This is a genomic window from Cupriavidus sp. 2SB, from assembly GCF_005503625.1.
Taxonomy (GTDB): domain Bacteria; phylum Pseudomonadota; class Gammaproteobacteria; order Burkholderiales; family Burkholderiaceae; genus Cupriavidus.
The window spans coordinates 1-48,382 of record NZ_SCMX01000051.1; the positions used below are offsets into that span (position 1 = coordinate 1).

The window sequence follows — 48,382 nt, forward strand, 5'->3', positions numbered from 1 at the left end:
CGATCGAGCGTTACCGCGCCGCCGCTCACCTCCTGCAGCCACGCATCGAACTCGGCGGCGCCCTTGCCGATGTCTTCCACAGCGATGGTGTTCAGTGGGGCGACGGCGGTTTGCGGGGCGTGCGGATTACTTCCGCGGGTGGGATCGATCATGAATCAGGTCGGGTGGATGGCTTGGCAGCGATACGCTCAGGCGTGGCTGGCGTATGCAGGGCGGGCACAGTGGGAACCGTGCCGCGAGAAATCTTGGCGGGGGTTGAAACGGTGTGCGTTGTCGGGGATCAAGGGCGGCGCAAACGGTCTTCACGCCACGCACGGCATGAGCAAGCGAGCGGACCAGAACAAGTGGGCCATCTGGTCCGCTTAGGCAATCGAACAACCAGTCGAACTACTTTTCCCTTCGATACCGCGCCTGCATGATCTGCGTCCACTGACCGTCGTCGCCCTGCATGAACGAGGTCAGCGTACGGTTATCGTCGTCCTGGAACGCGATCACGTCGCGGTACTTGGCCATCTTGCCTGCCACCACGGTGCCTTCCGGCGTGAAGGCCGGGCCATCGGCACGTAGCGTCAGGGTGCGGCCATCGGCTTCGAGGTCGCCTTCGTAGACCCACAGGTGGGTCATCATCGAGCCGATGAAGGTACCCACGAAGTGCTTGCGGGCCGGATCGTAGCCCAGCGTCATCAGCGTCGTGGCCGGGCCGCAGCCCGGGAAATCGCCTTCGGAGCGCGTCTGCACCCAGACGTCGCCGATCTGGGTGACCTGCTCGGGAATCTTCCATTTCTCGGCTGGCGCGTCGGGGCCCATCTGGGCCTCGCCTTCCGCAATCCACTTGCCTACCAGCTTGTGCAGCCAGCGATGTTCGTTGGTGACTTCGGTGTTCATGCAACGTCTCCTCGGTTAATGTGTACAACGTACACAAGACTAGGAAACGATCCCGCCGGTGTCCACATGAATCGGTCCACATGACAGAAATGTCATGTGGACCGGGGGTCTTCCAACTACTGAGGAAGGCGGATTTTCGGGACGATGAACTGGTTGCCGGGCGCGCGCATGACATCGCACTGGACGTCGCCCTTGCGGGCCTCGCCGGCCTGGTTCACGAACTCCACCGCGCCCACCACGCTGTAGACGTCCTCCGCCACGCGGCGCGTGGTGCTGGCCGTCCAGCGGAACTGGTCGGGATGGGGCATCTTGGCCTTGACCGCCTGCATGCAGGCGAACGGCGCCTCGGGTGCTTCGGGGCGGCCGCCGCGCTGGCCGAGTTCGGTGTTGGTGGAACCGTCGGGACCGGGGGCCGAGGCGGATGCGGCCGATGCCAGTGCCGGCATCGCCAGAGACATCACGAAAGCGACAGACGCCGCCAACCCGCGACGCGTAAGCGTTGTCATGGTGAACACTCCAGAACAAAAAAACGGCCGGCACGCGCGATGCATGCCGGCCGTCCGCCATTGTAATGCCGCTACCTGATCGACATCACATCATCGGCATCACACCGACATGTCGCGCGACTCCGGCTTGCGGTCGTCGAACCAGCGATACAGCACCGGCACCATCACCAGCGTCAGCAGCGTCGACGTGATCAGCCCGCCGATCACCACCACGGCCAGCGGACGCTGCACCTCGGAGCCCGGTCCCGTCGAGAACAGGAACGGCACCAGGCCCAGCATCGCAATGGTGGCGGTCATCATCACCGGCCGGAAGCGCTGCGTGGCGCCGCGCACCACGGCATTGCGCAGCGACATGCCGGACTCCCGCAACGTGCGGATATACGACACCAGCACCACCCCGTTGAGCACCGCCATGCCCCATAGCGCGATAAAGCCCACCGAGGCCGGCACGGACAGGTACTCGCCCGTGACAAACAGCCCGATGATGCCGCCGATCGATGCAAACGGCAGCACCGTGATGATCAGCGTGGCGTAGCGCAGCGAGTTGAACAGCAGGAACAGCAGGAAGAAGATCGCGGCGATGGTGATCGGCACGATGATCTTCAGGTGGCCCATGGCGCGTTCCATGTTCTGGAACTGGCCGCCCCACTCGTAGTAGTAGCCTTCCGGCAGCTTGACCTTGGCTTCGGTCGCGGCCTGCAGTTCGGCCACGAAGCCGCCCAGGTCACGATCCTTCACGTTGATCATCACCACCACGCGGCGCTTGGCCATTTCGCGGCTGATCTGCGCCGGGCCATCGCTGACCTCGATCTTGGCCACGCTCTGCAGCGGCACCTGCACGCCGTCCGGCGCCTGCACCAGCAGTTGGCGGATGGCCTGCACGTTGTTGCGGAACTCTTCGGGCAGGCGCACCGCCGCCGCAAAGCGGCGCTCGCCTTCGAAGATATCCGTGGCGCGCTTGCCGCCGATGGCGATCTCGATGATGTCGTGGATGTCCGACACGTTCAGCCCGTAACGCGCAATCGCCGCACGGTCGATCTCGATGGACAGGTACTGCTGCCCCGAGATCCGCTCCAGCCGGATATCCTGCGAGCCCTTGATGCCACCCGCCACGCGGGCAATCTCGCCTGCCAGCTCGCGCAGTTTGTCGAGGTCGTCGCCGAAGATCTTCACGGCGATATCCGAGCGCACGCCGCTGACCATTTCGTCCACGCGGTCCGAGATCGGCTGCGCCATCACGATCTGCACGCCCGGAATGGTGGCGAGCTTCTCGCGGATGGCGTTGGCGATATCGTCCTGCGTCCAGCCATCGGGCCACTCGTCGCGGTCCTTGAGGCTGGCAATCGGCGTCGATTCGTTCTGGCCCTGCGGGTCAGCCGGGCTTTCGCCGCGGCCCACGCCGGACACCACCGACTTCACGCCCGGCACTTCCAGCACCATCTTGTTGGCGAGCTTCTCCATCTTGATCGATTCCTCGAGCGAGATGTTGGGCACGCGGTCGATGGCGGGCACGATCGATCCTTCCTTCATTTCCGGAATGAACGACGTACCGAGCATCGGCACGATCATCACGGTGGCCACGAACAGGCCCACCGCCGACAGCACCGTCTTCTTGCTGTTGGCCAGCGCCCAGTGCAGCATGCGCAGGTAGTGGCGCTTCATGAACGCAATCAGCCACGTGTCATGCTCGGCGCCGCCCTTGAGCAGATACGAGGACAGCACCGGCGACAGCGTCAGCGACAGGAACAGCGAGATGGCCAGCGCGATCGAGATCGTGAAGGCCAGCGGCGCGAACATCTTGCCTTCCATGCCCTGCAGCGTCATCAGCGGCAGGAACACCAGGATGATGATGCCCACGCCCACCACCACCGGCGTGGCCACTTCCTGCACGGCCTTGACCAGAATCTCGGTCTTGGTCAGGCCGCTCTTCTCGGCATGCCCCAGCCGCTCGAACGCGTTCTCCACCACCACCACCGATCCATCGACCATGAGGCCGATGGCAATCGCCAGCCCCCCGAGCGACATCAGGTTGGCGGAGAGCCCCATCCGGTTCATGACGATGAACGTCAGTAATGGCGTGAGCACCAGCGTAGCCAGCACGATGATCGACGAGCGCACGTCCCCGAGGAACAGGAACAGGATGATCACCACCAGCACCACGCCTTCGAGCAGCACCTTGGTCACGGTCCACAGCGCCGAATCCACCAGTTCGCTACGGTCGTAGTACGGCACGATCTGCAGGCCGCCCGGGATCATGCCGCGCTCGTTGATCTCCGCCACGCGCTTCTTCACGCGGCTGACCACTTCCTTGGCATTGCCGCCGCGCATCATCATCACGATGCCGCCCACGGATTCGGTCTGGCCATTCTTGACCAGCGCACCCTGACGCACCTCGTGCCCGATCTCCACGCGCGCCACATCGCGCAGGTAGACCGGCGTGCCGTTGACCTCCTTGAGCACGATGCTCTCGATGTCAGGCACGCCCTTGGCCAGGCCCACGCCGCGGATCAGGTACTGCTCCGCGTAGTGCGGCAGCACGCCGCCGCCCGAGTTGGCGTTGTTGCGCGCCAGTGCCTGGTAGACCTGCTGGATGCTCACGCCGTAGTGGCGCATGCGCTCCGGGTTGACCAGTGCCTGGTACTGCCGCACGAAGCCGCCCTGCGAGTTGATTTCGGCCACGCCGGGAATCGAGCGCAGCAGCGGACGCACCACCCAGTCCTGGGCGATGCGGCGCTCCGACAGTTCTTCCTGCGTCAGTTCGCGGTTGCCGTCACTGGGCAGATCGAGCGTGTACTGGTAGACCTCGCCCAGACCCGTGGAGACGGGGCCGAGCACCGGCGCCACGCCCTCGGGCATACGCCCGCCCACCTCGATCAGCCGCTCCATGACGAGCTGCCGCGCAAAGTAGACGTCGGTCTTGTCCGTGAACACGAGCGTGATCAGCGACAGGCCCGCCTTGTTCAGCGAGCGCATCTCTTCCAGGCCCGGCAGGCCGGTCATGGACATTTCGATGGGCACGGTGACGAAGCGCTCCACTTCCTCGGGCGAACGGCCGGTGGCTTCCGTGGCGATCTGCACCTGGACGTTGGTCACGTCCGGGAAAGCATCCACCGACAGCTTGCCAGCGGCCCGCAGGCCGAAGAAGAACAGCACCACCGCCAGCACGCACACCACCAGCCGCTGCTTGATTGCGGCTTCAACAAGCGATGTCATCATGGCGGATTACCCCTGTTCCAGACGCTTGCGCTCGTTGTCGAGGTGGAAAGCCCCCTCCACCACGATGCGGTCACCGGCCTTGACGCCGCCCTGAATCACGCGCATGCCGTCGCTCTCGGAACCGAGCTTTACCTTGGTCAGGCGATACTGGCCCGGCGCCGTTTCCACGTACACCTGCTCGTCGTTGCCATCGCGCACCACGGCGGAGCCGGGCACCACCAGCGTATCGGTGGGCTTGCCCGCGATCAGCATGCTGGCCAGCATGGCGGGCTTCAGCGCGCCGTTCTTGTTTTCCACTTCGGTACGGACCAGCACCGTGCGCGACTGCGGGCTGACCGTGCGGCCCACATAGATCAGCTTGCCGGTGATGGTGCCGCTGCCATTGGCCAGCGACGGCACCTCGATCTCCACGTTCTGGCCTTCGGCCACCTGCGCGGCCTGCTGCTCGGGCACCTCGGCCACGACCCACACGCGCGACAGGTCCGCCACGGTGTAGAGCGCATCCGCGGGCTGCACCACCTGGCCTTGCGCCACATTGCGCTCCACCACGGTGCCGCTGATGCTGGAGAACACCGGCGAATAGGAATCGATGCTGCCGTTCTTGGCCAGCGTGGAAATCGCGCCGGCGGACATGCCCAGCACGCGAAGCTGGTCACGATAGGCACGCATCTCGGCGGCGGCAATCGCGTATTCGCTCTGGCGGCGCTGCAGTTCTGCGCGGCCGATCACGTCGGCGTCGAACAGTTGGCGCGCACGCTCGGCGTTGCGGGCCTGCAGGTCGTTCTGCGCTTCGGCCTTCAGGAAGGCCATCTGGGCGGCGCCCAGTTCGCTGCTGTGCAGGCGGGCCAGCACCTGGCCGGCCTTGACCTCCTGGCCGAGCACGGCATAGAGGTCGGTCACGCGGCCGGTGACCGTGGCGCCGATGCGCGACACGCGCTGCTCGTCGAAATCGATACGGCCGGCCACGCGCAGCATCTCGCTGAACGGAGACGTGCCCAGGGCGGCCACCTTCAGGGTCTTCTGGAGGTTTTCAGCGGGCTTGACGATACCCGGCGGCAGCTTGGGCGCTTCAGCCGCCGGCTCGGGGTCCTTGGAGCAACCTGCCAGCGTCATCACCATCATGACGGCGGCTGCAATGGAAAGCAGGGAGTGAGAGGGACGCATGATCAGTTCGGAGTCTGGTAGGCGGGCATGGCGGAGGCCGGGGCGGCGCCAGTGGGCGCGCCGGGCGTGGCCGACATGAGCTTTTCAATCTGGATGGCGGCAACCTGCAGTTCGTACTGCGCGGTGATCAGTTCGCTGCGCGCATTGCGCAGCACGCGCTGTGCATCGAGGTAATCCAGGATGCCGCGCTCGCCAAAGCGGTAGGCGGCTTCCGCCACGCCCAGCGCCGATTCCGCTTCGCGCACGATGCCGGATTCCAGCGCCGTGACCTGGGCCTGCGTGATCTCGTACTGCTGGTACGCGTTGCTCAGTTCCTGCGTCAGTTCGAACTCGCGCGCCTCAAGCGCCGTGCGGGCCTGCGTGGCCTGTGCGGTCGCCTCGCCCACCGGGCCGCTGCGGCGGTCCCACAGCGGAATGGTCATGACCAGGCCGATCTGGTTCACGTTGTTGTCCGGCTCGCGGTTGGTCACGGCACGCACGGCCACCTCGGGCCAGCGCAGCGAGCGCTGGTAATCCACGCCCAGGCGCGCGCGTTCCACTTCGCTGCGGCGCTGGTTCAGTTCGGCATTGTTGGCTTGCAGCGTGTCGCGCAGCACGGCCAGATTCGGCACGTTCGGCGCATGGGACAGGCTGCCGTGCAGCGCAAAGCTGGCCGGCAACGCGCCGCCCACCTGCTGACGCAGCGACGCCTTGGCCTGCTCCACGCGCAACTCCGCCGTCTGCAGCGTCTTCTGCGCGCCCAGCAGTTCGGTATCGGCCTTGATCAGTTCATAGCGTGGCGCCTCGCCCACATCCACACGCACCTTGGCGCGTTCCTGGATCTGGCGCATCAGGGTCAGGTCCTCGCGCGCGGCAGCCAGTTCGGTCTCGCGGCGCAGCACCTGGAAGTACGCGGTCTTCACGCGGCCAGCCAGTTCGGCGCGAAAGGTCTGGCGCTGGGCCTCGGAGGCTTCGAGTCCGCGTCCGGCCATCCGCTCGCGCAGGCTGCGCTGGTTCGGATAATCGAACTTCTGCACAAAGGCGTAGGACGGCGCATTGCCGCTTTGCACGCCAGCTTCCTTGCCGTGCAGGCGGCCATACATCACTTCCACCTGCGGGTTCGGATAGGCACGGGCCGTGGTGATCGCTGCCGTGGCGGCATCCACATTGGCCTGGGCGGCGTCCACGCCCTTGTTGGTCGATTGGGCGAGTTCCAGCAGTTGCTGGAGTTCGAAGGTTTCGGCGGCGGGCGTGGTGACCCGGGGCATCGCACGGGCCGCCAGCGTGGTGGTTGCCGGCAATGATCCGGCAGGGGCACCCGCCTTGGCGGGCGAAGGGGCAGAACTGACCGGCACGGGCTGCGCGGCCCAGGCGGGCGCTGTCAGGAAAGACAGCGACGCGACCCAAGTCAACGTTGTTTTGGTCTTCATGTCGGAGAGAATCAAACGGTACGGCTGTCCCGCCCCTCCGGCATCCACGCGCGCCAACCGTACCGGCCGGCATGGCGGGTACGCGTGTGGCAAGGCGTTACGGCGCGATGCTCAGGGCATCACGCGAATTCGGGGGCGCAAGACAAGGAAAGCACACCGTGGGCGCGAATCAAGCTGCGCGCACGGCGGCTCGGCAGATCAGCCGAGGAGATTGGGCGGGCGGAACACGCCCTCAGACTCGAACGTGGTGCGCGCCGCGAGCGGCTGCACCAGATCGTCCACGGACTGGGGAAGCTGGAAGGAAGGGAGTACGAACAGTGCGCTGGTCTCGTCAACGGCGTCGAAGAGGTCCAGCGGATCGAGCAGGTCGGCCGACCAGATGTTGCAATAGCCCGGCGGCGGGCCATCGTCAGCCACCTCGTCTTCACCGTAGTCCGGATCGCCCGGCAGCACGAGCTGCGACAAATCGTCATCGGCCGCCTGCATCGCGTAGTCCACCGCCTCCGCCTGCACGGCGTCCGCGCGCACGTTCGCCGCTGCCGAAAACGACAGCGCGGACAAGCACAGGGCAGTCAGCAGGAAAACGAGAAAACGCATCAGGCTCGGGGGCGGAAACCAGTCGAAACAGGGGTCAGGCAGCAGACAAAGCAGGCGGATGCCCATTATCAGGCACTTGCCGGGGGCGGGATGCTGCGGCACAGCATTGTAACCGATCGCAACAATGGACCCGGCAGAGGCTGGCAAGTTCCGCCCTGGCAAAGAATCTGCGTCGCCTCCCTCGTACAAACCCTAAACTTCGACGCCCCAACGCAAAGGGGCGCCCGAAGGCGCCCCCTTGTCCTGCCACCTTCCCTATCAGTGCTGCTGCAGGTTCCTCCGCTCGGTCGGGGTCAACTGGCTCAGCGCGGCATCGCCCAGGTTCATCTGCCCCAGTACCTGCACTGCCGACTTGTAGTCGTAAGGCGCGGGCTGGACGCTGGCGCCCTGCCCCGGCCTGGGCGCGCCTTCCGCTGGCTCGCCACCCGTGGACAGCACGCGCACCGTGAACACCGACGGCATGGCCTGGCGGGCGGCCGTGCGTTCGCGCTGCACGGCCTCCTGCGCCGCATTGGCGGCTTGCGACGCCGCCGCGCTGGCATTCGACAGGGCACCCACGTTGACGGCAGCCACCACCGGGATGCCGGTTGCCTTACCCTGCACCTGGATGTTCTCGGCATTCACCACGCGCAGCGCCGCCAGGTTGACGTTGCCCGAGACACGGATGCCAGCTTCGCCCGCGTCGATGGTGCCCAGCGGCGCAATCAGGTCGATGTCGCCGGGCGGCACCTCGGCAATCGGATTCAGCGTGGCGATACCGGCGCCGGTGTTTGGCGTGGTCGGAGACAACGTCACGCGGCCATAGTCGTCGTAAATGCGCCGCTGTGGCGTGTAGACCACCGTGGACTTGGAACCCCGGCCCGCGTTGATGTCGCCTTGCGCCGACCAGCCCAGGATGTTGCCGCCGAACGTGGTGAAGATACGGCTCTGGCCCAGCAGGATGCTGTCGCGGGCATACATCTGGATCTCGCCAGAACCCTGCGTCAGCACGCCCGACCCCTCGCCCGGCACGAAGCCGCCATCCACGCCCACCAGCGTGCGGCCACCCGGCGTCAGGATGCTGATGTCACCGCCAAAGTCCGTATGGATGCCGGCATCGAGCACGTCGAAGTACGGCACGTTGCCCGGCGATCCGGCGGCCACCCACTGGGCCTTGGTCAGGTACTTCACACCGGCCCGGGGACGCGTGGTGAAGGTCGGGTTGGCCGAGTCCATGTAGTACTTCGCACTGCTGAACATGGTCAGGTCGCCGTCGTAGGCGCGCTCGCCCGTCGCGTCGCCCAGGCTCGCGCCATTCGGCAACAACGTGGCGATGGCCTCCCGGCCCCGCAGGTAGCTGCCGGCACGCGGGCCGCCCACGGCGTTGTACTCGCGCCCCGATGCCTTCAGTTCCGCGTAGTAGACATTGCGCAGATAGGCGCGCTGCTGCTCGGGCGGCAGCGCGGCGAAGAATGCGCGCGCATCGCCGGCGGCGGCATCGAAATGCAGGCCCAGGCCATTGGCGCCGCCGAAGCGGTCGGTCAGCCAGTTCACGAGATGCAACTGAGACTGGAGGCCGAACTCGCGCTGCAGGTCGCGGCTGGTGGCGGCCGTGCCGCCTGCCTGCTTCTGGTCGCGGGCAAGGTCCAGCTCCCCTTGCTTGGCGGCGAGGAACGCAGGCGCGCCGGCTTCGTCGCCGCCGTAGCCGAACTCCGCGCGCAGCCAGTCGCCCAGCGTCAGCTTGCCGCCATACGTGGTCACCACCTTGCCCGGCTGGTCGGCCAGCGGACGAGACGGATCGGCCTGATTGGCCGGATCGAGGTAACGCGCCGCAAACGCCTGGAAACCCAGCCCGTCGAGCCCGCGTGCGCCCACACCAGCGGCCACGGCAATGCCGGCCCCGCTGGCGCGGTCGCCCGCCCGGGCATTGACCACCTGGCCGATGCTCTTGAGTTCGCCCTTGTCGGCGAGGTAGAGATCGCGGCCCGCGGTCACTTCCATCAGGCCCGGCCCTGCCACGTAGAACGTGCCGCCCAGGATGTCGCGCCCGGCCGAGATCACCGAGACATCGTCCGCGCTGTTGTGCACGATCAGGTTGCCGCGCACGCTGCCTGTCTCGATCCGCGTGGGACGCAGCGGCGCATTGGGCTGCGCGCTGTAATACTGCCCGTACCAGCCGAGCGCGGCAGTCGGCACCGTCTCGACAATGCCGAGTTCCGTGCCGGCGTTGACGATATCGCGCCCCGCGCGGATCGCCACCGGGCCGCCGCCTTCGTACCACGTCGGCTGCAGCCCGTCCTGGCCCCTGGGGTTGCCGTGCGTGATGATGCCGCCCGTGCGCAACCCCACGATATCGCCGTCGTTGGCATAAAAGCGCGCGGGCGGCTGGCCCACATGTGCCTGCCCGGAGGCGGTCGGTGCCGTCAGGCTGAACAGCGGATAAAGCTGGTCGGTGTCCATGCCGTTGGTGAACATCACGCTTGGTGCAAGCGCCTGTTGACTGACATTGCCGACCAGATGCGCACCGTACCAGACCCGCCCCACCACGCCAACAAAGCCGGGGTTGAACGGCGTGGGCAACGCGGCGCCATCGGCACCCGACTGCGTCACCGCGTAGCCGCCGGCGTAGATCGAATCGCCCGCCAGCAGTTCCAGCGCGCCGGTGCCCGTGGTCGTGAACTGCGAACCCACTGGCGACGGCGCCAGCATCAGGCCATATGGCGACTGCGCGATCAGGTTGTCGCTACCGCGCCTGCCCTGGCTCGACCCACCATAGTAGAGGCTGCCGTTGGGCGCCGCCGCGCGCAGGATGGCCGGCATCATAAAGCGGCCATCGGTGGCGCTGTGATTCTGGCCGGTACGGTTATCCATCCACGCCATCGACGGCGTCAGGTTGCCGCCCGCCGCCAGCAGATTTACCGCCGTGGCCGGGGTCCACAGCGAGAACCAGCTGAAGCCCTCACCGTCCTGCGCGGTGCCGTTGAGCGTGAACGGCGTGCCGTTGTGGTACTGCGGCACGCGGCCCGGATCGGCCACGCCACCCACGGCGAGATCGCCGCGCGCATCGATGCTGATCGTTGAATCGCCGGGCACCAGTACCGGGCCACCGGCCGCGATCGACGAGGTGGCCACGTTGGGCTGGTACGCACGCGATTCCATGCGATCCGAGACGTCGTAGCGCAGTTCCACACCACCCACCGAACCGGCCGCCAGCCGCAGCGCGCCGCGCAGGTTCGTGAACGTGCTGTTGAGCGGAATCTGCACGTTGTCGTAGCGCAGCAGGGCGCCATCCATGCCGCTGCTGCCCGTATTCGGTGTCGCCCGCACCTCCGCCACAGGGTTGAGTCCCCCGCCGATGCGGATGTCGAGGTCGCCGCCACCGGTCAGCGTCAGCGTGCTGCCATCGGCCGAAACGCGGCCCGTGCTGGCTACTGCCAGGTTCAGGCCCTGGCTGCGCGACAGTACGTTGTCTGCCTTGCCCATGCGCGATTCCATCATGCCGGCGTCAGCGCCGGCTTCGAGCACGAGATTGCCGCCACCCATCGTGCCAATGCCCGTGAAGCCCACCAGGAATGGCGTGCCGTCATGCAGCGCATTGGCCGTGCCCTTTGCAGCGGGCACGTAGGTACCGAAGTTGATCCACCACGCGGTCGGCACGCCTTCGCCCGGTTGCGCGGCGCTACCGGTGCCCTGGCGCCACAGCCAGCCGCCCACGGCGGAGGTGTCGAAATGCGTCCGCATGACGCCAAGCGCATCGTCGTTGCGGATGGAGCCAGACGCCTGTCCGATGGTGTCGCCGCGCACGGTGCCCTGCGCACGCACCAGCACGTTGCCGCCGTGTTCCGGATACCACGCCTGATAGAGACTTTGCGTACCGCCATTGACATACGGTGCCCAGTCGGCGCCCAGCGCGCCCAGGATGGTGCCGTCCGCCCCGTTCGAACGCGGCTGGTTGTACGCCGTACTCACGCCAATCGACTGCGTGCCCGCCGTGTAGACGCCGAACGGCGACGACATCGTGAAATCACCGGCGGACAGCACATCCAGATCGCCCGTGCCGGTACGCAGCACGCTGTAGAGCTGCTGGCGGCCCGGCGTCGCGCGGTCCTCATACTCTGCCGGGGTGCCGTCGGCGATTTTCGTCACAAGTACGCCGAGACCCCAGTCGTTCAGGCCCATCAGCGCTTCTTCACCACCAAAGTTGATGATGTCTTGAGGCGTGATGACATCACCCGGCATGTATCCGAAAATCTCGGCGTCCGGACCCCACACATACTGCCCCGGCAGGCCCGTGCCCGGCACCAGAACGTTCTTCTGAAACACCAGACCATAGTGCGTATCGGCCAGCAGCACATGGCCGCTGGCACTGTGCGGCAGCAAGGCGCGCGTGTCCGCGGCATCCAGATCCGCGCCGCCCACCAGACGGATCGACCACGATTGCGACCCCGGTGCCAGCATCGGCGCCAGCGCGAGATTGCGGCCCTGATTGCCATCGGCATCGGCCGGACGCATCTGTACGCTCTCTGCGTCGCCCGGCAGCTTGACCACGGTTTCGGCCGGCAGCATCGCACCCTTGCGCAGGGTCAGCGAACCCGCCAGTTGCACGCCATTCACGCCCGCCCAGGACGACCCGACATCGACAATGGCGCCATCGGGGAACGGCAGCGGCACGCCGGCCGGCCACACCATCGGCCCCACCTTCGCGGCGGACGGCAGACGGTTGCCCGCGTCGAGCTGCATGCCGCTGGACAGCGTCACGGCCTGCGGCAACACGGCGCCAGCGGCGTAGACCACGTTGCCGCTGCTATCGCGCACCGCGCCGCCCAGCACCGTGCCAGCCGGCAACACGAGGTCCGCCGTCAGCGTGGCGCGCGTGGCGAGTTCGGTGCCGGCGCGCAGCGACATCGCCTGCATCGACAACGCATAGTTCAGCGCGCGTCCCGAGTAGAAGAACGTGCCTTCGGCCAGCGTCACGAGGTTGTCGGTCGGGATGATCACATCGCCGCCCCAAGGGATGCGGCCCTTGACCAGAATCCAGCCCTTGTCGTCGATCGTGGGCTGCAGCACCGAGGTATCGAAACCATCGGTGAGGCTGCCGTAGATCTTGAGGTTGCCGCCCGCGCGCAGCACCAGCGCGCCCGCCTCGCCCGAACCATAGACACCAGTCATCTGCGAATGCGGATTCACGCTGGCGTAGCGGAAGCCGGACAGGTCGATATCGCCATCGACATGAAGGTCGCCATCGGGCGTGGCGCTGACGATCTCGACGCCGGGGCGCAGATGGAACGCGTCCGCGTAGCCACGCAGGCCCGCGAGCTTGCGATTCATCAGGTCGCCGTTGGCCAGCGCGTTGGTCATGAACGCCGCGCTGTCGTCATGCAGGTCTTTCAGGTAGCCCTGCGTGATCGACTGGTAGTCGCGGCCATCGACGGTGCCGCCCGTGATCAGCGGTGCGTTGTCATAACGCTGGAACGCGTTGACGTAGATGCCGCGCGCGCCATCGATGCGCACGGTGCCCGACGCATCGATATCCACATCCGTACCGCGCGCGCCGCCAATACGCCGCGCGCTCAGTTCCACCGTCCCCAGCGCCTGCGCCGTGCCATCGGTGCCGGCGCGCACGTCCATGCGCGCGCCGTCGGCCAGCACCAGCGTGCCGTTGCCGCTCTGGATCTCGATCATGGCGCGGTTCGGCGCCTCGATGATCTTGCCGTAGCTGTCCACGCGCAGCACGCGGCTGTGCGCATCGAGCAGTGCATTGCCGCCGATGGCCACGCCATCGCGCGCCGCCAGACGGATGCTGCCCACCTGTTCGCCGCTGGCATCCACGGTGCCGTTGACCACGAGCCGGCCGCCATCGACGGACACGCTGATCTCGCGCGCCTTCAGTTCGTCGCCAATCGTCAGGTCGCCCTGCTTGATCTGGAAGTTGCGGCTGCCGCTGACCTTGCCATCGTTGAGTCGCTGGTTCAGGCCCGTGAAGTCCGCAATCTGCTGGCCGCGAATATCGGCGCCGCCTGCGGCATATGGCACGTAGGTGCCGCCCGCGTCGTAGTGGCCGGTGCTGCCGCCCGCGAAGGAGCCTTGCAGATCGACCATGCCCGCACCGGTGCCCAGCGCGATGGCCGTGAACTTGCCCGCGCGGTTCTCCACTGCGGAGAGATCGACGTGCGAACCCGATGCCTGGCGGATGTTGCCCGCCTTGCTGTCAAGCACCACATCGCCGCCCCAGCTGTACTTGCTGACGTCGAAGAAGTCGAGCTTGCGCCCGGCGAGGTCGAGGTCGGCGCGATCACCCAGCGCGATGTCGCCCTGCGCGGTGACCGTGAGCTTGCCGCTCGGCAGCGCCACGGCCGTATCGAGCGCAACGTTGCGCCCTTCCAGCGCAATCTCCGCACCCATCGCCGCCACCAGTGCGGCGTTCGACAGCACCGGCGCCGTCGCGCCAGCCGGTGCGGCCACGCTGATGTCGCCCCCGGCGCGCAGCGTGTTGACGGAGCCTGCCTGGCCCGTCAGCAGCGGCGTCTCGATATGCAGATTGCCGCCGTTGTAGGGGAACTTGCCTGCTGCGTCGTCCCATGCGCCGCGCGACTGGTAGACCGCCAGCGCGCCCTTTCGATTGGCCGTGATGCGCTCGCCTGCCTTCAGGATGACATCGCTGAAGCCAAGCGCCAGACGGTCCATGTCATGCACGGTGTCCGTGCGTACCGATGGTGCGAAGCCGAACTCGATCTCGCGCGCATCGATCGTGAACTTGCCCGAGCCGGTGCCGGCCCCGCCTGCAGCCACCTGCCCAGCCGGCGTGGTGGCGCCGTTCCACACCAGCACATCGGTCTGGATGCGTGCATCGGCATTGGCATCGCCCGCGCCATAGATGGCCGGCGTGGTCAGCACCAGGCGGTCGAGCGCGGATTTGCCGGTGACAGGATCGAGCGTGGAGAGCGTGATCGAATCGTGGAAGTTGACCGCATCGCGCGCGGTCAGGATCAGGTTCTCCAGCGCCGGGGCGCCGGTGCTGGTGTCGCCGTTGATCAGGCGGTTCAGCACGTCCTGCGAGAGCCGCAGGCCCGGCGTCAGTGCGCCGCGCGACGCCGCACCCGCCAGCGCGGCTTCGGTGCCCACGTTGATCGCCCCCACCGACAGCGAGAGATTGCGCGTGCCGTAGCGCACCGCGTCGCGCAGTTCGAACGTGTTGTCGGTAGCCGCCGCGATGGTGCCTTCCGAATACAACTGCGCATTGCCCTGGCACGCGGCGCCCGCGCCGCAGGCGCCGATATCGATGAAGCCGCCGCCGAAGCTTCCGTTGCTCGCAACAGGTGCCAGCATGTCCAGCCACCCGTTCGACAGCGCCACCACTCCGCGCTGGCCCGGCTCGAAAACGAAGCCGTTAGTCGAGTCCCACGCGGCCTTGCCCTGCCCCAGCGTGTTGATGCCCGCACCCTGCTCGATAGTGATGCCACCGGTCGGGTTGCTGGTCACGAGGAATACCTCGGGCGCCTTCAGCACAGCACCTTCGCGCAATACGATGTTGGAAGCGGCGGAATCGAATGTCGCCACATTGCCGCGCTGGGCGTTGCTGCCCGCGCCGCCGACCTTCGGCAATGCGCCGATGGCAAGCCGGGAGGCGCCGATCGCGTTCAGGTCATCGGCGTGCAGTGACACCGGATACGACATGGCACCCGGTGCGCCAGGCGCTGCGCCAGCGGCCAGAACCTCGTAATTGCCTGCGCCAGTGACCAGCGCGCTGCCGCCCCAGCCGCCTTCCGGCGTGTCATACAGTGCCTTGCCAGCGAAGTGCAGCGATTCGGTATCGCCGATCTTGCCGTTGGAGTAGCCCGCGAGGAAATCAAGCTTGAGCGTCTTGGCATCGCGCTCGATCATCGTACGCGGCATGCCGTTGCGCTGGGCCGCGGCGATAGCGTAATCGGTGTAGTTCGTCTCGTTGTACTGCGAATAGCGGCGCAGTACGTCCGCCGAAGTGACGATGGCCTGCGTAGGCAGTGCGTCGCGAATGCCCGTGCCGAACGTGCTCAGTTGCGCGCTGGTGGCGTACGAGCCATTGCGCATCGCCAGCGCATCCTGCCGCGTAGTGGTGGCGATAGAGGCGGCGGCCTGCGCGCCATTCAGTTCCACGCGGAAGGCACCCGGCAGCAGCGCGTAGGTAGACGGCAGCAACGTATAAGTGCCCGCCGGCAAGCCCGGCACGCCTGCGCCGATGGTGATCTGGCGGCCGATGGCGGGGTCGCCTGCGCCCTTCTCCGCCACGATCGGCGCGTAGCCGGCCTGTGCCCCGGGCACGATCGCGTAGACCGGGTTGGTGGCCAGGCCCGGCAGCGTGAAGCTGCCCTTCGGGTCCACCTGAATGAGTGGGTTCATGCGCGCATCGGTGGAACCGCCGCGTCCGGACAGAAACGCAGCGCCCTTCAGGTCGCCACCGCCGCTCATGTCGAGGACGGCCCCCTCTTTCACGTCGATGGCGTGGCCGGCCAGCGTGACCGCGGGTCCGGCGCCCGCCTTGTCGAACGCCACATCGGCGCCGTTATACATGTAGCTCAAGCCATCCAGCGATCCGCCGAACGGCATGGTCAGGCCCTTCGCGCTCACGGACGTGACGCTACCCGGCAGCAGGTTGACGATGCCGGTTTCCTGACCGTTCTGGCTGGAGCCGATGGTCACGCTGCCCATCGGTGCGCGCACCACGCCGTTCTGGTTGACCGTGGGTCCGGCCAGCTGGATCGAGCCGAAGACCGAATACGGCAATGCCGGGTCGGCCGCCCCCGCCGCGCCCGACCGCTCGATGTTCAGCACACGCGTGGGGACCATGCGGGTCATCCGGGTGCCCCACTGGTCCACGTAGTTTTCCAGGCCAACGACGAACTTGCCGCTGTCCAGCGTGGCCGGATAGATCTGCGACGCAGCCAGCGTCAGGTTGCCGGCTGAATAGAGCTCGGCGGCACCGGACAGGCGCATATCGGCCGCACTGCGCAGGGCGATCGACCCGAACGTGTCACGCTCCACCTTCAGCGGCGTGCCGCTATTCATCACGATGTCGCCGCGCGTGCCCATCAGCATCTGCCCGGCGATATCGAGAAACCCTGCATCCACGGTCAGGCTGGCATCTTCGGCCACCAGCGGCACGCCGAGCGACCCGCCGCCCGAAGTGATCAGGTTGCGCGAACCGACCACCGGATTGGGCATGATCGAGTTATCCACCGCGCGGCGCGTATTGCCAGCAATCTGCATGTACGGTGCCGCCAGCGTGACGTGGGTCGCCCGATCCGCTTGCTGCGCAAGATTCAACGAACTGGCCACCAGCCGCAGGCTCTGGTCCATCTTCAGATCGACATCGCCGTCGAAGCTGATCAGGCCGTTGGCGAGCAGCGAAAGATTGCCGAAGCCGCCTGCCGCGATGCGGTCCACGCCAATGCGCCCGTAACCGAAGGCCAGCGTCTCGCCATTCGCGAGATTGGCGCCCGGGGCGAGGTCGTCGGACAGGACGCTGGCGCCCTGCACCTGCGCCAGGATCAACTCGCGCGGCACCCGCACGGCGTCTTCCACGCCCACGCCCTGCAACGTGTTGTTCGCCACGCCCAGGTAGGCCGGCGTTTCCAGTGACAGCGCCAGCGTGCCGCCTGCCGCGCCGGGGCCCGCCGACGCCGCGCGCATGGCACCATCGACGAACAGCCCACGGTAGGAACTCAGCGCGATCACGCCGCCGTTGCCCGGCAGTGCCACGGCACCCTGGCCCGGCACGTCGATCGTAGCGGCGTCGCCCGATGCGTCGAGGCGCGCGCCTGGACGCACCACGATGAACGCATCTGCGGCGTCCACCTGACGCGCGCCCGCCACATAAGGCGCGCCAATCTCGATGGTGCCGCCATTGGCTGCCCGCCCGTAGACGCGTCCGGCGTTATCCACTGCGGTGGCCGCACGACCTGCCGCATCGAGCACCGCGTGGTTGCCGATCCAGATGGAACGGCTGTCCGCGTGACCGCTCGGCGTATCGGCCGCAGCCACGCCCAGCGCCGTCTCCAGCACCGAGATCTTGCCGCCCCACGCGTTCAGCGTGCCGTCGATGGTGATCTGGCCGTTGCCCTGCAACGTGATCTTGTGACCGGGATCGACCGAGACCACGCTGCCGGTGCCGACTGCCACCGGCGCGTGCCCGTAGACGCTGCCGCCCGTCAGCACCAGATCGGCACCGCGCCGCTGCGTCAGCACACCGTCTTCGGGGTCTTCTTCCCAGAGGGGCGGCAGCCATTGCTGCATCGCATCCGCTGGCGCCGTGCCCGTGGGGGCCGCGTGCGCGAGCACGGTATCGTGGCGCATCACGGGCATGCTGACGTCGATGATCGCGCCCGGCGCCACCGCCACGCCTTGCTGGCCGATCACCTCGTATTGGCCGAAGCCGGTCTGGAACACCTTGCCGTCGAGCACCAGCAATGGCTTGACCTTCACATCGGCGGACAGCGCCGTGCCCGGTGCGAGCCGGTCGCCCGCGTGCAGCGTCACGGCCTGCGTGAACGGCGTGCCGGCCTTGACCGTGGTGTCGAACGGCGCCACGGGCATGCCATCGGCAAACACACCCGCGGGCACCACGTAGCCGGCCGCCATGTTGCCGACCGTCCTGGTGATCTTCGCCCCAGTCGGAACCATCATGCCGGTCTGGTAGAAGTTGCCGTAGCTGTCGTAGACCACGTACGCGACACCGCCCTCGCCAGCCGGCACCTGCCAGTTGCCTGCCAGCGTCGCAGGCTTGTCCACCGTGACCAGGAGATTGCCGCGCGCGACGCCGCCCGGCTGGATGCGATCGGTGGAGTACGTGTAGTCGGTCGGCAGGACAGTGCCCACCGGCATCGTCAGGTCCTGCGCCAGCATCAACTGGACCGCTGCCGATTCACCGGCCTTCAGTACACCGTTCTCTGCCAGCGGACTGCTGCCCACGATCACGCCCGTGCCGGAATCGAGCGTCAGCTTGCCGCCGCCACGCACACCGTAGCCGCGCAGTTCACCGTCCATGCGCAGCGTGCCGGCGTTCTTGCCGGTAACGTCCAACTGGTTCGACAGCAGCGAGATATTGCCGCCGCGTCCGCCGTCGAGCTTGCCGTTGGCCTTCAGCGCCGCGCCCGACGAGACATCGAGCACGCTGCCGGCATCCAGCACGATGCCGCCCGTGGTGCTGATGCGGATATCGCCGCCGTTGATATACGGCAGTCCTGCAATGTCACCCGCGTCTGTGCGCAGGTTGGTCCAGAGGCCGCGCGTATCCAGCGTGACGCCGGGCCCCACGTTGACACCGGTCATCGCAACCGGCGTCGCGGAAATCGTCCCGTCGACCCATTCGTTGCCGGTCCTCTGGCTAAGGACGTTGCCGAGCACGATCTGGCCGCCACGTGCGGTCAGATCGGCGTTGACGTCCACCTTGCCCGCGTGCGGCGCGATGCCGCCGCCGTTAGCGACGGCAATCGGCGCATCCACCTCGATGCCATCCTGTGCGTAGACCTTGAGGCCGCCCAGCTTCTGTGCGTTGACCCAGCCGGCATCCAGTGCGATGTGACCGGCCAGCGAATCGGGCATCGCGCCATCCAGGCCGAGCCCCTGCGCGATACCCTCGACCGCGCCGATCTCCACCTGCTTCACCTTGGCCTTCGGGCTGTCGCGCAGCATGCCCGAAGCGGTGTCGTAGAACGGACTGATCGACCCGATCACGAGTTCGCCGGCCAGCGGCGCGGCAATCTGCGACTGGCGATAGCCATCCAGCGTGGCATCGCGCGCCTGGCTCTGGCGGGGCCCCTGATACACCGTCGATTCGATGGCGCCTTCCAGCACGGCGGAATTCGTGCCCACCACCACACGACCCGCATCGCGGCCTACCGTGTAGCCGTTCTCCAGGCGACGGTCGGGCGCAATCAGCGGGCTGTTGAACTGTTCGGTGGACGTCTTGCCCCAGCGCTGGTGCTGGGTCTCATAGCCGCGATACAGGCCGCTGTAGAGCACGTCAGCCGGGGCATTGTCGAGGCTGTACAGGCGGCCATCCTCGCCGCGCAGCCAGCTTTGGCGAATCATGCCGGTCTGCACGTTCAGCGAGCCGCCCGAAACGTTCACCGACGATCCGGCCTGCGTCACCAGTTGGCCGCCATCGAACGTCACGGTGCCGCCCAGCGCGGCCCATTCGCCGATGCCATGGCCGCTGGTGTTCAGGTAGCCGCTGACTTCCAGCAGGCCGCCGCCGGTGTACCAGCGATCCGTGGTGTAGCCGTTGGTGCCCGCCGGCACGCGCACGAGATAGCGGCGGTCCACCCACATCGTGGTGTTGTTGAGCTTGCCGGAGTCGCGGTTGTCCGGGGAATCGCGCTGTTCATTGCCCTGAACGTTGACCTCGACGTTGTTGGCCTCCATCGCCACGTTGACGCCCACGGCGCCCGCCACATCGAGGATGGCGCGGTCAGCCAGCAGCGCACGGCGCGCGGCGTTGACGCTGATCTGGCCGCCCGTGGCCAGCGTCAGCGAATCGCCATCGAACAAGACATCGCCCGAGGAAATCACCTGCACCAGCGACTGGTCGCGGCGGTTGTAGCCGGATTCGCTCACGGTGCCGGAGTCGCGCAGCAACGCATCGCGCTGCACGTCGAGTGCCGTACCGCCGCTGTCATCCAGCACGATGGCGCTGACGCTGTTCGGCGCCATCGTGACGCGGCTCTTGTCGTCGCCTTCGGCGCGCAGGTGGATCGTGCCGCGCGTATTGACCGAGGTGCTCGACACCAGCACGCCCGACTGCTCGACGGTATGGCCCTTGAGCGTGATATCGCCCGTGGTGGCCTGGATCAGACCGCTGTTGGTGACAAGACCCGCTGCGCTGTTGGCCAGTCGCGTGACGTCGATTTCGTTGCCGCGCGTGCTCGAATTGGGATTGCCGTCGGTGCCCTGACCCCGGCGGATCACGAAGCTGTCGCCAGCCGCCAGCGCGGTTTGTCCGCCCGGCGTGACGATGGTGCCGCGGTTATGCGCCTCGCGGCCCAGCAGCAGCACGTACCCGCCGCCCTGCGTGACGGACTCGGGCTTGCGCGTGGCAATGCGCGCGCCGGCCTCGACAATGACATCGCCCGTGGCCGCACCATGCGTGACCGCCGTTGTGCTCACAGCCAGATCGTTGGCGAACGTCGGCACATAGCCCGCGCCGCGTGCCTCGCTGAACAGGCCCTTGTCGAACTGCGCATTGGTCATGCCGGCGGCAGCGGCCACCAGGTTGCGGGTGTCTACCTGGCTCGTACCCGTGAACACGATGCCGTTGCGGTTCACGATCATGACCGTGCCATCGGCCTTGATCTGCCCCTGGATCTTGCTCGGGCGCGCCTGCGGATCGTTCACGCGGTTCAGCACGGCCCAGTCCTGGCGCTGCTGGAATTCCACCGTGGTGTTGCGGCCCACGTTGAACGTTTCCCAGTTCAGGATCGCTTTATCAGCGGTCTGTTCGATGGTGACCTGCGTGCGCCCATCCACCACTTTCTGCGTGGCGTCCTTGGCGTTGATCCAGCCGGCGGTCAGGCTATTGGTATCGACCTTGAGGCCGCCCTCGCCCAGCCCATCGGGCACCGAGGCTTGCTGCGCGGCGGCCTGGCGTGCGGCGGCCTGCGTGGCCTGCATTGCGGCAATGCTTTGCGCAGCCTGCCCGAGATTCTGGATCGAGCGCTGCAGTTGTGCGTTGGCTTGTTGCTGCTGCCCCTGCGGATTGGTCAGCATCGACGCCGGCATGCCGTTGGGCAGGCGGCCCGTGGCAGCCGCCGTGTCCTGCGTCATGTTCTTCTGGGCCATCCATGCGCGGCTGAACGCCTGGTTTGCGTGCGTGGCGCCCGAGGTGCCCCACAGGCCGCCCGCCGCCACCAGCAGCGCCACGGTACGGGCCAGCGGCCTCGCCTGCGGTACTGCCATCCCAACCTTGTGTTGCGCCAGCGATTTGTTCTGGTTTGCGCGCGTCTGCATGGTGCCCTGATCCCGTCAAGCAAGTTTGCGGAGCCGGTGCGCAGCGCGTGCGAGGCGTGCGGTCCGACTCCTGTCGTCATTGCCATCGACGGGCGTTGCCGCCGATGCTCCTGGGAGCTAGACCCTTTGGCGCGACCGAATCGGCAAGGTTTTCCTTGAAGATTTGGTGACAGTCCCGCGACGGCATCAAGACAGCAGGACGACCCCGCCGGGCAAATGACGGGCGTCGAGCCCGAACGACTGCTGGATCTGTGCGATGGCCTTGTCGAGCGCATCGATGCGGAAGCGCCCTGTGACGGGGCGCGCGGCAAGCTGGCGCGACATCAGCACGAGCTTGCCATTGCGGTAGCGATTGATCTCGTTGACCACATCGCCCAATGGCGTCTCGGCAAAGCGCAGGAACCCCTCGCGCCACGCGGGCATGCGCGCGGCGTCCAGATCCACCACGTGTGCAAGCTTGCGGTCGTCATAGGTGACCTGCTGCCGCGCATTCAGCGTGACCGTGCCCGTGGGATGCGCCACCTGCACCACGCCCTGCACACAGGTCACGCAGACGGAATCGGCGGTGTGCAGCACCTCGAAGCGCGCACGCGCCGCCACCGCGCGTCCCGCACCGGCCGTGACCGCAAAGGGCCGGCTGGTCTCGGTCATGTCGATGGCGGTCTCGCCCGCGATCAGTTCGATACCGGCCACACGGCCACGCGGATGCAGCGCGATGCTGGTGCGCGTATTCATTTCCACGCCAACATTGCCGCCCAACGTGATATGCCGCTGCTCGCCGGCCACGGTGCGATAGTCGCCGCGCCGCTCGCTTACGGACGCCCACATTCCCATGGGCGGATAGACCATCGCGACGGACGCAACAGCAGCCGTGCCGAGCGCGCCGCCAAGGAAAGCGCGACGCGGGAAATGCACCGGCGCAGGCGCGTCCTTGGGTTCGGGCCGCGCAGCCATCGGCTTCTGTTCAAGCAGTTGGCGACCCGCCTGTGCGAGTTCCTGCCACTGGCGTTGTGCAGCGGTAAAAGCAGCGGCGTGCGCGGGATTGGATTTGCACCATTGCCGCAGCGCATCGCCATCGCGATGCGTCATCTGGCCGGCACCGATCCGCCGCACCCATTCCAGGGCCTGGCGTTCGATCCGGGAGAGGCCGCGTGGCCGTTGTCGCAGAGGGTTCATGGTGGCAGTCATGGCGTCTGGCAACCCCACCAAGCGGGGGCGCATGACATCAAGACGGTTCTGGCGCTCAGGATCGGCACGATTTCTCAGCCCCGTTGTTCCATGTGCGCCACGCAGTACTCATGTGCGCGTTTCAGTTCGAGCCCGATCAGGCGTGCGGATACGCCAAAGCGCACGGCGGCCTCCTGATTCGACAGTTCCTCGACCCGCACCGCCAGAAAGATCGCGCGGCGGCGCGGCGGCATCTTGTCGATCACGTCCGCCAGCGCCTGCACTTCGCTACGGGCCGCCACGGTCTGTGCCGGACCCGGTGCGGGGTCCGCGATATCGAGCATCAGCGTGTCGAGTTCTTCCGCGCTCATGAAGCGGCGGTCGCGCTGCAGGCGATCCAGCGCGAGGTTGGTCGCCATGCGCATCAGGTACGCAGCGGGGCTCGCTACCGGGCCGTTGGCATCGTTGCGATCTTCGAGATGGACCCAGGTGTCGTGCAGCGCGTCGCTGGCCAGCTCGGCCGATCCCAGGCGCCATGTCAGGCGGCGCTTGAGATCGTCGTAGCGTTGCGCGAGCAGGTCGCGCAGGCCGGAGCGAATCGTCTCGCTCATTGCATGCCCCGAGGTACGCCACATGCAGGCACACATGCCTGCCCCGCCACGCATTGCCGCACCAGCAGCACGAATGGCGTATCGGGCTTCTCGGGCGCGCGGCCCATGTCGATCTGCTGCAGCGTGTCGACGATGGCGGCGTCGCGGCGGTTGTCACCCGTGGTATCGAGCAGTCGTGCGCGCTGCACGCGTCCCGCGCGACCAATCTGCACCGTGACGGCGAGCCGGTAGCTGCCGAGCGCCAGCGCAGGCCGCGCACACAGTGCCTGCCGCACGCGCGACTGCACCAGCGCGTCATAGTCCTGCCGTGCCACCGAAGCGTCCTGCGTCGCAGGGGAAACCGGCGTGTCGCCCGATGGGGCCAGCACGAAAGCATCGCCAGCGGTGGCATGCGCGGCCAGGCCGGTGCCTTCCAGCAAACGGTGCAAAGCGTCGCGCGGCGTCATCGCACCCACCACCGCGTGCGAGGTACGGCCTTCCGCGAGTTCGGACGGATAGAAGACCGACATGCTGGTCTGCGCGTCATAGCGGTCCAGCGCCAATTTCAGCGGCTGGGCCGGCAAGTCGAACACCATCTCGGCGGCGCGCGCGAACGTCATCCACGGCAGCGTGGCGGCGAGCGCCATCACCGCGACAAGCCCCCGCCGCGAACGCCTGGGCGTACACGGACGACGGGAAGCGGGCGGGCATGCCATGGGATGCGGGTGACCTGTTCATAGGGTGCTTGGGTTCGACCGGATCGTATGACTGTGACGTGACGTTGCCATGACAAAAAAAGAACGACGCGCCGGCAGGTCATTCGGCGCGCCGCCCACAGTGAAGAAGGGAAAACGTTACGCGGCAGCGTCGGAGGTCTCGGCGGCTTCGCCTTCACCCTCGGCGCGGAAGTTGCGCAGATGCAGGAAGAACTGGCCCATCATCTGGATCCACACCTGCATCGACACCGAAAGAAAATCCTCGCTGACACCACCCGTCACCATCACGTCCATTTCCAGCACGACGAAATCACCGTGCGTGGCAATGCGCGCGAAGCGGCGGCTGCGGTGCCAGTCGGCCAGCAGCGCATCGGGGAATACGCCGCCGTCCACGCGCAACGGGCAGCTCAGCGTGAAATCGAGATACTGGTCGGGGCCGAGGCGATTGCCCCACAGCACCTGGAAGCCCACGCCGTGGCTGGCGCTGTGCAGGCGCGTGCCCTGCTCCTCTTCCACCACCTGCACGGCGCAACCCGCGCGGCGGATGGCTTCGGCAAGTTGCTCGGCGCTGACGGCGGGCAGTACGGCGGGCTGGGTGGCAATGTTGGCTTCGAGGTTGGCTTCGGTGCTGGCTGCGATATCGAGTACGGCTTCAGTCATGGTCATGTCCTGTGTGTGCTGTGCGTTCAGTGTGTTCTGTGCGGATGAATGGGGTGTGTCACTGCGCTTGCGCGGGCGCGCTCGATGGCGCGGCAGCAGTAGGCGTAGAGGCTGGCTGGGCTGGCTGGGCTGCCTGTGCCTCCGCGGCAGGCACCGCGTTGGCATCAAAGCGGCCTTCGTAGAGCTTGTCGCCGTAGTCCTGCGCGATCTGCTCGTAGCGCACGCGGCTTTGCGCGGCGAATGGCTGGCGCGAGGCCATCACGGTGGTGAGGTCCACGGTCTCGTAGGCGCGCAGGATGTCCTGCCCCACGGCGTAAAGCTTCGCGTTAGCGGCTTCGCAGCGTTGCAGCGCGGCCTTCTGCGTGGTGGCTTCCGAGGCCAGCTTCTGGCGTTCAGCGTCGATGCCGCGCGCCATGCGCAGCAATTCGTCGTAGGCACCCCGGAACTGCGCCACCTGGCTTGCGGCCTTCTCGGCGGCGCCCTGCCCCTGCAACTGCGATTGACGCGCCGCGTCGGCGAGCTTCTCGCGTGCGCCACGCTCGGCGGCTAGCTGGGCGCGCGTGGCGTCCAGCTCCTTCTTCATCGCGGCCGCATCGGTGCTGCCTGCGTTGCCCGCGCCCGCCTGCGGCTGGCCGGCCTTCAGCGCGGCCAGTTCGTTCTGGGCCTGCTGCAACTGCGTGGTGGTGATGCGAAGCTGGTTGCGCAGGCGCTCTTCCATGCTCTGTGCCTGCGCATGGGCGCCGGTTGCCACCAGGGCAAGAACCAGCGGCATGGCACGTATCAAAGGGATCGGGATCACGTCATCCTCCTCAGAAGCGCGCGTTGAATTCGAACTGCAGCGTGTCGATGGCCAGCGGCGGCCCAAAGACTTCCTTGGTCGAGATCCAGCGTCCGGTCACCCATGCGTTCTTGTCCAGCGCATAGGAGCCGCCCAGGTAGTAGCCACGCGCATTGGTGCCGCCGCCGTGGAACGTGGAGTCGTTGTAGCCGTCGGGCATGGAATCGGGTTCGATGCGCTTGTAGCCGGCCAGCACGTTCCAGTCCCCGCGCGCAGCAGGCGTGGGCTTGCCGAAGGTGGCCTGGAACATGTACGCGTTGCCGCCGCTCTTGAAGTCCGCACGCGTGGTGCCGCCCGAGCCGCCGAAGTTGTTCACGATGCCGCCGTTGGAGCGGTTCCACATACCGTCCTCGTCATAGGCGAGGTTGCGGATGTAGTTACCGTCAAAACGCAGGCCATAGCCCGCCACCTTGGTGTCCCAGCGCAGGTTCATGTCGAGCAGCTGGAACTTCGATGCCAGGCCCACGTATTGCGGCTGCGGCGTGTTGGCCGGGTCCAGCGGATTCAGCGCGATATTGCGCAACAGCATCAGCGTGTTGCCCTTCTGCATGAAGGCTGGACGCGTCCAGTCCGTGCTGCAACCATCGGCGCCCGCATACAGCGCGCAAGGCTGCGACACGCGGCCGGTGACGTTGTGGAAGTCGTAGTACGCCAGCGCGCCGCGCAGGCGGTTTTCCTCGTTGACCTTCCACGCCGCGCCCACCTGCGCGCCGAGCAGCCATTTGGACTCGCTCGACATCTTGTCCTGACTGTTCGATGGCGCGTTGTCCTTCGAGTATTCCAGCGGAATGAAGCCCAGCGAGCCGAACATCGTGATGTCCTTGTTCGGCAGCATCTTCTCGAACTGCGCGGCGATGCCGTCGAAGTTCAGGTCGTGCGAGAACAGCGTGTCCGTAGAGACGAACGGATTGCCAAAGCGGCCACCCGTCAGCTTCATCCATTCGAACGGCTGGTAGGACAGCCATGCCTGATCGAGCCACACGTCCTTCTTGGCGAGACCGCCCCCCAGCGTCTGGTTGGTCGATACCGGACTGTTGTCGTTGCCGGTTGCCAGGCGCACGCCGGCCTTCACACTGTCCGATACATCGGCCAGCACGCCGATCCGCGCGCGGGCGCGCCACTGGTTCGGGCGATTCTGGCGCGTGTTCAGCAGCGGCGGCAGGTTCAGGTTGGTGTTGGGGTTCACGTCGTAGCCGCTACCCGAGTTGATGGCCGCCCAGTCGATCTGAATATCGCTATTGCTGCCCGAGTAGAAGCGCGATTCGTTACGCAGACGGACATCGCCTTCCACACGAATGCGCTTGGTCCACTCCGGCGTCTCGTTCGGGGCGGCCCAGCCTTCGGCCTTGGCTTGCGCCATGACTTCGCCCTTGACCTCGTCGCGGATCTGATCACGCACGGTTTCAGGGATATAGGGCACGCGGACTTCACCGGCCACGGCACCTGCGGTGGCACCCGTGGCCGCTGCGGCAACTACCGGCGCTGGCGCTGCGCGCTGGGCTTGCTGTGCGGCCATCGCTTCGGTCTGGGCCTGGGCCAGCAGCGCCTCGCCCGTACTCTTTTCCAGCGCGCCGCTCTGGATCAGGCCACGGATCAGCTTGATCATCGCGCTCTCTGGCGGCACGGCATTCTGTGCGTGGCCGACGCCGGCTGTGGTCAGCAGCACCGTGGCAACGGCTGCGGCCAGCGCATTGGCGCGCAGCGTGTAGCGCGGGGACTGGACGCATGGATTCTTCGATGGGTTCATCGCGGGGTTCATCACGGGGTTCATGACACTGCTCGGCATGTCTGTTGGATATGGTTGGCGACGCATTCAGGGGCGTCGACCCTTGATGGACAGGCGCATCGGGAACCGCAGCGATGCAGGCGGACGTTCGTCGGCACGGAAGTCACGCACCATGGCCAGCACGGCCTCGTCCGTGGTCACGTTGCCGGAGCCACCCACAAGCTGCACGCGCGTGACGCGCCCCTCGGGGTCGAGCCAGATTTCGATGCGGATATCGTCGAAGGCCAACTGACGCGTGCGGGCATCACGCACGAACGCCTGCTGCAGCGCGCTCGACACGTACGCGGAATAGGAGCGCCCACCCAGGCCGCCGCCACTGCCGGTCATGCCACCGCCACCACCGGCCTGGATGCCGAAGGCATCGTTGCCAGCCTGCGCGGCGCCGTCGATGGTCACCGCCTGCCCCAGGTCCTGCGAGGGTGCGGGCGGGGCATCGTCGGGCGGTGCGTTGGTGGGCTCGGCCGGCTTGGGTTCCACCACTTCGGGCTTCACCGGCTCGGGCTCCGGCAATTTCTCCGGCTCGGGCGGCGGCGGCGGAGGCGGCGGCAACACCAGCATCGGCGTGGACGGTACTTCGCGCCGCGTGGACGCCGTATCGCTCAGCAGATACCAGAGCAGCAGCGCCAGCGCGGCGACAACCAGCCCGCCAGCGGCAAACCCGCCCCAGCGGCGCCAGAACAGCGTGGCGCGCGGCAGGGACGCCAGGGGATCGCGACGATTCACGCTGCGCTCCTCAGGCCGGCTTGCCGGTCACCAGACCGATCTGGTTGAGGTCGATGCGGCGCAGAAGATCCAGCACCTCCACCACCTTGGCGTACTGCACCGACGCATCGCCGCGCACGATCACCGGAAAGTCCGGCGTCAGCGCCTTTTCCGTGCGCAGCCGTTCTTCCAGTTCGGGCAGCGTCACCGGATACGCATCCAGGAACACCTGTCCCGCGTTATCGACCGTGATGGCCTTGGTCTTGGGCTTCTCCAGCGCCACCGAGGCACTGGCCTTCGGCAGATCCACCTTGATGCCCGGAATGCTGGCGTTGCTGGTCAGGATGAAGATCACCAGCACCACCAGCAGCACGTCCACGAACGGCGTGATGTTGATGCCCCCCGTGCGCTTGCGTACGCCGAACCTGCTTGCGTTTGCCATGGTCCTTGGCTCCGCTCAGGCGCGCTGCAGCACGGGCGTGCGGCGGCCTTCGCCCTGCTCTTCCGCCAGGCGCGTAGCGAACTCGTCCACGAACACGGCCATGTCGGCGGCAATGGCGTCTGCCCGCGAGGCCAGCCAGTTGTAGCCAAACAGCGCGGGAATGGCCACGCCCAGGCCGGCAGCGGTACACAGCAGCGCCGCAGCCATACCCGGCGCCACGGAGTTGATGTCCACGGCACCGGCCATCGCAGCCACCACGAACACCAGCATGATGCCGATCACGGTGCCGAACAGACCCACATACGGCGCGCCTTCGATCGTGGTGGACAGCCAGTTCATGCGGCGGCCCAGACGTTCGTTCTCGCGCACCATCACGCCGTCCATCGAGGCACGGATCGCGCTGATCGTGGCGTCGCCCACGGCGTTGAGGTCGTAGCCGAGTTGATGGCGGCGATGCAGTTCATCGACGGCCACTTCATACAGGCGCCACAGCGAGGAGTGCTCCTTGACGTCGCCGGTCACGCGGCCGGTCTTGGCCAGGTGATCGAGCGATACACCCGATGCCTCGCGGAACTGGCCCATGAATGCCACGTTCGCGCGCGAGTTGGCGCCGTAGCTGCGGCCCTTGCCGATCATGATCGTCCACGACACACCCATCATCAGGCCCAGCAGGCCGATCACCACCCACGCATCCAGCGGCATGGCGGCCAGGATGAAGCCGAAATGGCTCTTGCCAGCTTGTTGCTCGTCCGGACCGAACACGACCAGGCGCGAATCGGCGCCTTGCGACACCGCATCCGCCAGCAGCAGCGCGGCGGGACGTGCCACCTTCGACAGGCGCACTTCATCGATCGTGCCGGGGAAGGTATGCGCGCCTTCGCTATCCGCGCCGATATAGGCCGGTGTGTTCAGCGCCGGCAGCGCGGCTTGCAGTTGTGCCGCCTGGCGGCCACCCACGAACAGCGTGACCGTCTTGCCATCGGCATTCACCGCCAGATGCGACCACTGTCCTGCCTGGATCGGCTGGCCCGGGTTGCTGCGCTGGCCATTGACCTGCACGTACGGCACGCCCTGATCCACGCCGATCAGCAGTTCGCCCGCGCCATCGCGGCGCGCATAGACCAGTTGGCCAGCGCCGAGCTGCTCGGGACGGACCCAGGCGGAAAACGCGAACGAGCCACCGGCCGCCACCGTCAGCGATGGCGATGCGGGCAGGGCCAGTGCGGCCTTGCCGAACTGCGCGCCCTTGCCGATCACGGTGCCGTCCACGCTGACCACGGCGGTCTGGCTGTTGTTGCCATACGCGGTGGTATCGCGCGCCGGCACATTGCCTTCGGCGAAGTGGTAGACCAGCGTGAAGTCCGGATCGAACACGCGCTGGCCGTTGCCGGAGGCAGGCGCCTTCGGGTTGCCGTAGTACATCCACACCTGCTGCTTGCCGTTGGCCGACACCGTCGGCACATCGACCCACACCAGCGCGATGCCAAGCAGCGGATCGAACTGTTCGATCTGGTGGTTCAGCACAGTCTTGTCGTCACCGGATACGAAGCGCAGGTCTGCGCCGGTCTCGCTGACGCCCTCGAAACTGAAATTGCCCGTGTGCAGGCGCAGCAGCACCGGCGTACGGCCGGCGTCGCCGCCGATGTTGCCGCCTTGCGGACCGGCGTCGATGGTCACCGGCTTGCGGTAGGCCCAGTCGGGCTGCCACCAGGCGTGCGCCAGGCTCGGCACGAGCGTGCTGGCCAGCGCCAGCAGCAGGAATAGGGAACGTCGCATGACTATGGTTCTCCGTTGGCTTTCTTCGGAATGCTGTGTTGGGGTGCGTGCCGGGATCGGTCTGTGGATCAGTAACTGGCCGTCACGCTGAAATTGAGTCGAGGGTCGCCACGGTCAGTGCGCGGGCCGTCCTTGAGCGGGAAGCCCAGGTCCAGCCGGCCGTTCACGTAGCGCGCCAGCCTGAAGCTGGTGCCGATGCCGACCGAGGCCAGCGAGAAGCGGCTCTCCTGCTCCGGCAGCGGATCGCGCAGGCGCAACTGACCCGCATCGGCGAATGCATAGACGCGCCAGTCGGACACCGTGCCGCCGAAGAAGTCCAGCGGCGGCGTGCGCATTTCCACGGAGCCCACCACGCCGTAGTCGCCCGTGGTCTCGGCAGCCAGGTAGCCGCGCACCGAGTTCATGCCGCCCGCCGCGATCTGCTCGCTCGATACCAGCGGCGAATCGGTGATCTGGCCCGCCAGTCGCCATGCCAACTGCGCATTGCCCGCGAAATTCCACGTGCCGTTGGTATCGCCCTTGAGCAGCAGGAAGCTCGGCGACGCCTTGTAGCGCTTGTAGTCGAACTCCTTCCAGTCGCTGCCGTAGCCCAGGAAGCTGCGCGTGCCGGCCACCAGCGCCATGTTCAAGCCGTACTGGCCGCGCGTGGTCTGCATGAAGCCCGTATAGGACAGCGTGATCGGTGCGTACTTGAGCGGCACGGTGTCGCCGGAGGTGCCGAGGCGCGTGGTTTCCTTGTTGTCCTTGAAATCGACGCCCAGGCTCAGCGCGTGATACCAGTCGCCGGTGTTCGGCACGGTGTATGTACCGCGCAGGCCGACCGAATGGCCCTTGCCCAGCACGCTGGTGCCGCCTACCGTTGCCACGTTGCTGTCCGACAGATAGCCGGAGACCTCGACGCCCCAGTTCGTGCCGCGAATCGGCGCGATGTACGAACCCGAGAACACTTGCGTCTGATTGAGGTCCTGCGGCGCGCCAAAGAAACTCAGCGACGCGCTGTGACCCAGTTGCCAGAGGTTGTCGTGGCCAATCGATGCCAGCGCGCGCAACTCCTTGGTATCGGGGCTGTAGTCGTTGTTCAGGCCGACACTGCCGCGCCACGGGCTGCTGTCCTCGACCTTGAGATCGACGTCCATCGTGCCCGGCAATGTGCCCTGCCGCACCAGCGGCATGACCTGCCGCTTGCCCGTCTTGTTCAGTTCGGTGAGTTCCGCTTGCGCCTGCGTGAAATCGGGCACCTGCCCTTCGGCCAACGCCGGCACCTGTTCGCGCACCTCGCGCGGCGACTGGTACTCGGCGCCCACCACACGCACGCGGCCCACACGGGTTTCACTGACCTGGAGGTAGACCACGCCGCTCGTGACCTGCTGCTCGGGCAGTTCCACATAGACCGACTGGAAGCCCTTGGCCTGATAGGCGGCCAGCAGCGCGTCACGCGCGGATTCGATGTCCTTGAGCGTGCGCGATGGTCCCAGGTACGGCGTCACGGCACGCTCGATCGTGCGCACGTCCAGCACCGTGTTGCCACGCACCACGTATTCGCTGATATCGACCGCGCGCTCCGGTTGCGGCGCGGCCTGCGTGGCCTGCGTGGCGGCAGGCTGCGCGCCATCCGCTGGCGCGGACTGCGCAGATTGCGCCAATGCCCCACCCGTCCCCAGTCCAATCATCGCCACGCACACTGCCCTCCACCGTGGCGACGGGCCTTTCTTCTTGCTGACTCGCATGAGTTGCTGACCTTCTTCTTTTTTCGATTGCCAGCCCCGCGTGCCAGTGTCCTGACCGAGGACGGCATCGTTTGGGGCATCACGCCGCGAGACATGATCACCAGCGCTCATGTCAGCGTTACGCACAGATGCCTAGACGGCCAAACCTGGCAGGGCATGTCGTTTGTCACAAATATTTCATCGACGACACATTCCGCACGGACGAGACTTCCAGGGCGATGACGATCAGGAGCAGGCGATGCAGACGTGGAAAACCTTGGCGGTAGTGGCCGCGCTTGGCGTATCGGCCTCGGCATGGGGCGCGAACGAAGGGACCACGCAAGGGAGTTGCGCGGAGGTGGAGGTCAACGGCGAGCGCGCACCAGCGTATGACTGCCTGACGCAGCGGCTGGCGCCAGCCTCGTCGCCACGCGCGGGGAAACCCGGTGTGCTGGGATCGGAGGCCATCGCCAATCAGCCGTCGAACCAGTTGGGGCTCTACAACCGCGCGGCCACGTCCACGCGGATGGGCAATACCTTTGGCACCTCCGTTCTGCCCCAACGGCCGCCCCCATCGAATGGCGTCGCGCCAATCATTCCTCCACAGGCGCCCCGCTGATCGAATGAACGCGAAATAGTTTCATATCGCCTTCATTGATCTGACACACACCCTGCCCGACAATCCCGTGCATCACATGCCGCGTTGGTGCGTTCCTGCGTCCTTCCGGCTGCGATGACGGGCCGTTCCGGCTTTTCATGCGGTGATTTCAGGCCCGTGTTCCCTTCCACACAACACGATGAGATCCCGGATGAGCCAATCCAACAGGATGTACCGAAGTTTCGTTCGCGCAGTGTGCTGGGTGGCGCTCTGCGCCGCGCCCACGCTGGCGCAGGCCGGCACGTACTGGAACGGCGTGAGCCGTGCCCTGCCCGTCTCCCCGCTAGGCAACACCGTGGCGCTGTCCTGCCACAACTGCTACGGCAGTTCCACGGCTGCCACCAACACGCAGGTGTCGATGGCCTTGTCGCGCGGCTATGACCTGATCGAATTCGACCTGACGCTGCATGCCGATGGCCAGGTCTACGTGGAGCATGGCGACAGCGAAAGCGCAGTAGGTACGTTTGCCAATGCGCTGGCCAACACGAACCTGCAGCAGAGCGACCGCCTGCTGTTCCTCGAAATCAAGGAGAAGTACACCACTGCCGCCGCCAGCGACACGCTGATGCTTGGCGTGCTGCGCGCCGTGCGCGACTGGGGCTACGCCTCGGCCGGACGCCCCGTGGTGCTGCGCGGCTTCATGGATGGCCGCCACCAGCATCTGGTGCGCGCCAAGGCTCTGCTCGCGCAGTCCGAGTTCGCCAGCATCCGTGACCATGTCCGCTTCCACACGCTGATCGAGAGCGATATCCGCAACAACATCCGCGCGACGAAGAGCCTCGGCTTCCACGGCGTGGAACTGGAATATCGGATGGCCAGCCTGTTCGGCGCGCTGATGCAGGCGAAGCTGCTCGGGCTGGGCGTGGGTGTCTACACCACGCCGGCCAGCATGGGCGAAGCCTATCTGTCGGCGCTGCGCGAGGACGTGGACTTCATCACCTCGGACTACGATCGCGGCACCACGGCGCTGGCTACGTCGGCCCGCGCCGTAATCACCGAATCGACGTCGCTGGTGCATATGAACACGGCACAGCAGACGGCCTGGCCCCTGACCTACCGCCGCACCAATGCCACGACGTATCCGGTGGCACAGGGCAGCACCGCGCCGACGCTGGAAGTGCTGGCGGTGACGTCCGACGAAGACCGCGTGGGCGGCAGCATGGTGTTCACGGGCACACAGTCGGTGATCACGTGGCAGGCCGATAACGCCAGCAACGGCGGCTTCCTCGTCAGCGCGGTCGTCAATTTCGATGACCTGACCTCGGGTGCCACGGCGGCCATCGTGGCCAAGAGCGATGCGGGCGGCTTCGCGCTGGAGCAGGCCGGCACCTCGCTGCGCTTCGGCGTCTACGTGAACGGCGCCTACCAGTACGCCACCGCTTCGCTCGCGGGCTTGAACGGCACGGACTCGTACTTCATCGTCGGCGCCTACGACGGCAACGGTGCGGTACGGTTGTGGGTCAACAATGTGGAGGGCGTGCCGTCGGTATCGGTCTCGGGCGGCGTGGGCCTGAACACCAGCCCCATCGTGATCGGTGCGGACCCGCAGGGGGCTACCGACCGCCGCTACTTCTTCAAGGGCAAGATCCAGCAGGTGATGGTGCAGCGCTGGCGCGACCACTGAATCGGCAGATAGAACGAAAACGGCGGGGAGACCCGCCGTTTTTTTACTTCACCCCGGCCTGCATGAACGACTGCATGAACTGGCGCTGGAACAGCAGGAAGGCCAGCACCAGCGGCCCTACGCACAGCAGCGTGCCTGCCGACAGCACACCCCAGTCCACGCCGGTCTCGGGCGCCGCAAACAGCGCCATGCCCACCGTCACGGGCCGGCTGGCCTCGGTCTGCGTGGCCACCAGCGGCCACAGGAAGTTGTTCCAGTGATAGCTGACCGAGACCAGCGCATAGGCCAGGTAGGTCGGACGCGCCAGCGGCACATACACCTTCCACAGGATGCCAAGGCGGCCCAGGCCCTCGATGCGCGCAGCATCCTCCAGCTCCTGCGGCACGGTCATGAACGTCTGGCGCAGCAAAAAGATGCCGAAGGCGCTGGCGATATACGGCAACGCCACGCCCAGCCATCGATCCACCTGTCCCAGTTGCGCGATGGTCAGGTAGTTCTCGGCAATCAGCACCTCGGGCATCACCATCAGTTGCAGCAGCACCAGCCCGAAGACGATGCTGCGACCCGGGAATGTCATCCGCGCCAGCGCGAACCCGGCCAAAGTGCAGACCACCAGTTGCAGCGCCAGCAGCAGCGTGACGATGGCGACCGTGTTGATCAGATAGCGCGCAAACGGCGCCACGCTCCACGCCTGTGGAAAATTATCGAGTCCCCACCGGGTGTCGAAGCTCAGCCGCATGGCCTCGCCGCCCGGGTGAAAGGCGCCCCAGACCAGCAGCAACAGTGGCGAAATCCACAGCAGGCCGGCCACGGCGGCGGCAACCGGCACAAGCGCGGAGCGCAGCGATATCGAGGAAGCGGTCATCGGTAGTGAATGCGGTTGCGCGTCAGCCAGAACTGGAATCCCGAGCACAGGGCCAACACCAGCAGCAGCACGATAGTCAGTGCGCCTGCATAGCTCGCGTCCTGGAACCGGAACGCAATCTCGTAGAGGTAATACAGCAGCAGCGTGCTGGCGTTATTCGGACCACCGCGCGTGAGCACGAACAGGTGATCGATCAGCTTGAACGCATTGATCAGCGCGTTGATCACCACGAACAGCGTGGTGGGCGCCAGCAGCGGCAAGATCACGTGGCGCAGCCGGAACCATGGCGAAGGCGCCTCCAGCCGCGCGGCATCAAGTTGCTCCGACGAGATCGATTGCAGCGCCGCCAGATAGAAAATCATGAAGAAGCCCGCTTCCTTCCAGATGGTGACCACCATCAGCGCGGGTAGCGCAGTATCCGTATCGCCCAGCCAGTTGCGGCCCGCGATGCCGAACCACGCCAGCAGCCGGTTCAGCAGGCCGATATCGGGCGCGTAGAAGAACAACCACACATTGGCCGCCGCCACCATCGGCAACATGGTCGGCGTGAAGAACGCCAGCCGCAGCAGTCCGCGACCGGCGTAGCGCTGATTGACCCACAGCGCCATGGCCAGCGCCAGCACCACCGAGACCGGCACGGTGATCAGCGCATACCAAAGGTTGTTGCGCACGGCCTGACGGAAAACGGGATCGTCCATCAGCGCCTGGAACTGCTCCATCCCGGAGAACGCTGGCGGAATGCCGGGCGCCTGCGTGTGAATGCTGTGCCAGAAGCTGCCGGCGATGGGCCAGTACGTGAACGCCGCCAGCAGCACGAGCGCCGGCAACAGCAGCAGCCATGCCTGCGCGGCTTGTCGTGCGACGGGTTTTCTAGATGTCATGGCGGATATGCCTGCGGCGTCCCTATCGGTATCGATCCCGGACGCCGCAGGCTTCACGTGTTTAACGCTGATACGGCTTCAGGATGCGCTCGGCCTGCGCCTGTGCGCCGCTCAATGCAGCCTTCGGTTCCTGCTGGCCCGTGATGGCCGATTGCAGCGCGTCTTCCAGCAGCTTGCGGACACGGCCAGCCTGGTGTGTCGACAACTCGGCCGTGGCCACCGACAACTGGTCACGTGCCACCAGCGTCTGCGGCACCTTGGCAGCGTAGTCCTTCAGCGTGGCGGTCTGGTAGCTGGCCGGGCTCACGCCCATATAGCCCGTTGCCACGCTCCACTGCGCCGAGCGATCCGGTGCGGTCAGGAACTTGATCAGACGGAACGCGGCGCGCTGCTCGGCATCGGAACCGCTCTTGAACAGATAGAAATTGCCGCCGCCCGTGGGCGAGCCCGGCTCGGTGTTGGCAGGCAGCGGGGCCACGCCGACATCGAACTTGGCATCCTTCAGCACGGCCGTCAGGTTACCCGTGGAGTGCCACATCATCGCGGTCTTGCCCTCGACGAAGTTCTGGCGCAGCGTGCCCCACTCGATCAGGCCCTTCGGGCTCACGCCGTCTTTCGACAGCGACGTCCAGTACTCCAGCGCCTGCACGGCCTTGGGCGTATCGAACGTGGTACGCGTACCAGCCGGGTTCATCAGCGTCTGGCCGTTCTGCTTGGCCAGCGCGCCGAACATCCAGTAGGCGTAGCCCGTGGACGGGATCATCACGCCCCAGCGGCTGGTGTTGCCGCCATCGCGCTTCACCAGCTTGGCAGCGGCTTCGCGCATTTCCGTCCAGTTGCGCGGCGGCTTGTCGGCGTCGAGACCGGCCTGGCGGAAGGCGTCCTTGTTATAGAACATGACGATGGTCGAGCGCTGGAACGGGATGCCCCAGGTCTTGCCATCGGCGCGGCCGTTGTCCATCAGGCCCGGGTAGAAGCTCTTGAGCCACTCCTTGTCTTCGGCCGTGGTCGCGAAATCGTCGAAAGGACGGATCACGCCAAGGTCCTTGAGTTCGTGCAGGTCGATCGAGAACAGCACCGACGTCTGCACCGGCGTGCCGGCCTTGAGCGCGGCCAGCGCCTTGGTGCGCGCATCGTCGTAGTTGCCCGCGTAGATCGCGTTGACCTTGACGTCCGGGTTGGCTTGCTCGAACTCGCCGACCAGTTTGTCCACCACTTGCGTGAGCGGACCGCCGACGGAAACGGGGTAGTACATCGTGACCTGCGTCGGCGCGGCGACGGCCGACATCGACATCATCGACGCCAGGCAGGTAAGCGTGCCCAGCGCGGTGGCCAGGCGGGTCTTGAACGACATGAAGGCTCCTTGAGGGGTAGGTTCAGGGCAAAGCGGAAAGACGGGCGACGGCTGCTTCGGTGGCAACTGCAGCGGCAAAACGGTGTTCGCGGGTGGCATCCCACTTCAACATCAGGCCGGCGCCGGGGGACAACGCCACCCGGCCCGGATGGCGCACGAGCACGGGCTGGTCGTAGAGGCGCACCTCCACCAGCGTGTCGGCGCCGTGATATTCGGTGCGCACCACCGTGCCGGCATGCGATCCACCCAGTTCGATATGTTCGGGACGCACGCCCAGCCATTCGTCCGTACCAGGCATGCGGATCAGGTTCATCGGCGGCTGGCCGATAAAGCGCGCCACCACCGGCGTGGCAGGCGTGTCGTAAAGCTGCGCCGGCGTACCGGTCTGCGCAATTTCGCCCTGGTGCATCAGCACGATACGGTCGGCCATGCTCATCGCCTCCACCTGATCGTGCGTGACGTAGATCACCGTCAAACCTAGTTGCTGCTGGAGCTTGCGCAATTCCGCGCGCATCTCGGCACGCAGTTGCGCGTCGAGATTCGACAATGGCTCGTCCATCAGGCACAGCGGATGCTGCGAGACGATGGCGCGCGCCAGCGCCACGCGCTGCTTCTGTCCACCCGACAGCGCGCCGGGCTTGCGCGCCAGCAGCGCGCCCAGGCCCAGCAGCTCGGCCGCATGCGTGAGTCGGCGCCCTTGCTCGTCACGCGGCACCTTGCGCGCGCGCAGCCCGAACAGGATATTGTCTGCCACGCTCAAATGCGGGAACAGTGCGTACGACTGGAACACCATGCTCAAGCCGCGTTGCGCGGCTTCCACCGCCGTGATATCGCGACCATCCAGATGAATACGGCCGGCGTCTGGCTGATCCAGTCCGGCAATCAGGCGCAGCAGCGTGGTCTTGCCGCAGCCGGACGCGCCGAGCAGCGCGATGAATTCGCCGCGCTCGATGTCGAGGTCGATGCCGCGCAGTACCACGTTATCGCCGAAGCGCTGCGCAATCCGTTCGAGTCGCAGATAGGCCATGGAGGGTGTCTTTCGGGGGCGATGGAGGCGGTGGAAACGACAGGTTCAGCAGGCATGCAGCGTCACGCCTGCGGCTTCGCATAACGCGGACAGCGCGGGTTGGGCATCCGTGGCATCGGTATCGGTGAACAGGTGGTCGATCTGCTCGAACGCCGCGACGCGGCATGGCGCGTGGCGCCCGAACTTGCTGCTGTCGGCCAGCAGCATCCGCTCGTGGCTGTGCGAGAGCAGCGACTGGCTCAGTTCGGCTTCCTCGGGCTGGAACTCGTACAGCGTGCCGTGCTCGTCAATGCCGGCCGCCCCGCATATCGCCACATGGGCACGGAACTTCCGCATGAAATCCACCGTGGCACTGCCCATCACGTCGAAATCGCCCGCGCGCAGGCGTCCGCCGGCCACCCAGGTTTCGACAGCGGGCTTGTCCGCCAGCGCCAGCACGGCGCCGAGGTTGGTAGTCACCACACGCAGCGGTCGGTCAGCCGGCAGTGCCCGCGCGAACTCTGCCACGGTGGTGCCATATCCGAGGAATATCGTGGCATCTGGTTCGATCATCTCCACGGCGGCCTGCGCGATCCGGCGCTTGCGCTCCACCTGCGCGGTGCTGCGCTGCAGATAGCTGATGTTGTTCTGGCTCGCAGGCAACGTCAGCCCGCCGTGCATGCGGCGCGCCAGCCCTTGCACGCTCAGCTCGTTGATGTCGCGGCGAATGGTCTGGCTGCTAACCCCAAAGCGGCTGGCCAGCTGCTCGGTACTGAGGTAGCCGGTATCGTTCAACCATCCAAAAATTTCACGCTGGCGGGCAGTCAGGCTCATTCGATCACTCTATATGTTCGAATGAAAATGTAAACGCGCAATGTGTCACATCCGTGACATCGTTTACCCCCACGCGGGTGGGTATCCACATGCCGCGCCGCAGCAAACCAGCGTGCGCGCTGTTCTCGCAATCAGTCAGCTTCTCCTAAGTCGGCTCACGAAAACATTCACTTCGACGTGCGTGGCGGATCGCGGAAGATCGGGTTTTCATGCCGATATGGGAGCGCACCGATATGCCCGCTTGCGGCCGCTGCTTTCTCCGCTTTGCGCGTGGCTGCCTGATTGCGATGGGGCTGGCGCTGCCCGTTACCGCCTCGGCATGGACAGCGGGTGGCAGCGGCGGCGCGGCGGCAGCCACGGCATCGCCCGATACCCACTCCGGGCCGTATCGCGGCATCGTCGGACCGGTCGGTTCCCCGGAGCCGGCACCGGAGGCGCCAAAGACCTGGGACCGCGCATTGCCCTTCTTCGCGCAGCGCGTGATCGACAAAGGCTACAACCTGCCCAATCCGTACGACATCGGGTACTCCTACTACGATGGCTACCAGCGCTATCAATTGAGCGGCCTGCAGGTATCCGCGGGCGGCAACCCGCTGCGCGGCGCGGATTTCGTGCAGTTCCAGCAATCACGCATTCATAACAGTTCGAACCAGGTGCAGATGGGTGCATGGCTGTTTCCGTTCATGAATGTGTACGGCATCGTTGGCAACGTGCAGGGCAGCGGCAACATCGACATCAGCTTTTCTTCGCTCACCGATCTCGAGCGGTTCTTCGGGGTCAACATAGGCTGCGGGGGGCGGCGTCCCCGCGACGCCTGCAGCAAGCCGATCAAGCTGCCCACCCAGCATGCCAGCTACAGCGGCCATACCTACGGCGGCGGCTTCACACTGGTGGGCACCTACCGCGACCTGTTCTTCGCGTTGCCGGTGACCTACACCGTGGCGGATATCTCGATGTCGGACACGCCGGTCAAGTCGGTCAACATCGGGCCGCGCGTGGGATGGAATCTCCGGCTGGGCCACGGACTGGGGCTGCTCACGCCCTTCATCGGCGCCACCTACTTCCGCACCCGCGCCACCATCACCGGACACTTTGACGTACCGATCCCCGATACCGACGGCCAGACCGAGCGGTTGAACTATCAGATCGCGGAACGGGTGACGGGTTACTGGAGCGGTTCCGTAGGCGCCAACTGGACCATCAACCGCAGCGTCGGCGTCTTGTTGGAAATCGGCTACGGGTACAACCGTAACAACATCATCGCCACCGGCTTCTTCCGGTTCTGACGATCATGCGCGCCACCTTCCCTGCCTTGCTCGCCGCCTTGCTGACCATGCCCGTGGCGGCACAGGAAGCCACGCCCGACACCCCGCCCAAGACTGCCTGGATCGACAAGATCCTGAACAAGCTTGGCGCGTCGAAGGAGGTGGACCTGAGCCATGGCGTGGACTGGGGCATCCTGCCCGGGCCGTTCTACAACCCAGAGATGGGGCTGGGACTCGGCGCGGCAGCCATCGGCCTGTACAAGCCGAAGAACGCCGAGAAGGACACGCAGCTCTCCACGCTCACGCTACACGGCTTTGTGACGACGACCGGCGCATTCGGTATCGGCGCGGACAACAACACGTTCTTCGGCGACGACAGCTATCGCTTTGTGTTCTCGGGCGGCCTGTTCAACATGCCGACCTCCTACTGGGGCATTGGCTACGACAACGCCATCAACGACGCCAACAAGGAGGGCTACACGCACCGGGGGGTCTCGCTGCAACCGCGCATGATGATGCGGATCATGCCAAATACCTACATCGGCGGCGGCTACGACTTCGAGTACGACGACGCGGCCAACATCGAACGTGGCAGCGCCAGCGCGTTCGCCGCCGATCCCCACGGCACGCATGTCATCAGCAGCGGCCTCACCGCGCATTTCTCCTACGACACGCGCGATTTCATCCCCAACCCGTACAAGGGCCAGGCGCTTTTGATCAACGGTACGGTGTATCGCCGCGGCCTGGGCAGCGATTTCGATTTCGAAACGCTGGAGATCACCTACGACAAGTACTTCGCCATGCGCGAGCGCGACGTGCTGGCCTTCGACATCTACGGCAAGTTCAACTGGGGCGACGTGCCATGGAGCATGATGTCCAAGCTCGGCGACAACCGGCGCATGCGCGGCTACTTCATGGGCCAATACCGCGACAAGGCGTTGCTGACCGCACAGGTGGAATATCGCTGGCACATCGCGGGCCGGCAGGGCATGGTGTTCTGGCTGGCCACCGGCGCCATCGCCGGCAACCCCGGTGCGTTGCGCGATGCGCACTGGCTGCCCAATGGCGGCGTGGGCTACCGCTTCGAGTTCAAGCCGCGCGTCAACGTGCGCTTTGACGTAGGCGTGGGCAAGAACACCAAGGGTGTGTATTTCCAGATCAACGAGGCGTTTTGAGCGAAACGTTTCGCGAATTTCTTATCACTTCAGCAATCTATTGACGAGTGCACCAACACGGTCGCATTTCCATGACCGAGGTGTAACCGGCCTGCCATGGGCACTCCATGTCGCGTCATTAGACTCAGCGAGCCCCCCGAAAAATCGTTCAGCTCCTGAGAACTACCAATGAAGAAATCTCTCGCCACGCTCGCCACAGGCGCAGCACTGATCGCGATCAGTGCGACGGCCAATGCGAGCCAGACCCCCATCGTGGTGGATGCATCGTTCGAAAAACAAGGACAAGTGCATCGTCCTCGTGATCCCTACACCGATGGTGGCCGCATTCAACAGCGTGATGTCTACACAGACGGTGCACGCACCGCCAATGGCACTCCCCACTGAATCCACGTCGCCATGAAGACAAAACCAGGCCGCCTCCGAGCGGCCTGAAGTCTTTTTATGGGCCGTGAATTTACTTTTCACCACCTTGATTCCACTGAGAACCAAGTGCGTTTTATTTAAGGAAGCGCAATGAAACTCCGTTACGGCTTTGCCGCGGCAACTCTCAGCATGCTGTCTGCCGCCACCTTCGCCCAATCCCATGTCACGCTTTACGGCATTCTCGATGTGGGTATCGAATATCTCAACAATGTGCCAACTGCCACAGGCGGCGCCAATCAGGTGCGCATGAGTTCGGGCAATATGTCCACGTCGCGCTGGGGCCTGCGCGGTCAAGAGGATCTCGGCGGCGGACTGAAGGCCATCTTTCAGCTCGAAAGCGGATTTGCGCCGGACAACGGCAGTCTGCTCACGAACCGGTTGTTCGACCGTGCGGCGTATGTCGGTCTCCAGAGCCGGTACGGCACTGTGGCGCTTGGCCGGCAGAACACGCCGATCCACGACACGGGTCATATCCTGGACCCGATGCGATACGCGCCCCGCTACTCGCTGTGGACAAACGACGATATCCTCGCCGGCCGCGCCGATAACGCGATCCGGTACGACGGCAAGTTCGGCGGCCTGACGATGAGCGCGATGTACAGCCTGGGCCGCACCGGCACTGGCGAGATCCCGGGCAACTTCAAGGTGGACCGCAACTACGGCGCCTCGGTGATGTACGAGAACGGCCCGCTGGGGATTGGCGCCGCGTATGACGAATTCCAGGGCACCAGCGTGGCCACGGCGGACCGCAAGGATCGTCGTGCCCTGATCGGCGCCAGTTATGCATTCGGCGCAGCCCGCGCCTTTGTGGGCTACCGCTGGTTCAAGGGCGATGTCGGCACGCTTCCGGGTAGCGGTTCGAACCTCTACTGGGCGGGTATGCGTTACGCGGTGAACCCCTCCGTCTCCCTGATGGGCGCTGCATACTACACCGACACCCGCAATTCGAATGCCGACCCGATCATGCTCGTCGCCTCGGCGGACTATGCATTCTCCAAGCGTACCGACGTCTATTTCAATATCGGCTACGCCATCAACCGCGACGGCTCCCAACTGGGCATGAACGGATTCAATGGGCCGGCGGGTAGCCCGGCCAATGTCGTGGCCGGTGACGACCAGATCGGCATGGTGATGGGTGTCCGTCACCGCTTCTGATCGCCGGAAGATCGTCTGAGTTATCGGTACTTTCCTTACCGGTATGCTTTGTCGATGAAAAACGCCGCGGACCTCACGGACCGCGGCGCTTTTCTTTTCTACAGACCGAACGGCTTACTTCGCGGTCTTGATGCTCGTAGCGTCGGCGGTCAGGTAACCCACCGAGGCGCCCAGGCCGTTCTTGTAGTTGGCGAACACCAGCGGCTCCACTTGCGCCTTCACGGCAGCCTTGATGCCATCGCCGGCGTGCTGGAAGTTGCTCATGATGTACGTCCAGCCGTTGATTTCGTCGACGGCGTGCAGGCCCGTCGATTCACCACCGGCCGGCACCGACATCAGGCGCGACAATTTCTTCGTATCGACGTTGTACGCCCACAGGAAGTTGTTGGTGTGGTTGCTGCTGTCCTCGCCGATGAACAGCGTGCGCAGCTTCTCGGAGAACTTGAGGTTGTCCGGGTTGCCGATGGTCGTCGGATCGGCGGTGTTGCCCAGTGCATCGGCGGCGATGTCCTTGCCGACGATCAGCGCCTGGGTGTGGATCGGTACCCATTCGCTAACGATGGCCGCACCCGACGTATCCTTCTGGCCGCCGCCCAGCTTGTGCTGCATCACGCCGCCGGCGTTGATGGCTGCCGGCACGCTGATATTGCTCTGCGCGTTCCAGCCCTTGGCGTTGTTCAGCACCATCGAGTCGACGATGTTCTGCAGCGCGGAGTAGGCGATCTTGTCCTTGATGTTGACGGTGGTGCCTTCCATCTTGGTGAAGCCCATGCTGCCACCAGCCACGAAGGCATAGCGGTGCGTTTCCAGGAACGCTGCCACCAGTTCCTTGCCCGGCTTGATCTTGATCCACTGGAACTTGCCGCTGTACGCGATCTTCGTGTACGTCGTGTCCGGCGTGGCATTCAGGGCCGGATCCGTGGCGCTGATGTCCATGATGTCGGCAAACGTGTGCGACTTGGCCCAGCCTTCCACTTGCGCGCTCGTGGCATGGCCCAGCTTGATCCAGGTCAGGTCGGCGCCAGCATCGGCCGGGTTCACGGAGAAGCCGGTGCCCACCTTGGCCACGTACAGCGTACCGGCGGACAGATCCTTTTCCTTGTCAGCCACGAACATGAACAGACCGCTGTTGGTGGCGTCGTCGCCCATCAGCACGGTGCGGTTGTCCGGCATCACCTGCACGAGTTCGTGCGAGATACGGCCCATGCAGTAGTGCTTCTTGATCGAGCCCGTGCCGTCGGCATTGACCGTGACTTCCGGCAGGTGACCGTACAGGTACGGGTTGAACGGGATCGTGCTCGTGCCGTACAGGTTCTTGGCGAAGGCCAGGTTCTGCACCGTGTTCGGATTCGAGGCATCCGGCTCGTACTCTTCGCTCGACAGGTGGGTGTTCCACGGCGACAGGCTGGCGCCGCACGTGATCCACAGGCCGTTGGCCGACGACGTGTCGACGTTGTGGTACTTCACCAGCGACAGCTTGCCGGTGGCCGGGTCCTGGTCCAGCGTCAGGATGGCGATCGGCGACGGCAGCTTGCCGTACATGTCCGTCACCTTGGCTTGGTCCCACGTGGTGTATTCGAACTGCACCACGGCAAAGACCGTGTTGCCCTTCACGCCGTCTACCTTGGCGCCGTCGATCTTCAGCAGCGACGTGCCGTCCGGCGAGTCCGAGAAGAACTGGGCAGCCGTGCCCGTGGACGAATCCATGATCGGCTGGTTGTTGATGTCGAAGTAGCCGCCGGCCAGGATCGTGCCGCCCTTGCCGTCCGACACCTTGTCGCCGGTCATGAAGAACGGCTGGTACGCCAGCTTGAAGTTCTGGCTCGTACCATCGCTGAAGTTCACCTTCAGGCTCGAACCCACGGTAGTGGTGGCCATTTCGGCCGCATTGGCCAGCGAAGGTGCCGGCATGCCGGTGAACTCGGCGGTCGTGAACGTGGCCGTGGAAGCCGGCGGGTTCGTCGTCACGGGAGGGGTAGCGGGGGCGTCGTCGCCGCCGCCACAACCTGCCAGCAGTGAGGTGGAGGCCAGGCCCAGCGGCAGCATGGGGGCGCCGGCCAGGAACTTCAGTGCCTTGCGGCGCGATGCGTCAAGTTTTTCGGACATTTTTTGGATTTCCCCGTCGATCTAGTGTTTTCATCAGACCGCCCTGCACATGCGTACATGGCAACCCGGTCAGCTCTTGTGGAGGCAACCGCACAGCGGTCAAGCCGGGTGGCATCGTATGAACCGAATGTGACAACACGTTGAACCCGCAACAATTCGCGAGCAGCCGGGAGCGTCACTTCTTGCCGGGTCACACAGCGGACGAAAAAAAACGCCGCGACCCATGTATGGTCGCGGCGTCGTGAAAATGCCGGTCCGGGCGACACCCACTTCTGTCACCCGTGTATTGGCGATCTGCAGCCCACCTGCAGGTCTGACCGGCTTGTCCGAGCAGCGGTTGAGTACCGCCACGGGCAGCCATCCTAAGCGCCCCAGATGTCAGTCTCGTGACGAATTGTCATGACAACCGACCATCCGAAGTGCCGAAACCGGTCCTTCAATATGCCTCCGGACGACCTTGCCCGTGGGCCAGTTTTTTCTCCGGTCACCACACCGTGTGTGGTGAAAATCAAACGTTACAAACCTGTCATTCGGCAGTTTTGCGCATCAAGCGGCCGATTTCGTGCGTTTTCGGAATATGTCATCTTTAGCCTATTGAAGTGATCAATCGGGCCGGATATGGTTCAGCGCATAATATTTTCCACGGCAATATATGCAATCAAAAACATATATTGTTCGCCCCGATCGGAAAAAACGATGCACGACACCATTCCGGGACGCTTCGCGTCTCCAGCCGCCCTCACGCCCCGCCTCGACGGAGCTCGCCGACGCACGCCCCCGTGCGCCCTGCGTGCGTCCATGACCATCCATTTCCGCTTACCGGTTTTGTAGCAGCTTCGTAGCAACCGTCGCTGCATCCGGGGCAAAACGTCTCTGATATCCCGGAACAGCGACACCTCTGGGGGTAATACATCCAAGGTGTACGGGGTCAACCGACGGGCCAGCCAGACCCGCGGGCGTCGCCAGGCCAGCATGGATGTATTACCCAGGATCCACGTCTGGAGAACTTTCAATGAGCAGTGTGACTAATGGTGGCGGCGCTAAAGCGCCGTTCTTTTCAAAGGAGGCGACCTACGCCCAGCCGGGGTTTTCCCGCTGGATGGTCCCGCCCGCTGCACTGGCGGTGCACCTCTGTATCGGCCAGGCCTACGCGTTTTCGGTGTTCAACGCGCCGCTGTCGAAAGTCATCGGCATTACCGAATCGGTGGCCGACGACTGGAAACTGACCACGCTCGGCTGGATTTTCTCGCTGGCCATTTTCTTCCTCGGCATTTCCGCCGCTTTCGCCGGTAAATGGCTGGAGCGCGTGGGTCCGCGCCGCACGATGTTCACGGCCGCCTGCTGTTTCGGCGGCGGCTTCCTGATCTCGGCCCTCGGCGTCTACACGCACCAGATCGCCCTGCTCTATCTCGGCTATGGCGTGCTCGGCGGCATCGGCCTGGGCCTGGGCTATGTGTCGCCCGTCTCCACGCTGATCCGCTGGTTCCCGGACCGCCGCGGCATGGCCACCGGCATGGCGATCATGGGCTTTGGCGGCGGCGCGATGATCGCCGCCCCGCTGTCCGTGGTGCTGATGAACCATTTCAAGAGCGCAACGTCGGTAGGCGTGGCCCAGACCTTTCTGGTGATGGGCGTAGGCTACTTCATCTCGATGAGCATCGGCTCGCTGGCCATCCGCGTGCCACCGCCCGGCTGGAAGCCGGAAGGCTGGACCCCGCCCGTGGTCGAGAACAAGATGATCACGCGCAACCACGTGCATATCGATGAAGCCCTGAAGACGCCGCAGTTCTATCTGCTGTGGTTCGTGCTGTTCCTGAACGTGACCGCCGGTATCGGCGTGCTCGGCCAGGCATCGCTGATGATCCAGGAAAGCTTCAAGGGCAGCGTCACCGCCGCCGCAGCAGCCGGCTTCGTCGGCCTGCTGTCGCTGTTCAACATGGGCGGCCGCTTCTTCTGGGCTTCCTCGTCGGACTGGATCGGCCGCAAGAACACGTACTTCATTTTCTTCGCGCTGGGTGCCGTGCTGTACTGGCTGGTGCCGCAACTGGGCGCCGCCGGCAATATCGCGCTGTTCGTGCTGGCCTACTGCGTGATCATGTCGATGTACGGCGGTGGCTTCTCCACCATCCCGGCCTACCTGGCCGACATGTTCGGCACGGCATTCGTGGGCGGTATCCACGGCCGCCTGCTGACCGCCTGGGCAGCCGCAGGTATCGCCGGCCCCGTGCTGGTCAACTACATCCGCGAGTACCAGGTAGCCCACGGCGTGACCGGCGCCGCCGCGTACACCATGACGCTGCACATCATGGCCGCCCTGCTGGTGATCGGCTTCATCTGCAACCTGATGGTGTCGCGTGTCAATAACAAGCACCACATGAGCGACGCAGACGTGGCCAAGCTCGGTGCCGGCACCGGCGCCGCCCACTGATCCCGAGGAGAGAACATGGAAAACCAGAACCTCAACGCCGCCCCCACCAACAAGGCCCTGCTGGCCGCCTTCTGGCTCTACGTACTGGTGCCGCTGGTCTGGGGCGTGTCCAACACGATTACCCAGGCGCTGAAGCTGTTCCAGTGAAGGGTGTGTTGGTGATGTGATAAGGGGCTGCCGTTGGCAGCCCCTTTTTTGTGTCTGTTATCGCCCTTGGTTAAGCAGATCCCTCCTGCGGACTTCCTGCAGACTCGATCTCCGGCGGAAACTTCGGCTCCACGCACAGCAGCATCGCAAGCCAATGCAGGGTGGCGCGCATCAGATCGAGCGGGGCAAGACACGGCAGCAATACCCACCACAGAGGACCACCGCGTAAAAGCCGCTCCGGGTAGAGGTAGAAGACCTCCAGCAACGACATATGCGGCCACGCGCCCTTCCATGGCCGCAGGAACGGTTGGGGCACGCTCTCGGCCCCTTCTTCCATATAGC

31 protein-coding genes and 1 pseudogene are annotated in these 48,382 nt (G+C 65.5%); 8 read left to right on the top strand and 24 right to left on the bottom strand.

Annotated elements, in window-relative coordinates:
- Nucleotides 1–387: 387 nt before the first annotated feature.
- The 17 genes from FFS21_RS21495 to FFS21_RS21575 form a co-directional block, all read right to left on the bottom strand.
- The gene (locus FFS21_RS21495) at nt 388–885 is read right to left on the bottom strand and encodes a DUF1579 domain-containing protein (RefSeq protein WP_137926752.1); all 498 of its coding nucleotides are present in this window, start codon (nt 883–885) and stop codon (nt 388–390) included.
- Nucleotides 886–1,001: 116 nt separating this feature from the next.
- Entirely contained in the window at nt 1,002–1,391 is a 390-nt protein-coding gene (locus FFS21_RS21500; RefSeq protein WP_137926753.1) for a DUF2880 domain-containing protein, read from the bottom strand.
- Between the two features lie 99 nt (nt 1,392–1,490).
- The gene (locus tag FFS21_RS21505) at nt 1,491–4,607 is read right to left on the bottom strand and encodes an efflux RND transporter permease subunit (protein ID WP_137926754.1); all 3,117 of its coding nucleotides are present in this window, start codon (nt 4,605–4,607) and stop codon (nt 1,491–1,493) included.
- Nucleotides 4,608–4,613: 6 nt separating this feature from the next.
- Nucleotides 4,614–5,771, bottom strand: a complete 1,158-nt coding sequence (locus FFS21_RS21510) for an efflux RND transporter periplasmic adaptor subunit (RefSeq protein WP_137926755.1) — start codon at nt 5,769–5,771, stop codon at nt 4,614–4,616.
- A gap of 2 nt (nt 5,772–5,773) precedes the next feature.
- Nucleotides 5,774–7,180, bottom strand: a complete 1,407-nt coding sequence (locus tag FFS21_RS21515) for a TolC family protein (RefSeq protein WP_137926756.1) — start codon at nt 7,178–7,180, stop codon at nt 5,774–5,776.
- Between the two features lie 198 nt (nt 7,181–7,378).
- Nucleotides 7,379–7,777 carry an auxiliary protein of the heavy metal cation-transporting efflux system HmyCBA gene (locus FFS21_RS21520; protein ID WP_137926757.1) on the bottom strand — a complete coding sequence of 133 codons (399 nt, stop codon included), beginning with the start codon at nt 7,775–7,777 and terminating at the stop codon, nt 7,379–7,381.
- Between the two features lie 258 nt (nt 7,778–8,035).
- On the bottom strand, nt 8,036–21,736 hold the full coding sequence (locus FFS21_RS21525) for a filamentous hemagglutinin family protein (protein ID WP_137926758.1): 13,701 nt from the start codon (nt 21,734–21,736) through the stop codon (nt 8,036–8,038).
- 186 nt (nt 21,737–21,922) lie between these two features.
- The gene (locus FFS21_RS21530) at nt 21,923–22,912 is read right to left on the bottom strand and encodes a FecR family protein (RefSeq protein WP_171020467.1); all 990 of its coding nucleotides are present in this window, start codon (nt 22,910–22,912) and stop codon (nt 21,923–21,925) included.
- Between the two features lie 86 nt (nt 22,913–22,998).
- On the bottom strand, nt 22,999–23,514 hold the full coding sequence (locus FFS21_RS21535; protein WP_137926760.1) for an RNA polymerase sigma factor: 516 nt from the start codon (nt 23,512–23,514) through the stop codon (nt 22,999–23,001).
- Entirely contained in the window at nt 23,511–24,140 is a 630-nt protein-coding gene (locus FFS21_RS21540; RefSeq protein WP_249359537.1) for an STN domain-containing protein, read from the bottom strand. Before FFS21_RS21540 ends, FFS21_RS21535 begins: the two co-directional genes overlap by 4 nt.
- 207 nt (nt 24,141–24,347) lie before the next feature.
- On the bottom strand, nt 24,348–24,869 hold the full coding sequence (locus FFS21_RS21545; protein WP_137926762.1) for a type III secretion system chaperone family protein: 522 nt from the start codon (nt 24,867–24,869) through the stop codon (nt 24,348–24,350).
- A gap of 58 nt (nt 24,870–24,927) precedes the next feature.
- A complete protein-coding gene (locus FFS21_RS21550; protein WP_212745263.1) occupies nt 24,928–25,641 on the bottom strand; it encodes a hypothetical protein in 714 nt (237 codons plus the stop codon).
- 37 nt (nt 25,642–25,678) lie between these two features.
- A complete protein-coding gene (locus FFS21_RS21555) occupies nt 25,679–27,478 on the bottom strand; it encodes a putative porin (RefSeq protein WP_249359539.1) in 1,800 nt (599 codons plus the stop codon).
- Nucleotides 27,479–27,520: 42 nt separating this feature from the next.
- A complete protein-coding gene (locus FFS21_RS21560) occupies nt 27,521–28,216 on the bottom strand; it encodes an energy transducer TonB family protein (RefSeq protein WP_137926764.1) in 696 nt (231 codons plus the stop codon).
- 10 nt (nt 28,217–28,226) lie between these two features.
- A complete protein-coding gene (locus FFS21_RS21565) occupies nt 28,227–28,637 on the bottom strand; it encodes an ExbD/TolR family protein (RefSeq protein ID WP_137926765.1) in 411 nt (136 codons plus the stop codon).
- A gap of 15 nt (nt 28,638–28,652) precedes the next feature.
- Entirely contained in the window at nt 28,653–30,413 is a 1,761-nt protein-coding gene (locus tag FFS21_RS21570) for a DUF2341 domain-containing protein (RefSeq protein WP_137926766.1), read from the bottom strand.
- A gap of 68 nt (nt 30,414–30,481) precedes the next feature.
- The gene (locus FFS21_RS21575) at nt 30,482–32,083 is read right to left on the bottom strand and encodes a ShlB/FhaC/HecB family hemolysin secretion/activation protein (protein WP_137926780.1); all 1,602 of its coding nucleotides are present in this window, start codon (nt 32,081–32,083) and stop codon (nt 30,482–30,484) included.
- A 295-nt stretch (nt 32,084–32,378) separates the two neighbouring features.
- Here FFS21_RS21575 and FFS21_RS21580 point away from each other — a divergent pair, with 295 nt between their 5' ends.
- Complete coding sequence (locus FFS21_RS21580) at nt 32,379–32,738, top strand: hypothetical protein (RefSeq protein WP_137926767.1); 360 nt, start codon at nt 32,379–32,381, stop codon at nt 32,736–32,738.
- A gap of 190 nt (nt 32,739–32,928) precedes the next feature.
- Entirely contained in the window at nt 32,929–34,401 is a 1,473-nt protein-coding gene (locus tag FFS21_RS21585; protein ID WP_171020468.1) for a LamG-like jellyroll fold domain-containing protein, read from the top strand.
- A 43-nt stretch (nt 34,402–34,444) separates the two neighbouring features.
- Here the strand turns inward: FFS21_RS21585 and FFS21_RS21590 are convergent, their stop codons facing one another.
- The 5 genes from FFS21_RS21590 to FFS21_RS21610 form a co-directional block, all read right to left on the bottom strand.
- A complete protein-coding gene (locus FFS21_RS21590; RefSeq protein ID WP_137926769.1) occupies nt 34,445–35,266 on the bottom strand; it encodes a carbohydrate ABC transporter permease in 822 nt (273 codons plus the stop codon).
- Complete coding sequence (locus FFS21_RS21595) at nt 35,263–36,147, bottom strand: carbohydrate ABC transporter permease (protein ID WP_137926770.1); 885 nt, start codon at nt 36,145–36,147, stop codon at nt 35,263–35,265. The genes FFS21_RS21590 and FFS21_RS21595 overlap by 4 nt, the downstream gene beginning before the upstream one ends.
- A 61-nt stretch (nt 36,148–36,208) precedes the next feature.
- Nucleotides 36,209–37,501, bottom strand: a complete 1,293-nt coding sequence (locus tag FFS21_RS21600; RefSeq protein ID WP_137926771.1) for an ABC transporter substrate-binding protein — start codon at nt 37,499–37,501, stop codon at nt 36,209–36,211.
- A 22-nt stretch (nt 37,502–37,523) separates the two neighbouring features.
- A complete protein-coding gene (locus FFS21_RS21605) occupies nt 37,524–38,528 on the bottom strand; it encodes an ABC transporter ATP-binding protein (RefSeq protein WP_137926772.1) in 1,005 nt (334 codons plus the stop codon).
- Between the two features lie 45 nt (nt 38,529–38,573).
- The gene (locus tag FFS21_RS21610; RefSeq protein WP_137926773.1) at nt 38,574–39,341 is read right to left on the bottom strand and encodes a DeoR/GlpR family DNA-binding transcription regulator; all 768 of its coding nucleotides are present in this window, start codon (nt 39,339–39,341) and stop codon (nt 38,574–38,576) included.
- Nucleotides 39,342–39,550: 209 nt separating this feature from the next.
- Between FFS21_RS21610 and FFS21_RS21615 the strand changes: the two genes are divergently transcribed.
- The 4 genes from FFS21_RS21615 (at nt 39,551) to FFS21_RS21630 (ending at nt 43,359) form a co-directional block, all read left to right on the top strand.
- The gene (locus FFS21_RS21615) at nt 39,551–40,627 is read left to right on the top strand and encodes a hypothetical protein (protein WP_249359541.1); all 1,077 of its coding nucleotides are present in this window, start codon (nt 39,551–39,553) and stop codon (nt 40,625–40,627) included.
- A gap of 5 nt (nt 40,628–40,632) precedes the next feature.
- Nucleotides 40,633–41,781, top strand: coding sequence for a BamA/TamA family outer membrane protein (locus FFS21_RS21620; protein ID WP_137926774.1), 1,149 nt, complete (start codon nt 40,633–40,635; stop codon nt 41,779–41,781).
- A gap of 168 nt (nt 41,782–41,949) precedes the next feature.
- Entirely contained in the window at nt 41,950–42,165 is a 216-nt protein-coding gene (locus tag FFS21_RS21625; protein ID WP_137926775.1) for a hypothetical protein, read from the top strand.
- A gap of 129 nt (nt 42,166–42,294) precedes the next feature.
- Nucleotides 42,295–43,359, top strand: a complete 1,065-nt coding sequence (locus FFS21_RS21630) for a porin (protein ID WP_137926776.1) — start codon at nt 42,295–42,297, stop codon at nt 43,357–43,359.
- A gap of 114 nt (nt 43,360–43,473) precedes the next feature.
- Here FFS21_RS21630 and FFS21_RS21635 read toward each other — a convergent pair whose 3' ends face one another.
- Nucleotides 43,474–45,465 (bottom strand): PhoX family protein, encoded by a 1,992-nt coding sequence (locus FFS21_RS21635; RefSeq protein WP_137926777.1) that lies wholly within the window; start codon nt 45,463–45,465, stop codon nt 43,474–43,476.
- A gap of 1,012 nt (nt 45,466–46,477) precedes the next feature.
- On the opposite strand from FFS21_RS21635, the gene FFS21_RS21640 reads away from it, so the two are divergent.
- Complete coding sequence (locus tag FFS21_RS21640) at nt 46,478–47,893, top strand: L-lactate MFS transporter (RefSeq protein ID WP_137926778.1); 1,416 nt, start codon at nt 46,478–46,480, stop codon at nt 47,891–47,893.
- 15 nt (nt 47,894–47,908) lie between these two features.
- Nucleotides 47,909–48,040: an MFS transporter small subunit gene (locus tag FFS21_RS21645; protein WP_137926779.1), complete on the top strand. Its 132-nt coding sequence runs from the start codon at nt 47,909–47,911 to the stop codon at nt 48,038–48,040.
- Between the two features lie 70 nt (nt 48,041–48,110).
- Here the strand turns inward: FFS21_RS21645 and FFS21_RS32125 are convergent.
- Nucleotides 48,111–48,382 (bottom strand): annotated as a pseudogene (locus FFS21_RS32125) (DUF6708 domain-containing protein); the annotation flags it as partial.

Bases quoted from the DNA above. Each gene is read 5' to 3' on its own strand.
- FFS21_RS21495 (WP_137926752.1), bottom strand. From the start codon at position 885: ATGAACACCGAAGTCACCAACGAACATCGCTGGCTGCACAAGCTGGTA.
- FFS21_RS21500 (WP_137926753.1), bottom strand. From the start codon at position 1,391: ATGACAACGCTTACGCGTCGCGGGTTGGCGGCGTCTGTCGCTTTCGTG.
- FFS21_RS21505 (WP_137926754.1), bottom strand. From the start codon at position 4,607: ATGATGACATCGCTTGTTGAAGCCGCAATCAAGCAGCGGCTGGTGGTG.
- FFS21_RS21510 (WP_137926755.1), bottom strand. From the start codon at position 5,771: ATGCGTCCCTCTCACTCCCTGCTTTCCATTGCAGCCGCCGTCATGATG.
- FFS21_RS21515 (WP_137926756.1), bottom strand. From the start codon at position 7,180: ATGAAGACCAAAACAACGTTGACTTGGGTCGCGTCGCTGTCTTTCCTG.
- FFS21_RS21520 (WP_137926757.1), bottom strand. From the start codon at position 7,777: ATGCGTTTTCTCGTTTTCCTGCTGACTGCCCTGTGCTTGTCCGCGCTG.
- FFS21_RS21525 (WP_137926758.1), bottom strand. From the start codon at position 21,736: ATGCAGACGCGCGCAAACCAGAACAAATCGCTGGCGCAACACAAGGTT.
- FFS21_RS21530 (WP_171020467.1), bottom strand. From the start codon at position 22,912: ATGAACCCTCTGCGACAACGGCCACGCGGCCTCTCCCGGATCGAACGC.
- FFS21_RS21535 (WP_137926760.1), bottom strand. From the start codon at position 23,514: ATGAGCGAGACGATTCGCTCCGGCCTGCGCGACCTGCTCGCGCAACGC.
- FFS21_RS21540 (WP_249359537.1), bottom strand. From the start codon at position 24,140: ATGGCGCTCGCCGCCACGCTGCCGTGGATGACGTTCGCGCGCGCCGCC.
- FFS21_RS21545 (WP_137926762.1), bottom strand. From the start codon at position 24,869: ATGACTGAAGCCGTACTCGATATCGCAGCCAGCACCGAAGCCAACCTC.
- FFS21_RS21550 (WP_212745263.1), bottom strand. From the start codon at position 25,641: ATGCCGCTGGTTCTTGCCCTGGTGGCAACCGGCGCCCATGCGCAGGCA.
- FFS21_RS21555 (WP_249359539.1), bottom strand. From the start codon at position 27,478: ATGAACCCCGTGATGAACCCCGCGATGAACCCATCGAAGAATCCATGC.
- FFS21_RS21565 (WP_137926765.1), bottom strand. From the start codon at position 28,637: ATGGCAAACGCAAGCAGGTTCGGCGTACGCAAGCGCACGGGGGGCATC.
- FFS21_RS21570 (WP_137926766.1), bottom strand. From the start codon at position 30,413: ATGCGACGTTCCCTATTCCTGCTGCTGGCGCTGGCCAGCACGCTCGTG.
- FFS21_RS21575 (WP_137926780.1), bottom strand. From the start codon at position 32,083: ATGATTGGACTGGGGACGGGTGGGGCATTGGCGCAATCTGCGCAGTCC.
- FFS21_RS21580 (WP_137926767.1), top strand. From the start codon at position 32,379: ATGCAGACGTGGAAAACCTTGGCGGTAGTGGCCGCGCTTGGCGTATCG.
- FFS21_RS21585 (WP_171020468.1), top strand. From the start codon at position 32,929: ATGAGCCAATCCAACAGGATGTACCGAAGTTTCGTTCGCGCAGTGTGC.
- FFS21_RS21590 (WP_137926769.1), bottom strand. From the start codon at position 35,266: ATGACCGCTTCCTCGATATCGCTGCGCTCCGCGCTTGTGCCGGTTGCC.
- FFS21_RS21595 (WP_137926770.1), bottom strand. From the start codon at position 36,147: ATGACATCTAGAAAACCCGTCGCACGACAAGCCGCGCAGGCATGGCTG.
- FFS21_RS21600 (WP_137926771.1), bottom strand. From the start codon at position 37,501: ATGTCGTTCAAGACCCGCCTGGCCACCGCGCTGGGCACGCTTACCTGC.
- FFS21_RS21605 (WP_137926772.1), bottom strand. From the start codon at position 38,528: ATGGCCTATCTGCGACTCGAACGGATTGCGCAGCGCTTCGGCGATAAC.
- FFS21_RS21610 (WP_137926773.1), bottom strand. From the start codon at position 39,341: ATGAGCCTGACTGCCCGCCAGCGTGAAATTTTTGGATGGTTGAACGAT.
- FFS21_RS21615 (WP_249359541.1), top strand. From the start codon at position 39,551: ATGCCGATATGGGAGCGCACCGATATGCCCGCTTGCGGCCGCTGCTTT.
- FFS21_RS21620 (WP_137926774.1), top strand. From the start codon at position 40,633: ATGCGCGCCACCTTCCCTGCCTTGCTCGCCGCCTTGCTGACCATGCCC.
- FFS21_RS21625 (WP_137926775.1), top strand. From the start codon at position 41,950: ATGAAGAAATCTCTCGCCACGCTCGCCACAGGCGCAGCACTGATCGCG.
- FFS21_RS21630 (WP_137926776.1), top strand. From the start codon at position 42,295: ATGAAACTCCGTTACGGCTTTGCCGCGGCAACTCTCAGCATGCTGTCT.
- FFS21_RS21635 (WP_137926777.1), bottom strand. From the start codon at position 45,465: ATGTCCGAAAAACTTGACGCATCGCGCCGCAAGGCACTGAAGTTCCTG.
- FFS21_RS21640 (WP_137926778.1), top strand. From the start codon at position 46,478: ATGAGCAGTGTGACTAATGGTGGCGGCGCTAAAGCGCCGTTCTTTTCA.
- FFS21_RS21645 (WP_137926779.1), top strand. From the start codon at position 47,909: ATGGAAAACCAGAACCTCAACGCCGCCCCCACCAACAAGGCCCTGCTG.